This is a genomic window from Paractinoplanes pyxinae (genome assembly GCF_026626335.1).
Classification (GTDB): domain Bacteria; phylum Actinomycetota; class Actinomycetes; order Mycobacteriales; family Micromonosporaceae; genus Actinoplanes; species Actinoplanes pyxinae.
The window spans coordinates 560,903-602,713 of sequence record NZ_JAPNTZ010000005.1 but is presented as its reverse complement, the minus strand read 5'-3'; the positions used below and the strand labels follow the sequence as shown (position 1 = coordinate 602,713).

Genomic DNA, 41,811 nt, shown 5'->3' with positions numbered 1-41,811 from the left:
GATGTGCCCGACCGCCGCGCCCACCTCACGCTTCAGGTCGCGGCTGAGTTTCCAGGCCACGGCGGCGGCCGCCCCGATCAGCAGCAGGCCGATGGCGACGATGAAGATGATCGCGGCGGTGGCCCGGTTCGAGGACTCGTCCCGGCGCGCGTCGACCACTGTCGACTGCCGGGCGATGAGCGCCTTGATGCTCTGCTGGACGGCGATGCGGGCCGCCTTCACCTGGTCGTTGCCGGCCAGCTGGTTCACGTTGCGCAGGTCGGTGAGGCGAGCGCGCTGCTCCATGACCGGGCCCAGGATGCCGGCGTGCTTCTCCTCGGCCGCCGAGACGGTGTCGAGCAGCTCCAGCGACTCCGTGTCGGTCATCGACTTGCGCAGGTTCGAGACCTCGTTGAGGAAGTTGGCGCGGTCCTGATTGGTCGCGTTGAGGTACTCGTCGGTCCCGGTGAGCAGGTAGCCGCGGTAGTCGGCGATCCGCGACTCCATCAGGGCGCTCAGCATCTCGGTGCCGACCAGGTTGACCCGGGCCGAGGTGATCACGCTGTCCTTGGTGGTCAGCACGTAGCGCAGGGCGGCCACCGAGGTCGCCGTCATCAGCAGCGTCAGCGCCAGGGTCAGGCCGAAGCCGGCGGCGAGCTTCGTGCCGAAGGTGCGTCCGGCCATCATGGTGCTTCTCCCTCGTCGGTGGCTTGCGCGTGCCCGGCCAGGGCGTGCACCAGGGCCCGCATGGCCGGGATGTCGATGATCGGGCGGCTGCCTCCGGGCAGGTCGACGAGCCCGCGCAGGGTGCCGCCGCGCCCGTGGCCGCCGTCGTCGCCGTCCTCGCCCGTCTCGCGGATGATGTCCGAGGTGGCCGCGCGCACGTGCCCGTCGAGCTCGTGGAAGGCCAGTCCGAGCGGCGGGGTGCCGGCCGCCAGCACCAGCCAGCGCGGAACCTCGGGAACCGGGTGGCCGAGCAGCGCGGCCAGGTCGTAGACGGGCACCACGGCCCCGGCGAACCCGGCCAGGCCGAGCAGCGCGGGCAGTGGTCCGGGCAGGGGCGTCACCGGGCGGTCGGGGTGCACGCCCGAGCTCTGCGAAAGCCTTATCGCGTACGGTCGTCCGCCCGCGCGGATGGTCAGGAGCTCCAGATGCTCCTGGTCGTGGCTGCGGGCCGGCTCGGCGAAGGACTGGTCGAAGTCCCGCCGCAGCCGGCTCAGCCGCCTCGAGACGGAGCCGGAGGGCGCGGTCACGGGTGCACCCCGCACGCGTCGAGCTCGGACCGGCACACCACGGTGAGGGCGATGCGCCCGAAGCCGCCGCCGAACAGCGTGATCCGCTGGTCGTCCTCGCGGGCGAGCAGTTCCAGCGCCCGTTCCAGCTCGCCGGCCGCGGCCCGGTCGTCGCCCTGCCGCCGGGCGAGCTGCCCCAGGCGCATCCGGGGCAGGGCGAAACCCGGGTCCAGGTACGCGGCCAGGCGGTACTGGCCGATCGCCTCGGCCACCGCCGAGCCGTCCTCCAGGCAGAGCCCGAGCAGCTGGTGGGCGTCCGGGTTGAGGCCGTTCTCGTCGCTGAGCCGGCGGGCCAGCGCGATCGCCTCGTCGAGCCGGCCCGACTGGGCCAGCAGCACGCCGTGCAGCAGCCGGTCGCGCTGGCGCACCGGGCCGGAGCGGGGCGCGGCGATCAGCTTGAGCGCATCGGTGAAACGCTCCTGGCGCAGCAGTTCCAAGGCTTGCTCGTACGCGTTGTCGTCGGCCGGCGGCGCGGCTTCCGGCACGTCGGGCCCCGGCGCGGGTTCGGTGCGGGTGGGCAGTGAGGCGATGCGCTGGGCCGGGGGCGGCCCGCCCGTACGGCGGTAGTAGAACGTGCGGTGCGTGTGCCGCAGCTCGAGCCCGGCCGGGTCGCGCCCGAGCGAGTCGGTGTGCCCGAGGAACAAGTAGCCGCCGGGCACCAGCGCCTCGGTCATCCGCTCGACCAGGGCGCGGGTCACGTCCGTGGTCAGGTACATCAGCAGGTTGCGGCAGAAGATCACGTCGTACTGGCCGGGCCGCCACAGCGCCTCGTCGGGCTCGGCCACGTTGGCCCGCTGGAACCGCACCAGCCGGCGGATCTCGTCGACCACCCGGTAGCCGCCGTTCTCGGGCCGGAACCAGCGCCGGCGCACCCCGTCCGGCGTCTCCCGCAGCGACCACGCCGAGTACCAGGCGCCCTCGGCCTTGCGCAGCACCGCCGGGTTGGCGTCGATGCCGGTCACGCTGATGATCCAGTCGGGGTCGGGCCGCACCTGCCGCCCGGTGATGGCCAGCGAGTACGCCTCCTCGCCGGACGAGCAGGCCACCGACAGCATCCGCATCGTCCGCTGGGCCGAGCGGGCGTCGGCGCGCTCGGGCAACGCGTCCTCCCGCAGCGCCGCGAACTGCTCGCCGTGGCGGAAACAGTACGTCTCGGTGATGCTCAGCCGCTCGATGAGCACGGCGCTCTCGGCCTCCCACCGGCGCGCGGCCAGCCGGGCCAGGTAGGCGTCGGCGCTCATCCCGTTGGCGGCCGCCCGCTCGCGCAGCATGGCCCCCAGCGGCTGGGCGTCGTCGTCGGCGAAGGTCCAGCCGAGCAGCCGGGCCAGCAGCTCCCGGAAGCGCGCGACGTGGGCCGGGGCGCTCACGCCGGCTCGCCCGAGTTCACGGCGGCGGCTTCCCACACCTCGTCGGGCACGGCCCGCAGGCTCTGCAGCAGCAGGAGCGGCTCGGCGCCGAGGGTGCCGACACCGGCCACCATCCGGGTGCTGCCCCCGCCGAGCAGGGCCGGGTGGCCGCCGGTGGGCTCGGCCTCGACGATCCGGATGCCGACGATCTCGCCGGTGGCCAGCGCGATGGCGCCCCGCTCGGTGCGCACGGCCAGGTAGCGTTCGGCCTCGGCCGGGCCGCCCCCGAGCAGCCGCGACACGTCGATGACGGGGGTGGGCACGCCGCGCAGCACGGTGATCCCGCGGACGAAGGCCGGGGTGCCGGCCAGGGCCCGGGTCTCCAGCGGGCGCATGGTCTCGATGACCTCGTCCAGCTGGAGGGCGCAGAGCAGCGGACCGGCCCGGAAGACGAGCGCGACCACTCCGGCGCCCTCGACCTCGCCGGTGTGCGCGGGCGCTTGTCCGTACTGCCGCATTCGCTCAGATTAGCGAGACTTCATCCCGCTTATCCGAGATTCCTTCACACGCTTCTCCAGCGCTAGTTCCCGCAGTCCCGTCCCGGCGGGAACAAGCCCTAATTGTCGCGGTCGGGGTGCGGCGGCTCGAACCAGCCTTCCCTCGGCCCGGCCTCCAGCGGGTCGACCCGGCGGCCGGCCACCGGCAGTCCGGGATCGTGCGGCGCCGGCGCATCCTCGGGCGCTGTCGTGCGGGGCAGCGGCGGCCAGTTGGCGGGCGCCCGGGTCATGGCGGCCGCGGCCGAGGAGCGGGCCATCGCCGCGCCGGCCGGCTGCTCGGCCGCCGGCGGTTCCGGTTCGGGCTCGGCGGACGCCGGGGTGACGGCGGGGGCGGTCTGCGGCCACAGGCGGGGGCGGCGGCGGGCGGCGACGTCCTCGGCCCAGCCGAAGGCGAGCATCGCGGCCAGCGTGAGAGCGAACGCCACGACCAGGTCGGTCGCGGCCCCGGCGCGGTCGCCCAGGTCGTCCAGCGCGACCACGGTCAGCACCGGCCACACGGCGGCGATCGCGGTGTTGTGCCACAGATAGATGGTCACGGCCCGCGCGTTGATCACCGATACGGCGTGGTCGAGCGGCTTCACCCGGGCCAGCCAGCCCATCGCCGGCTGCCAGCGCAGCACCACCAGTACGAACGCCAGCGACCACAGGGCCTGCGCCTCGGGCACGTCGTTCAGGTCGTACGTCCCGTAGTCGCGCACGTAGTAGGCGGCCCCGGCCGCCATGGCCAGCGCGATCGGGAAGGCCAGCCAGGGCTTGAGCGCCTTGAGGCGGCCGTCGTGGTGCGCGAACCCGGCGATCCAGCACGCGCCGTAGGTGACGAAGTCCCACAATGCGGAGTCGGCCGTGTCCGGCAGTTCGAAACCGGTGACGTCGAGCCCGGCCATGATCACCAGAGGGAGGGCGACTGCGGCCCAGCCGATGCGCTTCCACAGGGCGAACAGCACCGGCGAGAGCAGCACGAACCACAAGTAGGCGCGGATGTACCAAAGCGGCTCCCAGACGTCCAGGGCCAGGTCGCTACCGGGCGGATCGCCGAGCGGCAGGATCCAGAACGCCAGCCGGGGCAGGCTGAACGGGTGCTCGCCGTCGCTCTCGGCGGCCCAGCCGGCCACCAGCATGACCGGCACCGCGATCAGGCCCAGCAGCCACAGCGGCGGGAGCAGGCGCCGCAGCCGCGAGGCGACCACCTGGCCGGCGTCCCGCTTGGCCAGCGAGGCGGCGGTCAGCGAGCCGGCCAGGGCGAACATGACACCCATGGCGGGCAGCAGGACGGAGAGCCAGGGCCAGCCGAACAGGTGGTAGACGATCACCCGGACGATCGCGGCGGCACGGAGAAGATCCAGGTAGCGATTGCGCACCGCGACGAGGTTGCCAGCGCGGGCCCACGCGGTGCGACCTCCGCACGGACGGGAAGAAAGACCGGGCAGGCTTACCTCGTACGCATGAACTGTCCGGATTGTCTGTGCGTTTGTGCGACGCGTGTGCATGCCCCTGCAGAGGCATAACTCCTGCTGGACGGCCGTGTCGCAGTGATGCCGGCCGAAGCGCCCGCGGTGACGGCGCCAGATCCGCAAGTGACCCGGCCCGGCCTGTGACGTTGACCTCCGGGAGGTGACCCGGAGCGGCCGGGTGGCCGTGGAGGATCGGGGATTACTGGGCATGCGGAAACCAGTCGTGGTGGTCAGCGCGGCGGCGGCGCTCCTGCTGGGGGGCGGCTTCCTGGCGACCTCGGCGGCGGCCGACGAGAGGCCGGACTCGCCGGGCTGGAGCAGCTTCTGGTGGCCGGACCTGTTCGGTGACGAGGACTCGTCGGACGACCAGGCCGGCGACGACATGGCCGTCGACGATGCCGGCGGCGACGAGTTCAGCGGCGACGACGCGGAGCCGTTCTCGGATCGCGGCGCGGGCGAGCAGCCGGTGCTCGACGACGACGGCGAGGAGCCCGGGACGCCGGTCGGGAGCGATGACGGCGACGCCGAGCCGGAGGAGCCGGTCGCGGGCGACGACGGCGACGTCGAGCCCGACGCGACGGTTCCGGGTGATGACGGCGATCGGCGGGTGGAGGAACCGGACGCCGCGCAGCCGGACGGGTATGAGCTCCCGAGCCCGGCTGCGCCCCGGACGCCCGTACAGGAAAAGCCGCAAAAGCCCACGCAGCGCAAGCAAGCCGCCGACGTCATGGTCGGGGCGCGGCGGGCCGTCACCGCGTCCGACGTCTCGCGCAGCCCGTCCGCGCCGATGCAGCAGCGCGTCCTGCGGCTCATCAACCAGAATCGGCGACACGGTGGCTGCCGTCCGTTCACTCTGGACCGCCGGCTCATCGAGGCGGCCAACGAGCACGCGGCCGACATGGCCCGCCGCGACTACTTCGCGCACAAGTCGCCCAACGGCGAGGGTGCGGGGGACCGCGTCGAGGAGGCCGGCTATCGGTGGAAGCGGTACGGCGAGAACATCGCGCGCGGCGCCGACAGCGCGTACGAGGTGGTCAACGGCTGGATGAACAGCCCCAGCCACCGCGAGAACATCCTGGACTGCCGGCTGCACGAGATGGGCGTCGGGCTGGCCATCTCGCGCGACCGCACGCCGTACTGGGTGCAGGATTTCGCCACCCCTAAATCCTGACGAACTTCTCTTAAGCGGCGTGTGCGCGAACCGATGTGACCTACCGGATTCGCGCCACGCTCCTTCCCGTGGAGTCGTGTGATGCGTAGCTGTGCTTCTATGTGCGCACACGTTTCTGGGGAGGAACCACAGTGGGATCGAGACGGGTTGCGGCCGCCGTCGCCCTCGCGGCGATGGCCGGCGGCGGGCTCGGCGCGGTGACGCTGTCACCGGCCGGGGCCAGTGCCGCGGTGAGCACTTCGGTGGTCACCAAGGCCGCCGCGGCGAGTTGTTCGACCGGCAAGTACCAGAAGCAGGTCGAGGGCTACATCAACAAGCTCGGCATGTTCGGCAAGACCAAGGTCGACGGCAAGCAGTCCGCCGCCGACTGCAAGATCATCATCAAGTTCCAGAAGCGGTACGGCATCCAGCCCGCCGCCGGTCTGGCCGGTCCCACGACGTTCGACGTGGCCAAGCGCCTGGCGTCGACCAAAGTCGCGGCGTGCAAGCCCAAGAAGTCGGGCTACACGTTCTGCGTCAACCTGACGCAGCAGACGTCGTGGATCATGAAGAACGGCAAGCAGTTCGCCGCCCCGACGGTCGTCCGGTCGGGCATGAAGGGCTACCGCACGCCGTCCGGCACCTACAAGATCAATAAGCGCACGAAGAAGGAATGGTCCGACCCGTACGAGGTGTGGCTGCCCTACTGGCAGCGCTTCCAGGGCGGCAAGGGCTTCCACCAGACCACGACCTACATTCACGACAAGTGGCGCGGGTCGCACGGCTGTGTGAACCTGCTTCCGAGCGACGCCAAGACGTACTGGAACGTCGGCAAGATCGGGATGACGGTCAAGCTGATCGGGCGTCGTCCCGGCACCTGATCCGTGTGTTGTGAGGAAGGCGGGCCACCACGGGGGGCCCGCCTTCCTCCATTTCTTGTCGGTGGGCCGACATAGAGTGGCGTGCGTGTCTCAACGTTCGCGCCCTTTCGTGCTCGCCGTCGCCGGGGTTCTGCTGGTCTCGTCGACGGCCGCTTCCTGCGGTGACGAGCCGTCCGACGTGCGCCTGGGCGCGGCCGCGCGCGGCACGGTGTCCGAGATCGTCGAGGCGCCCGGCTCGGTGACCGCCCGGGCCGCGGCCACGGTGAGCGCGCCCGCCGCCGGCACGCTGGACGACCTGCGGGTCGAGCCGGGCCGCCGGGTCAGCCAGGGTCAGGTGCTGGCCGTGGTCGACGCGCCCGAGCTCGAGGCGCGGCGCGAGTCGGCCGAGCGGGCGCTCGATTCGGCTTCCTCGTCCTCCGGCGGGGTCTCGTCCGTCAGCTTCTCGTCGACGCGGCACGAGACCGACCGCAAGGCGGCCGAGGCCTTCGACGAGGCCCGGGCGGCCGCCGCCAAGATCACCGATCCGGTCCTGCGCGAGGTGCTGCTCAAGCAGGTCGACGCGGCCAACCAGCAGTACACGGCGGCCTCGGCGGCCGCGGGCCAGGCGCTGCGCTCGGTCGAGCAGGGCGTGGCTTCGCTGAGCGAGGCGGTCGGCTCCTTGTCGGCGGCCCAGCGGCTGCAGGCCCAGCAGGCGTACGAGCTGGCCGACGCGGCGGTCGAGGCGCTGACTCTGCGGGCGCCGGTGGCCGGGGTGGTGCAGTTCGGCGGCACGGCCGGCGCTGCTCCTTCGTCCCTGACCGACCTGCTGTCCTCCGGCGGCGCCCCGGCTGCGCCGGCCACCGGTCTCTCCGGCGTTGACACGGCTGTGCCTCGTGGGGCGTACGTGGCGGCCGGGACGCCGCTGTTCACCGTGGTCGACGTGAGCAAGCTGGGGTTGGTGGCCGAGGTCGACGAGACGGACGTGCTGCTGGTCAAGGCCGGGGTCAAGGCCACCGTCGAGCTGGACGCGGCCACCGGGTCGGAGTACTCGGCCGTCGTGCGCTCGATCGACTTGCTGCCGACCACCTCGGCCCGGGGCGGGGTGTCGTACAAGGTGCGGCTCGACCTCACCGCGGGCCAGGACGCGCCGACGCCCCGGCCCGGCATGAGCGCCGTCATCCGGCTGCAGGTGCGCGAGGCCGACGACGCCGTCACCGTGCCCGCCTCGGCGATCATCAACGTCGACGGGCGCGACACGGTGTGGGCCGTGCAGGGCGACCGCTACGAGCGGGTGCCGGTGACGCTCGGCGTGCAGGGCGAGGACGTCGTCCAGGTCACCGGCGGCCTCGACGCGGGCCAGCGGATCGCCGTCTCGGGGGCCGACGAGATCCAGCCCGGCGACCGGCCCTCATGACCGCGGCCATCGTCGCGACCGAGGTCAGCCGCACGTACGACCTCGACGGCGTCTCGGTGCCGGCGCTGCGCGGGGTGTCGCTGACCATCGAGCCGACCGACTACGTGGCCATCGTGGGCACCTCCGGCTCGGGCAAGTCGACGCTCATGCACCTGCTGGGCGGGCTCGACCGGCCCACCGGCGGCACCCTGCTGATCGGCGGGCGGGACGTGGCCGGGCTCAACCCGGGCGAGATGGCCAAGCTGCGCAACGAGACCATCGGCTTCGTCTTCCAGTCGTTCCACCTGCTCGCCCGCACCACGGCCCGCGACAACGTGGCCCTGCCGCTGGTCTACCGCGGCGTCGGCCGGCGCGAGCGGCGGGCCCGGGCCACCGAGATGCTCGAGCGGGTCGGGCTGTCGCACCGCCTCGACCACCGGCCCAACCAGATGTCGGGCGGCGAGCAGCAGCGCGTGGCGATCGCCCGGGCCCTGGTCACCGGCCCGTCGGTGCTGCTGGCCGACGAGCCCACGGGCAACCTGGACTCGGCCACCGGGCAGTCCGTGCTGGCCCTGCTCGAGTCGCTGAACAGCGAGGGCGTCGCCGTCGTGCTGGTCACCCACGACCGTGAGGTGGCGGCCCGGGCCGACCGGCAGATCGTCATGAAGGACGGCGTGATCATTTGAGACTCGCTGAGGCCTGGCGCGTCGCCCTCGATGCCCTGCGCGCCAACCGGCTGCGCAGCATCCTGACCATGCTCGGCGTCGTCATCGGCGTGGCCGCGGTGGTGGCGCTGGTCGGCATCGGCACCGGCACCAAGGGCCAGATCGAGCAGCAGGTCGAGGGTCTGGGCTCCAATCTGCTGCTGGTCGTGCCCGGCCGCCTCGAAGCGGGCTCGGCTCCCGCCGCGTCCACCATGACCATGGACGACGTCGACGCCGTGGCCCGCGTGGTCGGGGACCGCGACCGGGTGGCCGCCACCATCGCTTCGGGCGAGACGGTGCGGGCCGGTTCCCGCTCGGCCTTCGCCAGCATGCAGGGCGTGCTCGAGAACACGCCGAACGTCTTCGTGCGCCGGCTCGACCGGGGTTCCTATCTGACGCGTACGGATGTCACGACCGGCCGCCGCGTGGCGGTGCTGGGCGCCGGCACGGCCACCGCGCTGTTCGGCGACCGCGACCCGATCGGGCGCCAGATCACCATCGGCGGCGTCCGGTTCCGGGTGATCGGCACGTTCGAACGCCTCGGGCAGAGCCTGGGCGTCGATCGGGACAGCGAAGTCCACGTGCCCGTGACCGCGGCTCAGCGCCTGCTGGGCACCGACCGCATCGACGGCCTGGCCATCCGGGCCCCCGACCGCGAACGCATCAACCGGCTCAGCACGGCCGTGGTCGACACGCTGACCGACCGCCACCCCGACACCGACTTCAGCGCGGTCACCCAGGAACAGATCCTGGGCGTGCTGGGCGACATCCTCGGCGTGCTCACCGGCGTGCTGGCCGCCATCGCCGGGATCAGCCTGCTGGTCGGCGGCGTCGGCGTCTCCAACATCATGCTGGTCTCGGTGCGCGAGCGGACGAAAGAGATCGGCCTGCGCAAGGCGGTCGGCGCCCGCCCCCGCGACATCGGCGTCCAGTTCCTGCTCGAGGCGGTGCTGCTGACCACCATCGGCGGCGTGCTCGGCATGGCCCTCGGCGTGACGTCCGCGCTGCTGGTCGACGCGCTGTCGCCGGTGCCGGCCGCGATCACCTGGTGGTCGCTGGCCCTGGCCTTCGGGGTCTCGGCGATCGTCGGCATCATCTTCGGCGTGGTCCCGGCCCAGCGGGCCGGCCGCCTCGACCCCGTCGTGGCCCTGCGCACCGAATGAGCCGTATCCAGGTGCCGGCGCCGCTCATGGTGCTGACGGCGATCGCCTCCGTGCAGGTGGGCAGCGCGATCGCCACCGGGTTGTTCGACGATCTCAGCGCCTCGGGCGTCACCTTCCTGCGGCTGACGTTCGCCGCGCTGATCCTGGGCGCGATCACCCGGCCCAAGCTGCGGTCGTGGTCGCCGGCGGCGTGGCGGGCGGCGGCGCTGCTGGGCGTGGCCATGGCCGGCATGAACCTGATCTTCTATCTGTCGCTGTCCATGGTTCCGCTGGGCATCGCGGTCACCGTGGAATTCCTCGGCCCGCTGCTGCTCGCCGTCGTGCAGACCCGTCGCCTGCTCGACCTGCTGTGGGCCGGGCTGGCCGCGGCCGGGGTGCTGCTGCTCGGGTTCGACAGCGGGGGCTCGGCGCCGATCGGCGGGCTGGTGCTGGCCTTCGTGGCCGGGCTGTTCTGGGCGTCGTACATCGTGCTGAGCGCCCGGCTCGGCGGTCTCGTGCCCGGCACGGGCGGGCTGGCCGTGTCGCTCGCCGTGGCCGCGGTGCTCGTGCTGCCGTTCGGCTCCGGCGGAGTCACGGGGGTGATCGACCATCCGTCGCTGCTGCTCGGTGTGGTCGCCGTGGCCGTCCTGTCGTCCGTTCTCTCGTACGGGCTGGAACTGAACGCCCTTCGCCGCATCCCTACCCGCGTCTTCGGCATCCTCATGAGCCTCGAGCCGGCCGCCGCCGCGGTGGCCGGCCTGATCATCCTCCGCCAGCGGCTGGGCGCCCTCGAGATCCTGGCCCTCCTGCTGGTGACCCTGGCCAGCGCCGGCGTCACCCTGGCCCAGCGCGAGCGCGCCTCGGCCCGCGCGTCGGGCTCATGAATTCGCCGGGGCGGCCGAACGGTTCAGTGACGAGGGAGGGCGGACGGTGCGTTACCAGCTCCGCGACGAGCAGGGGGCAACCCACAGCGTCGCGTACCTGATGCTGGCCGCCGCGCCCGTCGTCTTCCTCACCGGCATCGTCCTGCCCGCCGAGCACCCGCCCGGCTGGGTGGCCGCCATCTCGCTGACCTGCGTCTTCATGGCGGCCGGGGGAGCGGTGGCGCGCTGGCGGGCGAGGTGGATCCCGCGGCTCTGGTGGCTGATCGTGCCGTTCATGGCCATCGCGATCATCGCCGGCATGAACTTCGCCTCCCACGACGCCAGCGCGGGCGCCCAGCTCTTCTATCTGTGGCCCGTCCTGTACGCCGCCAACTTCCTCAGCAACCGGGTCGCGGCGCTGGTGCTGGTGCTGATCTCGGCCGGGCACGCCGCGGTGGCGTTCTCGACGCTCACGACGACCAAGGCCCTGTCCGACTGGGTCTCGGTGACGGTCGCGCTCAGCCTCACCGCGATCGTCGTGGCCTCGCTGCGCAACCGCAACGACCGGCTGCGCCAGGTGCTCGAATCGCAGGCGCTGGCCGACTCGCTCACCGGGGTGGCCAACCGGCGGTCCTTCGACGGCGAACTGACCCGCGCGGTGACCTGGGCCCGCCGCGGCGGGGAGTCGCTGGCCCTGATCTCGGTCGACATCGACTACTTCAAGAAGATCAACGACACGTACGGGCACGGGGTGGGCGACCAGGCCCTGCAGGTGGTGGCGAACTCGCTGCGGGTGGTCGCGCGGCGCGAGGACGACCTGGTGGCCCGGCTCGGCGGCGACGAGTTCGTGGTGCTGCTGCGCACCGACCGGGTCAGCGCGGGCCGGGCCGCCGACGAGGTGCGCGCGGTGCTGGCCGCCGTCGACAGCCTGCCCTGCGGGCCGCCCGGGCTCAGCATCGGCATCGCCGTGCTGCCCGACCACGCGAGCACGGCCGACGAGCTGCGCGCTGCCTCCGACGCCGCGCTCTACGAGGCGAAACAGAAAGGCCGCGGCCGTACGGCGATGGCCCACCCACCGGCGCCGAGGCCCAGCCCCGACCGCTCCAACGAGATCAGCGCGGCGGGATGACCGGCTGCTCGGCGGTCGACTCGTCCAGCGCGGTCCGGATGCCCAGGATGTCCTCGCGGGTGCGCGGGTAGGGCCCCCAGCCGTCGCGCAGCACGTGGATGTAGACGGCCTCCAGGCAGACACCGACACGGGCGGCCAGCTCGGAATCGTCCGGCCGGCCCAGGCGCACGGCCCGGGCGAAGTGGTCCAGGGCCTCCATGTGCCGCCCCTGGTCGAAGCAGGAGCGGCCGGCGTTCTCGTGCACGACGCTGCGCAGAGTTGCCGGGACCTCGGAGCCGGTGGCCCGGGCGAACAGGCGGTCGGCCTCCTTGAAGTCGCCGCGCAGCCGCAGAATGTGGGCCAGCTCGGCCTGGGCGATGACCTCGGACTGCATGTCCCGAGCCGACTCGGCGTGGGCCAGGGCCAACCGGCTGGCCGCGGCGGCCATGCCCAGCTCGCCCAGCAGGCGGTACACCTCGGCCCGCACGCTGAGCAGCCCGGCCTTGGCCACGTTGTCGACCTCGTCGGCCAGCGGTCCGTCCAGCCGTTCGCCCAGCTCGCGCAGGGCCTCCCGGTCGTCCACGACCTCGCGCAGGGTCGCACCGTCGAGCCGCCACCGGATCGCCTCGAGGTCAGCCGCCGACAGCGACGGGCGCTCCTTCTCGGGCTCGGCCACCCGCTCCCGCGGCATGCGCGGGGCGGCCATCCGCTCATCGATCTTGGCCCGCACCGAGGCAGCGTCGACGGGGGGCTGGTCCTCGGGGAGGGTCACGCCCTTGAAGAGCGCGGACACGTCCAGGTCGATGACGACGCCGTCGCGGGGGTCGGGGGTTGCCTCGTCGGGTTGGGCGCTGAGGGAGTGCTGGCTTGCGGCGCCGGCTTCCCGCTGCTCCGGCTGCTTCCGGTGCTCCGGATGCGCGACCGGCTGGTGAGCCTGATCGGCCGGCGACATCCGCTGTCCGTTCCCATCAGGTAGCGGCGCCTGATCGACGGCTCGCTGGCCGTTCGGGCCTGCTGAGGGCTGGTGCTGGGCGGCTTGCTGCCCGTTCGGGACGGCCGGTACGTCGTGATGTGGCGTCGGCTGCTCGGTGTGAGCACCCGACTCATCGGGCTGGGCGGCCGAGCTGTCCGGTCGGCCAGTCGTCTCCGCGGCGGTCGGCTGTTCCGGCTCGGCATCCGGCGCCGAGCCGTCGTCCGAAGTTGCTTTGGAGCCGAACCACATGCCGCCGAACGCGGTCTCCGCGGTCCGCTGCGGCGCGTCCGCCCCCGAAACCGCGAGCCGCCCGATCGGCCGCAGGTTGTGCAGCGAGCCATCGGCGTCCATGTACGGCGCCGCGTGCGCCCCCAATCGCGTGGGATCGCTGGGCGTCGCCGGGCCGCTCTCCGAGCCATCGTCCGGGCCGGCGTGCCGCGATCCACGAGCGGATGTCCCCGACTCGGCGCCCTGCCCGGGGCCGTCGACCCGACCAGGGGCCCGGCCGTCGTCCGGTTGGCCCTGCTCGGCGCTTTCGCCCGAGCGCGGCGGCACCGCCGAGTCCCAGCCGTCATGGTTCCCGCCGACCGGCGCCGCCGAGGACGCGGCTGTCGGCGGCTGGGAGGGTGCGGCCGCCTGGGGCTCGTGGGATGCGGCTGTCGTTGTTTGTGAGGTCGCGGTCGCCTGGGCTTCGCGGGACGCGGCTGGCGGTGTTTGTGAGGATGCGGTCGCCTGGGCCTCGGCAGACGCGGCCGCCGGCATCCGGCCGTCGGTGGATGCCTGACGGTCGGTGGCCGGGGCCGGCGGGGCCACGTCGTCCCGCCGATCGCGCGAGGCGGGTGCCGTGGGCGCAGACTGGCTTTCGTAAGGCGGTTGCGGTGCCCAGTTGCCGTTGGACGGGCTCTCGGCCGGCGGCCGCTGAGTCGGAACCTCGGGCGTGCGCGGCTGGAAGTCTTGAGTATCCGAGCCGACCGCCGGCGGCGCCGAACGCGGCCGCAAGGGGAAGCTGATCTGCGACGACATTCCAGATGCACCAGAATCGGCCGGCGACTGCGGCGCGATCGCCTCCGGACCGTTCTGCGGTCGGCCTTCCGCGTCCCGCGGCAGGCCTTGGTCGACGGCTCGCTCATCCTCGGGCCGCTGTCCACGGTTGTCCCCGGGCGGCGCCCACGAATCGTCCTGCCACGGCGGTCGAATGCTGGCCGGAGCCCCGTCCGCCCTCGGCGCCTGCGGAACGTCGTGAGCAGTCCCACCCGGCCGTGCCGAGGTCAACGGCTGAGTAGGCGCCTCACCTTGCGGCTGAGCAGGCACCTGCCGCGGAACAGCAGGACTCTGCTGCGCCGCCGGAGACCCACCCCGCGCCGCGCTGACCGGAGCAGAAGCCAGCGACGTAGGCCGTTCTCCCGCACCCGGCGCCCAAGGCGATTCGGAGGCGCCGAGCTGCTCCGCCCCGTTCCACCCAGCCGGGCCCTGGTTCTGCCCGGCCGCCGGCTGACCGGAGTCGCGGTCCCAGGCCTGCTGTGCCGGCACGTGCGGCCCCGGGGCGGTCTGACCGCCCTTGAGCTGCTCGTCGGCCTGCGGTCCAGCTACCTCCCAGCCGGACTCGTGCCGCCCGTCGGGACGCCGGCCCGGACCGTTCTCGCCAAGAACATGCTCCGCAGGCGGGTACCGGCGCGGCGTCTGCTGGTCCGGCGCGTGTTGCGCAGGCTGAGCCGGAGCTTGCCGGCCCGTGACGTGCTGACCCTGGCCGTGTTCGTCGGTAGCCTGCTGGCCGGGGGCATGTTGGCCTTGGAACTGTTCGTCCGCAACCTGTCGGTCGGGAGCGTGCTGTCCCGGGAGGTGTTGGCCGGGAGCGTGCGTGCTCCGGACGTGTTGACCCGGAACGTGCTGACCGGCGACGTGTTGGCCGGGGGCGTGCTGGCCGGGGACTCGTTCGCCCTGGGGCTGCGGGCCCGGTGCGTACTGGCTCGGCGCTCGGCCCTCGGGTCCAGGGTGGACCGGTGTTTGCTGGGCGCCGGCCGGCTGTGGCTGCTGCGTGGGTGCGGGCTGCTGGGCCGGGGTCCGCTGGGTGGGGACCTGCGGCTCCACGACGGGGTGGCCGCCGGTCGGCCGGCCGCGGTCGGGGACCTGCCGTCCTGGCACATGCTTGTCGATGTCGTGGCTGGACGAGCCGCCGAAGAGCTTGTCGACGGCGCGGCGGAAGAACTCGCCGGTCTTGTGGACGCCGGAGGTGTGCGCGTCCGCGGGCGGCTGCTCGGTGGCCCGGGGCGCCCAGTCGGAGGCTTGCTGACCCGGCGCGACCGGGTGATCGCCGGCGGGGTGAGAGCGCGCCTGGTCGGCGGTCGGACCGCCATGGGGCGGTACCGGGTTCGCGGGCTTGGGCTGGACGTCCGGCGCTGCCGGAGGTGACGGCTGTGCCTGCGGAGGCGCCGGGTACTGCTTGATCGGAAGCTCGGAGGCCGGCTGCCCGGCGCCGCGCTCGTACGGAGGCTGGCCGTGCTGCGGCGGACCCTGCGGGGCGACTCCGGGTGCAGCAGGAGCGGCGTCGGGCCGGCCGGCATCGGGACCACGACGCGTCGGATCCTGCTGAACGCCGGGCTTAGCGGTCCCAGGGCTGCCCGGAACTGCGCCGTGGTGCTGCAGGCCGCCGGGCTGAGCAGGTGCGGGCGCGCCCGGACCGTTGCCGCGCTGCGACGGGTCGTGCGGGCCGCCGCGCTGGGCAGGTGCGGGCGTGCCGGGAGCGACGCCGCGGCGCGTCGGGTCCTGCGGATCGCCGGGCTGAGCGGCTGCGGGCGTGCCGGGGTGCGCCGGGCCGTGGGGGAAACCGGGCTGAGCGGCTGATGCGGTGCCGCGGGGGGCACCCTGCTGGGCCGGGCCCGACGCCGCCGGAGCATCGCTCGGAGCGTTGCCGGACTGGACGACTCCCGACGGAGCGGCCGCAGCAGGCGGTGGCCCGTAGGCCGCGGGCGACCTGTCCTGCGGCGCCGGACCCGTCGCGGCGTCCGGCGGCTGCTGGCCCGGGTGCGTCGCGCCCTGCGGCCCAGGGCCCTGGGGACGGCCCGGAGCGGCCGGCGACACCGGACGGCCGAGGCCGCCGCTGGGCAGCGCGGCCGGAGGCGCCTCGTCGGGCACCATCGACCACGGGTCGTCGCCGTCGGCCAGGAAGACGTGCGCGGTGCGCGGGCTCCGGCGGGAGCGCGGCATTTGCAGCCGGGGGTCGGTCGTCATGAGCGACGGGTCGACGGGCCTCTGCGGCGGCACAGGCCCGCGAGCAGCCTGGCCCGGCGTCGGCGAAGCCTGGTCGGCCGTGACGTTCGGCGGCACCGGTCCGCGCGGGCCGGGTTGCCCCTGTCCGTCCGGCGCCGGCGACGGCACAGAGCCACGCGAGGACGGCTGCCCGGCCGGGTTCAGCATCGGCCGCGGCGGCCGGGCAGCGCGTGCGCTGTCCGGCGCATGCGCGGGCAGGGAAGTGCGTGCGCCCTCCGGCTCCGGCGGCACGGGACCACGCGTACCGGGCTGGGAAGGATCGCCCGGCGGCACGGGACCACGCATACCGGCCTGAGAAGAATCGCCCGGCGGCACGGGACCACGCATACCGGCCTGAGAAGAATCGCCCGGCGGCACGGGACCACGCGTACCAGGCAGGGAAGAGTCGCTCGGCGGCACTGACCCGCGCGCGGCCGGGGCGGCGGGAATGTCGTGGCCGGGCGTCCGCTGATCCGAATCCCGGGCGGGCGGAGCCGGAACCAGGCCCGGCGGCTGCGGTGGCACCGACGGCCGCGCGGGAGCCGGCCGCGGCACGCTCGGCGCGGGCGTCGGAACCGAGGCGCGGGCAGCCGGAGCCGACGGCGGCCGCTCGGCCGAGGGCGGAACGGCCGGCGGAGCCGGGGTGGCCGGCGTCGGCGCCGGGTTGACCACCCGGGCGGCCGGCGTCGGAGCGTGCGTGCCGACGACGCGCGGCGCGGCCGGCGGGTCGGCCTTGACCACTCGCGGCGCTGGCGGCGGCTCTTCCTTGCCGACCACCCGCGGTGCGGCGGGCGGCGTCGCCTTGCTGATCACGCGCGGGCTGTCATCCACGCCGGCGCGATCGTCCTCCGGCTCGGCCGCCGATGAAGCTGCGCGAGCCGCTGGCGCGGGCGGCATCGGCGCCGACGCCGCGGCCACGGTGTCGTGCTCGGCCGTGCCCTCGCCGACCCAGGCCGCTCCCTCGGCGACCGGCTCGACCCGGGCCCGGCCGGTCGTGCGCTGCGGTTGCTCGGCCCAGCCCTGGCCGCCGACCGGGCGGCCGTCGTCCCAGCGCTCGTCCTCGACCCAGCCCTGCTGGTCGTCCCAGGTCTGGCGGGCGGCGGGAACCCGCCGGCTGTCGCGCGCGGGGCGGCGGCGTTCCTCGACGATCTCGCCCTCGATGGTGCGCGGGGCGCGGTCGTCGAGGATCTCGCCCTCGATGGTGCGGCGGTCGTCCCGCGCGGCCGGCCGGCCCCGGCCCTCGTCGGCCTCCGCGGGCCACGGGCGGCGCTCCTCGTAGCCGTCGCGCCGACGGCGCTCGTCATCGCGACGCGACTCGTCACGCCGGGACTCGTCCCGGCGGGGATCATCGCGGCGGACATCGTCGCGGCGGCGCTCGTCGAACTCGTAGGCGTCGGGCCGGCGTGACCCGCCCCGGCGCCGATCGCGTACGTCCGAATTGTCATAGCCTTCGTCGTAGCCCCGAGGCGCGGCGGCCGGCTCGTCCCAGATCATCTCCTCCCGGCTGCCGGAGCGCGACCGCCGCGGCCGGTCGTCATAGTCGTACGCCTCATCGCGCCGCGACGCCGGACGGCGGTAGAGGTTGTGCGAGTCGTCCGGACGGGCCTCGGGCACCTGGGCCCGGCCACTGGCGGCGGGTGCGGGCGGCGCCTGACGCTCCTCGCGGCGGGGGCGGCGCTCCGGCTCACGGCGGGGGCGGCGCTCGTCCTCGCGGCGGGGAGCCTGCCGGCGCCGGCCGACCGGCTCGTCGTCGCTGCGGCTGACGGTCTTGACGCCCGGGTTCGGGCCGTGACCGTAGGCGACCAGGTCGCGGTGGTCGTACGGCTCGTCGATGTCGTCGTGCAGGTCGTAGCGGTCGTTGTGCCGCCGCTGGGCCGAGTCGGCGAACGTGTCCGGCGCGTCGAAGTCGGCGCCCAGCTCGGGCCGGTTGAAGTCGACGTCCTCGAAGTCGTCGCCGGCCAGGTTGGGCTGCGAAGTGTCGACCGGCGCGAAGTCGGGGTCGTCGAGCCAGCTGGGCCGCTGCGTGTCGAACGCCGCCTGGGGACGCCCGTCGGCGCCCACATTGCCGTGGGCCCGCCGCTGCCGGCGCGCGGCCAGCTCGTCGACCGGACCGTCCGGGTTGCCGCGGCGGGTGGGAATCACGCCGTCGGGGCTCTCGCGCCGCTCGTACTGCCGTTCCTGGACGACGGCCGACTGCGGCATGATCGAGTACTCGGAGTACTCGTCCTCCCAGTATTCGTCGTCCTCGAAGCTCATGCGGCGCCCTCGGGGCGGACATTCCGCGAACGGGAGTGCCCCTCACCCCACTGCCGCATGCCTCGCCCCCCGTTCGTCACGCGTGCCCGGATCGTCCCCTCCCACGCGGTGGATGTGGAAGGTTAACCACGGATTTGCGGGCCGCGCCAGCACCCGGCCGAGCGCTTCCCGCGGCGTCGCCCCGGCGCCGGCGGCCCGGCCCGTGGCGAAGCCGTGTCTCTTCGTCGGCGGAGAGTACGCGGACCAGCGGCGAACAGTTCAAACGGTGTCATCGGGCCGACAGATCAGTAGGCGGAGCGATCATGGAGTCACCAAGAGTCGCGCGCCGAACTTAAGCAACTCTTAAACCCGTTCCGGCGATACGGACGAGTAACCTGCCCTTCCGGCAGTGGCGCATCACACGCTCCCCAGAAACGGATCAAGGTGCTATGCGGTGTCACGGTGGATGAGCGCCCGGGACGACGGTGTCCCGGGTGGAGCACACGACACCGAACGGAAGGAGCGACACCATGCCGCGCCTCGACCTCGGCGCCGTACGCGCCACCTGGCGGGCGGCCCTGCGCCGCCTCGACGTCTGGACGCTCGAGACCCTCAACTCCCCGGCCGGCGGCCGCCGCCCCCGTCTCTAGGGGCCGCCGCCGCGCATCTGCAACGCGAACGCTCACATCGTCCTGCCCCCATGCCGATGTGAGGTCGTGCCTGCGCGGTAGTGCCGGGACAGGAACGGCGGCGGGGTAGCTCCCCGCCGCCGTTTCGCCACTCTCATCGTTTTGTCACACCCACGGCGTACCGTCCCCGGTGTGAGTAGCTTCGAAGCGGATCCCGAGGTCGGCCTGGCCGCACCGGCCACCATGGAGCTGCTTGAGGGCGCCCCCGTCGCGCTGGGCGGCCCGCGCGGCTTCGCCGTCACCCGCACCCTGCCCAACCGCCAGCGGCGCATGGTCGGGGCGTGGTGCTTTCTTGACGCGTACGGTCCACACGATCTCGCCGCTTCCGAGGGCATGCGCGTCGGCCCTCATCCGCACACCGGCCTGCAGACGGTCACTTGGCTGGTCGCCGGCGAGGTGCTGCACCGCGACAGCCTCGGCAACCGGCAGTTGATCCGTCCCGGCCAGCTCAACCTGATGACGGCCGGCCGCGGCATCTCCCACTCGGAAGAGACGCCGCCCGAGCACACCCCGATCCTGCACGGCGTCCAGCTGTGGGTCGCCCTGCCGCACGCCGCGCGCGACATGCCACCGGCCTTCGCCCACCACGCCGACCTGCCCGTTGTCACCGTGGGCGCGGCCGCCGGCAGCGAGGCGACACACGGCGGCGCCACGGGTGTGACGGCGACTGTTCTCATGGGCACTTTCGCCGGCGCCACCTCGCCCGCCGCGTGCTACACCCCGCTGGTCGGCGCCGAGCTCGCGCTGGCTGCTTCGGCTCAGGCCACGCTGCCCTTGAACCCCGATTTCGAGTACGCGGTACTGGCCCTCGACGACGCCGCCCCCACAGTCGACGACGTAACCCTGAAACCCGGCCCACTGCTCTACCTCGGCTCCGGCCGCACCTCCCTGCCCGTCGCCACCGAGTCCCCGTCCCGCCTGCTCCTGCTGGGCGGCGAGCCGTTCGAGGAACGCTTGGTCATGTGGTGGAACTTCGTAGCCCGCGACCACGACGAGATAGTCCAGATGCGGGCCGACTGGTTCGACCACACGCCCCGCTTCGGCGAGGTGCACGGCTACGACGGCCCACCCCTGCCGGCCCCGCCCATGCCCATCTCCCGCCTGGTGCCCCGCGGCCGCGTCCGCTGACCCCGCCGGCCCCGCTCCCGCGCGTGCGCTGCGGCGTATCGGGCGGCGGGGCCTGTGCGTGGGGGCGTGTCGGGCGGTGGGGCCGCCTGCTTGGCGGCGCGGCTGCGTGAGTGGCGGCGTGTCGGGCTGGGCGGCCGCGTGCGTGGCGGTCCGGTCGGCGGCGAAGCGTGCCGCCGGTGCGCCCGAGTCGGGAACCGGACCGTCGGTGCGCCGAAGTCGGAGGCCGACCATCGGCGCGCGGGAGTCGGGACGCGGGCCGGCGGTGCCTCGGTCGGGTCGTGTTTTCGCACGTGACGCACCGCGGGTGCGTCGAGTGGGGCATTCGGGTTGACGCTCGTGCCGGTGCGACGGATGGTCGAAGTGCGGGCTCGACGCGTACGCGAGAGCACTTGATTCGTACCCGGGAAAGCACTTCGCAAGGAGAGCAGTGAACGTCTGGGATGTGGTGAAGCTGGCCCTGATCGTGGCCACCCCGACGCTGCTCGGGGCCCTCGTGGTCTTCGCGCCGAAGTGGTGCGGTGCGATAGCCGACCGCTGGCACGCCGCCCGTCCCCAGCCTCCGGAGCCGTTCGGCCCGCCGATCGAGCAGCTGGCGGCCGACCTGCGCCGGCTGCTGCGCCTGCACAGCGAGCTGACCGCGTCGGCCCACCTGGCCATGCGCGCGCACCGCCTGTGGGCGGTCGAGGCCGCGATCGGCACCCGTGGCATCGAGGCGGCCCGGGCCCTCGGCCTCGAGCACCCTGAGCTGGGCCCGCACGAGGCCCTGTCCCGCAACCAGCTGCACGATCTGCTGATGCGGCTGGCCGCCGCCGGCCTCGTCCTCCCCGCCCGCGTCGGCCCCTTCACCTCGGACGGCCGGATCTGATACGCCACGCGAAGCCGTCAGGCCCTACGATCCCGGGGTGACTACAGCGGCGACGGCAGAGACCGAGCTGAATCCTGACCTGCCGGCGGAGCCGAAGAACTCCGTGCCGGACGTCGTGCGGCGGCGGCTGGCCACCCTGGAGAACTGGCTCAACCCGTACTCGTGGCTCGTGACCGCAATCATCACGGCCATCGCGGCGGTTCTGCGGCTCAACGGTCTCGCCGACGCCAAGGGCTACATCTTCGACGAGGTCTACTACCCGACCGACGCCTGGGACATGCTCACCCACGGCGTCGAGTGGGACGCCGAGAAGACCAACGGTCCCGCGTACGTCGTTCATCCACCGCTCGGCAAGTGGCTCATCGCGCTGGGCGAGCTAGTCTTCGGCAACAACGAGTGGGGCTGGCGCGTCCCCACCGCGATCGCCGGCACGCTGATGGTGCTGATCCTGATCAGGGTCGCCTACCGGCTGTTCCACTCGATCGTGCTGGCCGGCGCGGCCGGCCTGCTGCTCACGCTCGACGGCTTCCAACTGGTGCTCTCGCGGGTGTCGCTGCTCGACATCTTCCTCGGCCTGTTCGTGCTGGCCTCGTTCGCCGCGGTGCTGCTCGACCGCGACCACTACCGGCGCCACCTGCTGCGGCAGCTCGAGACGGGCGACAAGCGGTGGTTCGTCCCGTGGTGGCTGCTCGTGGCGGGTGCGCTGTTCGGCCTGGCCTGCGGCGTGAAGTGGAGTGCGCTGTTCTTCCTGCCGTTCTTCGGCGCGCTGGTGCTGGCCTGGCGGATCCGGGCGCGGCAGTCGGCCGGTGTGCGCCGCCCGATCCTGGCCGACCTGGGCTGGGGCGTGCTCAGCGTCGTGCTGACCTTCATCTTCTACCTGGCCACCTGGACCGGCTGGTTCGTCACCAACACCGGCTACTTCCGGCACTACCGCGAGGCGAACGGTCTGAGCGAGCCGCCGATCCTGGGCGCGCTGCTCAACCTCCTGCACTACCACCAGGAGGCGTATTCGTTCCACAGCGGACTGACCTCGAAGCACCCGTACCAGTCGTGGCCGTGGCAGTGGCTGCTGATCGGCCGGCCGGTCAACTTCTACTGGCCCGGCTCGACCGACTGCGGCGCCCCCAGCTGCGCCCGTCAGATCATCCTGCTCGGCACGCCCATCCTGTGGTGGTCGTTCCTGCCCGCCCTGGCCGCGCTCGTCTGGTTCGGCCTGGCCCGCCGCGACTGGCGCGCCTGGGCCATCCTGGTCCCGGTGGCCGGCGGCCTGCTCCCGTGGTTCTACTACGCGATCAAGGACGGCCGGACGATGTTCTCGTTCTACGCCCTCCCGGCCCTGCCGTTCCTGATCCTCGCCGTCGTCTACGTCCTCGGCGCGATCATGACCCCACCCGACGGCATAACCCAGGGCAAAGCACGATCGGACCGCCAGCTCATAGGCACCATCGCCGTAGGCATGTATGTCGCCGTGGTCGCCCTCTGCTTCGCCTACTTCTTCCCCATATTCGTCGGAATTTCCATCCCGTACGAGGATTGGAGCGCCCGGATGTGGCTGGGGAGCCGCTGGATCTAGCCCCCGCCTTCGCCGCCACACCATCACTCGAGTGGCGTACCGGCGCCCAGCCGGGCTTCAGCGAGCGGTGCGGCGACGGGTGGCCTGGCGCTTCACCTTGGCGTCGACACCGCAGCCGTCCATCGTGCACCAGCGGCGGCTGCGGTTCTTGCTGGTGTCGAGGAACAGGCCGACGCAGCCGGCCGGGGCCGCGCACACCTTGATCCGGTCGAGCGGCCCGCCGGTGAGCAGCCGCACGGCGTCGACGGCGATCGGCCACCACGCGCGGTCCGGGTCGTCGCCCTCGAACCGCCAGCCGAACGTCCCGTCGTCGCCGGGGGAGAGGCGGGCCGCCGCCACCGCCTCGGCGTACCGCAGCCGCACCTCGTCCAGCTCGGCCACCGGCGCCGGCTCGCCCCGCCCGATTGCCCGGAAGACCTGGAAGATCGCCTCGCGCAGGCTCAGCGCCTGGTCCAGCGACGCGCCCCCGTCCAGCCGGCCCAGCCGCTCGGCGGTGGCGTCGTCGATCATCCCCATGTACGCCGACCAGGCGGCCAGGTCGGCGTAGGTGTGCAGGTATTCGACCGGCTGCTCGGTGGCGCGGCCGTCGACAGTGTTGGCGAAGTCGAGGCTGACCACCCCGCCGAAGACATCCAGGTTCTCGAACGCGTGCATTGATTCCACCAAAACGTGTTTGACTCGCATCACTTGCGGTACTTATGCTTCCAGTCAAAGCAGTTTAGCCCGCATCACGCGAAGGGAAAGACCTCCGATGCTCGAACTCGGCTACGTCCCGCTCGTGACCGCCGCCAACGCCCGCATCATGACCTCGGCCCAACCCGGCAGCCCGGTGATTCCGGAGTCGCCACCCGGCCGCCTCCGCCTGACCGCCGCGGCCGCCCTGCACCGCCTGGCCACCCGCCTCGACCGCGGCGCCCCCGTTCCCGCGGCCACCTACCGCACCCGCCCCGCCGCCTGACTGAGGCCGGCATCCGCGCGGCTGGGCCGGCTTGCCCGCCGCGCGGTGGCTTGCCCCGAACCGGGTCGCTGGTCAAGCTGGTGATCGTGCCGGGGCATCGCCGCGGCGAGCGCTCGACCGGGATGCGCACCTCCGGCCATCGTCGGCGCAGCGCCTGATCGACCTGGGAGGATCCGCCATGGCAGCCGGACCGCTCGACATCACCTTCACCGCGACGCTCGGCAAGGTGCGCGAAGGTGACACCTGGACGTGTGTGCAACTGCCCGGCTCGGCCGAGATCTTCGGGACCAAAGGGCTCGTCAAGGTGGCCGGCACGGTCGACGGGGTGCCGTTCGAGGGCGCGTTCATGGCGCTCGGCGACGGCACGCACAAGCTGCCCGTGAACGGCGCGGTGCGCAAGGCGATCGGTAAGACCGACGGCGACGACGTCACCGTGCATCTGACCCGCCGCCGCAGCTGAGGCCGAACAGCACCGACGCGGAATCAAGACCTGCTGAGGCCTGGGTACAGCGTCGACATCCACAGATGGGTCAGGGTGTCGACGAGGACTGTGCGGTTGTCGAACGGGGGAATGCCGCACGCGGCCAGGTAGTAGAGGCGCTCGCCGGTCCAGGTGAGGGTGGCGGCCAGGGCCGGCAGGTCGGCGTCCCGCAGGTCGGCGGCGGGATCGGCGGAAAGGCGGGCGACGGTGGCCTCGGTGAATGTCTGCATCTGGGTGAGCCACAACTCGCGCAGCTGAGGGTCGGAAGCCCAGTTCTCGACGATCGCCCGCAGCACGGCAGCGTTGTCGTGCCACAGTGCGGCGCCGGCTTCGATGCCGGCTCGCAGCGTCTCGGCCGGCCCGGCCTGGGCCCGCACCCACGGCTGCGCGGCCTCGTGCCCCTGGCCGACCGCGCGGCGCACCAGCTCGGCCAGGGCGGCCTGCTTGCCCGGGAAGTAGAAGTAGAAGCTGGCCCGGGAGACCCCGGCCGCCGCGATGATGTCGGCCACGCTGAGGGTGTCGAACCGGCGCTCGCCGAGCAGGTCGCGTAACGCCGTCAGGATGCGTTCGCGCAGTTCAGGAGCGGTCGATAGAGGGTTATTGCGGCGGGCGTGCACGGTCTCACCGTACACTATGACCAGACAGCGTGTATGGTCGTTTCATGGAGTACACGTCGTTCGGTCGTACGGGTCTGCGGGTCTCCCAGCTGGTGCTGGGGGCCATGACGTTCGGGGAGCAGGGCGGCGTCGGCGCCCCGATCGAGGAGTGCCGGCGCATCCTCGACGCGTACGCCGAAGCCGGCGGGAACGTCGTCGACACCGCGATCAACTACCGCGGCGGCGCCAGCGAAGAGATTCTGGGTGAGTTGCTGGCCGGGCGGCGTGACCGGTTCGTCGTCGCGTCGAAGTACACGGTGAGCCGCGATCCAGGCGACCCCAACGGCGGCGGCAACCACCGCAAGAACCTGCGGCTGTCGCTCGAGACCAGCTTGCGCCGGCTGCGCACCGATCACCTCGACGTCTACTGGGTGCACATCTGGGACAGGCACACCCCGATCGAGGAGACGATGCGCGCCCTCGACGACGCGGTCAGCGCGGGCCAGGTGCTCTACGTCGGAGTATCGGACGCCCCGGCCTGGGTCGTCGCGCGGGCCAACACGTTGGCCGAGTGGCGCGGCTGGAGCCCCTTCGCCGGTCTGCAGGTGCCCTACAGCCTGGTCAAGCGGGATGCCGAGCGTGAGCTGCTGCCGATGGCCGAGGCGCTGGGCATGACCGTGACGGCCTGGAGCCCGCTCGGCGGCGGCGTGCTCTCCGGCAAGTACAACGCGGGCCCGGCCGAGGGGGCCGCCCGGCTCAATGGTCAGACGATCAGCGACGCCGACCTGGGTGTGGCCAAGGTCGTGGGCGAGGTGGCCGCCGAGCTCGGTGTCACTCCGGCCCAGGTGGCCCTGGCCTGGGTCCGGCGCCGCCCCGGCGTCCTGCCGATGATCGGTGCTCGCACGGTCGAGCAGGTGCGCGACAATCTGGACTCGCTGCAGGTGACGCTGCCCGCGGAAGCGGTGACCCGTCTCGAGGCGGCGACTGGGTTCAGTCCCGGCTTCCCGGCCGACTTCATCGAGCAGACCGGCCCGTGGGTGCTCGGCGCGGCGGCGCTCTAGTCGGTGAAGCGGCTCGAGCCGAGGATCCTGGTGACCGTGATCTCGATGGCCACGCGGGCCGGGTTGGGGCGGGGCGTGCGGTACCGGGCGGCATAGCGTTCGACCGCCTCGGCCACCGCGGAAGGGTCGTCGCGGACCACGGCCAGGCCCTCGACGGTGGCCCAGCGAGGGCCCTCGACCTGGCAGATCGCCACCCGCTGCTGCCCGGCCCGGACGTGCTTCACGTGGGCCGAGGTCGACGACGAGATCACCCGGGCCAGGCCGGACGCCGGGTCGAGGGTCGCGCCCACCGCCACCACGTGCGGCGAGCCGTCGGCCCGCAGGGTGGTCAGCGTGCACAGGTGCCGCTCGGTCCAGAACTCCAGCAACGACTCATTGTCCAGGCGCACGCGACCACTCATGTGATCATCATGCGGGTCCGGGGTTCAGGCCGTCTCGGCGGGGAGGACGCCCTGGCGCACGGCCCGGACGAGCTCGGTGTGGTCGCGCTCGACCTGGTCGGCGTACGCGCGGGCGAACCGGCACAGCGCGTCGGCCAGCTTGTTGCTGCTGCCGATGTAGCCCGCGATCATCGAGGCCCCGCTGGTGCGGGCGTGCGACTTGGCCAGCAGGTAGCCGCAGATGCCGGCGTAGTCGCCCAGCGCGGGCGCGTCGATGCCCTCGACGACGATCGCGCCCTTCATGTCGCGGAACTGCCGCACGTAGAACTGCATGTCGCCGACCGTCGCCCAGCCCAGCAGCGGATCCGACACCGTCTGCAGCGCCTGCTGGTACTCGACCACCCGCTGGCCCTGGTGCCGGTGCCAGGCCGCGTCGCCGTGCTGGTGGTGCGCCACGACCGAGCGGCGGGCCTGCTTGAGCTGCAGGAAGACGACGTCGGACGGGCTCGACCCCTCGCACAGGGCCACGTACGCCCGCAGCCCCACCGACCCCACGCCGACCACCTTGTGCGCGATGTCGACGATGCGGTAGCCGGCCAGGATGCGCGCCCAGTGCGGCGGCAGCGTGTTCAGGTAGCCGTCCAGCGCCTCGGCCAGCATCTCCCGCTCGCCGTCGCTGGGCCGGGTGATCAGCGGCGGCTCCTCGACCAGCCGGGCCGTGCCGTCGTGCCGCTCGGTGAAGCGGGGGAGGGCCCGGTCGCTCGTACGCCGGCGGGCCCGCCGGGCGGCCCGGTCGATCTCGGCCCGGAAGCTGGCCCGGGAGGCCGCCGAGCGCAGCCGCCCCACGTTCATCTGGTCGAACGAGCGGCCCAGCAGCGGCTGGTCGGCCAGGTGCTGGATCTGCAGCTGGTACTCCTCGACGCAGTGCTGCACGGCGTCGGCGCAGGCGCTCTCTTTGAAGCCGTTCTGCCGGCCGGCCACGTGCACGCTGGTCACCAGCCGCCGCAGGTCCCATTCCCAGGCGCCGGGGTGGGCCTCGTCGAAGTCGTTGAGGTCGAACACCAGCTCGCGCTCGGGCGAGGCGTAGAAGCCGAAGTTGCCCAGGTGGGCGTCGCCGCAGATGACCGGGGTGATGCCGGTGGCGGGCAGGGTGGCGAAGTCGTCGGCCATCACGTTGGCCGAACCTCGCAGGTACGCGTAGGGCGAGGCGATCATGCGGCCCACTCGGACGGGCACCAGCCACGGCTGCCGGCCCTCGTTCGCTTTCATGATCTGCGTGACCGGGTCGACCCGGTGGTGCGACGCCACCCAGTGCGCCACGTCCGAGCGGTGCGCGCGCTCACGCAGGGAACGGCCCATCTCGTAACGTTCGGCGCGAGGTCGCGCGGGAAGGCGCAAAGAGGCGAAGCCCTCGTCGACCGCGGTGTCGAGGACGACATGACCGGTAGCAGGTTCCATCGAGGCCAACCCTAGAGCCGGGGAGAACTTCCAGTACCGCCCGCCCGGGTGAACGCTCGTTAAATACGAGGTGTCACCGGGCCGTCACCAGGCCGAACGTCGACGGCGCGACCGCCGGGAACACCTCTGCGAGGGAGCCGATCCCGCACCGCTTCTGCAGGATTTCCCCGATCACGGCCCGGTAATCGGTGGTCACCGCGAGGTCGCCCGCCACCAGTGCGTCCGGCTTCAGGCCGGGCCACTTGGCGTACACCTGACCGCCCTTGACCCCGCCCCCGAGCAGCAGCATCGCGTTGCCGTGCCCGTGGTCGGCCCCGCGCGAGCCGTTCTCCTGCACCCGGCGGCCGAACTCGCTGATCGTCAGCAGGGTCACCGAGTTCAGGCCCTCGGGCCCGAGGTCGGTCGCGAACGCCGCCAGCGCCAGCCCCAGGTCGGTCAGGTTGTCGTACATCCGCTGGCCCTTGACCGCCTGACCCAGGCCCTCGTGCATGTCCCAGTCGCCGCAGTCGACGGCCGCCGTGGCCAGGCCCACCTTGGCCTTGATCAGCCGGGCCACGTCGCGCAGCGCGGCGCCCAGTTCGGTCTCGGGATAGGCGGCGCCGTTGGCCGGCGTGTACGCGGTCGAGCGCACCGCGGCCGAAGCGGTCAGCGCCTTGTCGGCGGCCAGTGCGAGCGCCGCCTGCAGCAGGGGCGCGTCGGCGTACAGGGCTCGCAGCGCCGCCGCGCGGGGACGGGCGGCCGAGTCGCCGGCCAGCGTGAACTTGTCGATCCCGGCCATCGAGACCGACGGGGTGGGTCCGGCGAACAGCCGGTCGGGCATGGCGGCGCCCACCGAGACCCCGGCCAGCGCCCCGGTGGCCCCGGTCGCGCCCAGCATGCGGCCCAGCCAGCCCGTGCGCAGCGAGGTGCCGGGGGCCGCGTTCTCCATGGCCTCCATGGCGGCGAAGTGCGAGCGGGTCGGGTTGGACTGGCCGACCGCGTGCACGCCGGCCAGCTTGCCGCTCTTCCACAGCGGCAGCAGCGGGGCCAGCGCCGGATGCAGGCCGAAGCTGCCGTCCCCGGCGATGACCTGGGCCTTGGGCACGCCGATGTTGGGGCGCGCCTTGTAGTAGTCGGGATCGCCGATCGGGGCCAGCGCCGACAGCCCGTCGAAGCCGCCGTGCAGCGACAGCACGACGAGCGTGTCCCCGGTGTAGCCGGGGGCCGCGTACGCGAGCTGGGTCGACACCCCCGCGCCGGCCAGCCCGGCCAGGGTGGCCGCGCCGAGCAGGCCGCGCCGCGAGAGCGTCTTCTCGCCGCACTCAAACATGGATGATCACCTCAGCTGGAACGAGGGCGCGTCGAGCACGAGCGCGATCAGGTACGGCGCGTGGCCGGCGAGCGACTTGTCGGATGCGGTCAGAGGACTGGTCGGCAGCTTGCCCGCGACGCTGAGCACGGCGGCCGTGTGCGCCGGCGGCAGCTTGGACCCGATCAGCCGTACGGCCAAAGCGTCGACCAACCCGCCGTAGGTGCCCGGCAGCGCCGGGACCAGCGACTTCAGCATGTCGGCGGGCCGCGTGAGCTGCGACGGGTACCAGCCGGCGGCCAGGTTGAGGTGGTTGTTGCAGCGCATCAGGAAACCGGACGGCGACGCCCAGGCGGCGGCCACGTCGGGGAAGCCGTTGGGCGGGCTCCACCGGAACGGCGCGTTGCCCGCGTTGACCAGGCCGTTGTAGAGCGCGTCGAGCGCCTTGACGCCCGAGGTTTCCGGTCCCAGCCCGAGCGTGCGGATCGTCGCGATCAGGTCCTCGAACGGCGTACGAGCCTTCTGTCCGATCGCGCCAGCGAACTCGGGCGACGTGAACAGGGCCTTGAGCACGGGCTTGATCGCCGTGTCGTTGTCGAGGTAGACCTTGGCCAGCTTGGCGACCAGCGAGGCGGGCGCCTCGTCGGCCACGAAGCGCCGGCACAGCTTGGCCGCCAGGCGCTGCGCGGTGGCCGGGTGGCGGGCCAGGTGGTCGGCGAACGCCATCGCGGCCGACTCGCCGACGGCGGTGGTGGCGTTGGCGTGCTTGAAGCCGACGATCTCGACCGCGCCTGTGACGTGGCGCGCGCCGTCATAGACGTACGCACCCGAGGTGTTGACGGTCAGGCCGGTGAGCAGCCGGGCCGCGGCGTAGACGTCCTGCTCGGAGTAGACGAGCCCGACGGTGTGCAGCTCCATGAGCTCACGCGCGTAGTTCTCGTTGGGGTGGGCCTTGGTCGACGAACGGTTGTCGAGGTAGGTGAGCATGGCCGGGTGCTTCATCGAGGCCTTGAGCATGTCGGCGAACTTGCCGAACGCGTGCTTGCGGATGACCTGGGCGTCGTAGTCCGAGCGGCTGTCCCAGACACCGCTGGAGGGTGCGGCGATGTGCAGGTGGTTGGCCCAGAACGCGACCGTCACCTCGAACAGCTGCCGGTTGCTCCACGCGGCGCGGGCCACGGCGGCCCGGCCCAGCTGCTTGAACGCGTCGTACGAGTTCTTGGCGATCGACGAGCGCACGGTGGCGATGCTCGCGCCGGCCAGCGGCAGCCGGGCGACCAGCTTGTCGCAGGCGGCGTCGTCGATCGCGGTGTGGTTGAGCTGCCGGTCGAGCCAGGCCGAGACGCCGAGCTTGGCCGCCTCGGCCAGGGTGGCCGGGGTGGGGCCGAAGGTGGCCCGGCGCACCAGGTGCGCGATCGGGTCGGCCGAGACCAGCTGGGCCGGGCTGAGGGCGGCCGGGGCGGCGGTCGCGGCCGGAGCGGCCACGACAGTCGCGACAGCAGTGGCGGCACCGGCGGCGAGAAGCGTGCGTCGGGTCGTCATGCCAGTTCCTTCGACCCGTACGGGCCCGGCCGTCGCGGCTGCAACCGTGACTAACGGACCCGCAATCCGCCCGCACCCGTACCGCCGGGGCGAAGTCGGACGTACGCTCACCGGTGTGGATCAGGTTGAATCGGTTCGGACCCCCGCCTCCTGGGTCGTCGTCGGTCTCGACAACGGCGGCACCTGCAACAACGCCACGGTGCTGGACGCCACGGGGCGATATCTGGTCGACAACCTCGTCGAGAACCCGAGCCTGGTCACCGAGGGCCCGGAATCGGCGATCGACCAGCTGGCCCAGGCCTTCCACAACATCCTCGAGCTGACCAGCACCCCGCTGACCCTGGTCCGCGCGGTCGGCCTGGACACGCCCGGCCCGGCCAGCGCCAATGGCGTCATCTCGTCCAAGGGCGCCACCAACTTCAGCATGGTGTCGTGGCACGGCTTCGACATCCGCAGCGCGCTCGAGGCCCGCATCGGCCTGCCCGTGTTCTATCTGAACGACGCCAACGCGGCCGCCCTCTACGCCCATCACCAGCTGTTCGGGGCCGAGGCGATGACCAAGTCGTCGGTCGCCGCCATCGTCGGCACCGGCCTGGGCGGGGGAGTGGTCGAGGACGGCAAGGTGGTCAGCGGCGCGGCGGGCATGGCCGGCGAACTCGGCCACGTGCAGATCCCGCTGCACGGCGTGCTCGAGGTCGGCCAGCCCATCCCCGAATGCAACTGCGGCTTCTCCGGGGACGGCGAAAGCATCGCCTCGCTCACCGGCATCAAGAAGAACCTTCTGCCGTACTGGCTCACCCGTTTCCCCGATCACCCGCTGGCCGCCGAGCCCCTGCCGCAGGCGGCGAAACAATTGCGGTCGTACGGGGAAAAGGAAGATCCACTGGCGCTGGCCGTCTTCGAGCAGCAGGCCAAGGCGATCGGCAAGCTGTTCACGATCGCGGCCAACTTCACCGATCCCGACGCCTACCTGCTCGGCGGTGGCGTGGTCGAGGCGTCGCCGAAGTTCCGCCAGTGGTTCCTCAACACGGTCCGCGAGAACACCGAACTGCGGGCCGAGCAGCAGGCCGCCGCGACCTTCGCCCTGGTCGCCGACCTCGACATGGCCGGCGCCCGCGGCGCCGCGGTGGCCGCCCTGGAGGCCGTGCAGCCCGTCTGAGCCGCCTTCCGAAAGCCGCCCCTGAAGTAAGGGGCGGCTTTTCTTTACCTGTGTTTCGTCTTATCGACACGTATAGATATCGACGATCTTCTTCAGTAACGTCGGCGGTGCCGTCTTCGGCCGGGGGGCCGTCGATGGGCTGAAGGGGGAAATAGATGCGACGAAGCATCGCGACCGTCTCCGCGGCGGTTCTCGGCCTCGCGTTGATCACGCCCGGGGCCGCGCAGGCAGGGCCGCACTCACTCGCTCCGGCCGCTCCGTCGGGCGAGCTGAGCCCGGCCGACCAGGCTTCGCTCGAGGCCGGCGTGGGCGTCGCGCCCAAGGCGCCGTACGGGGCCAAGCCCAAGGGCCCGAACCCGTTCCTGGCCGAGGTGGCCGATCCGGCCAAGGTGGACTACTCGGGCTGGGCCAACTACATGAAGTCTCAGGCCAAGGCCAAGGCGGCGGTCCGGGCCAAGCAGACCAAGGCGCTCAAGGCGGCCGCGGCGCCCAAGCCCGCCGTGGTGGTCGATGAGGACGAGCTGCCCGGTTCCTCCGGCGGCAACGACGTGCCGGTCAACGCGCAGCGGATCATCGGCTACGGCACCGGGGCCGGCCAGTTCCCGAACATCCGCATCCTGGGCAGCCTGGACAACGAGGTCGTCAGCACCCCGACCGTCGCGCCCGCGCCCGAGGACAACGGCTCGATCCCGCTGGCCGGCCCGACCGGCATCGGCGTGGGCACGCAGAGCGGCGCGGTCATCACCTCGCAGATCGGCGACGGCCCGCACGGGCGCCAGACCGGCGACGGCAGCAACGACTTCGACTTCTACAAGCTGACCGCGCCGGCCGGCAAGGTGCTGACCCTGTCGACGGCCACCCCGACCGGCCCGCTCGACACCGTGCTGCAGCTCTTCACGCCGGACGGCACCCTGGTCGCGGTCAACGACGACTTCTCGGGCGTGGACAGCCGGATCGTCTACCGCGTGACCACCGGCGGCGACTTCTACCTGGCGGTCTCGGCGTACGGCGGGCTGCCCGCCGACCCGTTCGACTCGGGCAGCGGCGGCGGCATCGGCGACCCCACCCCGCCCACCGAGGGCCCGTACACGCTGACCCTGACCTCGGGCGGCGTGGACGAGGACTTCTACGCGGTCAAGCTGCGCGCGGGCGACGTCATCGGCGCCTCGGTCAGCGGTCCGGCCACGTACCTGACCGTCTACGACACCGTGCCGCGTGAGGTGCACGGCTCGCGTCAGGACGCGTCCTACATCTACCCGGTCGACTCCCCGCTGCCCGCGGGCGGCAACGCGGTCACCGACTACGTGGCGACCAAGGCCGGCTGGCACTACATCGGCGTGGCCAGCGGCTCCGGGGCCTACCAGGTGACGGTCGAGGCGTACCGGCCGGTGCTGCAGGGGGCCAAGCCGCAGCAGACGCTGTACCTGGACTTCGACGGCGCCCGGGTCAACACCGGCATCTTCGACGGCAACGGCAACCGCGACCTGTCGCCGCTGGCCTCGTTCCTGACCCGCTGGGGCCTGACCCGGGCCGACGAGGACGCGCTGATCGACCTGGTCGTCGCCGGGGTCACCGAGAACATCAAGAGCGACCTCGAGGCGAGCGGCCTGAACCCGAAGTTCAAGGTGAAGATCGCCAACAGCAAGGACAACGCCGACCAGTGGGGCAAGGCGAACGTCAGCCGGGTCGTGGTGGGCGGCACCATCGAGGAGTCGGGCGTCGACACGATCGGCATCGCTCAGAGCATCGACCCCGGTAACTTCGAGACCGAAGAGACGGCTCTGGTGCTGCTGGACGTGCTGAGCGACCCCGCCGGGTCGACCGCGGCGTCGCTCAACACGTACATCACGAGCGACAGCGACCGGCTCAAGTTCGTCGCGCAGGGCCTGGCCAACGTGATCTCGCACGAGGCCGGCCACTTCTTCGGCGACTTCCACACCGACAACCAGGACGCGCTGCCCAACCTGATGGACGCGGGCGGCACCGGCTTCGGCACGCTGTTCGGCGTCGGACCGGACGGAGTGGGCGGCACCGCCGACGACATCGACGTCGACTTCGGCGACAGCGCCTTCCTGCCGGCCGAGCAGTTCGTCGGCACCGAGGACACCCTCGGCCGGATCGTCTTCGGCCTGACCAGCTAGACAGCGTAGGGAAACCGCCCTGGAGCTACTTCAGGGCGGTTTCCACGTCAGGGAACAAGGCCAGGTAGTCGGTCAGGCCCAGCGTGTCGAACAGTCGCCGCAGGAAGCCCGAAGGGGCGGCCAGCCGCACCCACCCGTCGCGTTCCTGGGCCCGGCCGTGCGCGGTGACCAGGACGCCGACACCCATCGAGTCGCAGAAGTCGAGCCCCGAGACGTCCACCACGACGCGGGGCGAGGGCCGGTCGACCAGGCGGGCCAGATTCGCCTTGAGGACGGGCGCGGTGTCGATGTCGAGGGAACCTCGCAGCACCAGCACGGCCGTGTTCGGCGGGTGGTGCGCGACCGAGACCTGCATGGTGTGTCGCTTTCGGTGGAAATGTGCGGGGGACGGGGTGGCACTTCGATGCCTCTCACCCTAGGGGAGGCGACGCCCGATGGCCGAATCGCCTACCGGGCGGTAAGTTTTGCCGGTGAGCATCAAACCGGGTGACGTCGTCGACGATTTCGAGCTTCCCGATCAGGACGGCACGCCCCGGCGGCTGAGCGCGCTGCTCGCCGACGGCCCGGTGGTGCTGTTCTTCTATCCGGCCGCGATGAGCTCTGGCTGCACGGCCGAGGCCTGCAACTTCCGCGACCTGGCGGCCGAGTTCCGCGAGGCGGGCGCCCAGCGCGTCGGGATCAGCCGCGACCTGCCCGAGAAGCAGAAGCAGTTCTCGGACAAGCACGGCTTCGACTACCCGCTGCTCAGCGACCCGAACAGCGACGTGGCGGCGGCCCTGGGCGTCAAGCGCAAGCTGCCGCTGGGCCCGCTCAGCACGAAGCGGATGACCTTCGTCATCGGCACCGACCGGCGCGTCGTCGAGATCATCCACTCCGAAACGAACATGAACGATCACGCGGCAAGGGCACTGGAGGCCCTTGCCGCGGCCAAGAAGGCCTAAATACTGTTCTTCCAGGCGCGACCCGACCGGCCGATCAGGCGGTCGGCGTCGGCCGGGCCCCACGAGGCGGCCTCGTAGGTCGGGATCGGCGAGTTGTCCGAGGCCCAGTGCTCGATGATCGGGTCGACCACGCGCCACGACTGCTCGACCTCGTCGCTGCGGATGAACAGCGTCGGGTCGCCCAGCAGGGCGTCGAGCAGCAGCCGCTCGTACGCCTCGGGGCTCTCCTCGGCGAACGTCTGCTCGTACGAGAAGTCCATCGACGCCGTCCGCACCCGGAACGAGTGGCCCGGCACCTTGGCCCCGAAGCGCAGCGAGATGCCCTCGTTGGGCTGGATGCGCAGGATCAGGGCGTCGGCCTCGAGCCCGGTCAGCTGGTCCTGCGGGATGGGCAGGTGCGGCGGGCGCTGGAACTGCAGGGCCACCTCGGTCACCCGGGCCGGCAACCGCTTGCCCGTACGCACATAGAAGGGCACGCCCGCCCAGCGCCAGTTGTCGACGTTGAGCCGCATGGCCGCGTACGTCTCGGTGCGCGACAACGGGTCGACGCCCACCTCTTCGCGGTAGCCGGCCATCAGGTCGTCCCTGGTGCCGCCGCGCGTGTACTGCCCGCGGACGGCCAGGTCGGCGATGTCGCGGTTGGTGGGCAGCCGGATCGCCTGCAGCAGCTTCACCTTCTCGTTGCGCAGGCCCTCGGCCTCGAACGACGCCGGCGGCTCCATGAGGGCGAGCGCGAGCACCTGCAGCACGTGGTTCTGCACGATGTCGCGCATGGCCCCGGCGTGCTCGTAGAAGCCGCCGCGGGTGCCGACGCCCAGCGTCTCGGCCACCGTGATCTGCACGTGGTCGACCCAGGAGCGGTCCCAGATGGGCTGGAAGATCGAGTTGGCGAAGCGCAGCGCGAGCACGTTCTGCACGGTGTCTTTGCCCAGGTAGTGGTCGATGCGGAACACCTGGGGCTCGTCGAACGAGCCGTGCACGACGGCGTCGAGCTCGCGGGCGCTGGGCAGGTCGCGGCCGTACGGCTTCTCGATGACCAGCCGCGAGAAGGAGCCCTCCCGCGCGTGGTTGAGCCCGGCCCCGGCCAGCCCGTTGATCACCGGCTCGAACGCCTCGGCCGGGGTCGACAGGTAGAACAGGCGGTTGCCGGCGGTGCCGCGCTCGGCGTCGAGCAGGTCGAGGGTCTCGGCCAGCCGCTTGTACGTGTCGGGGTCGTCGTAGCCGCCGGATACGTACCGGATTCCGCCCTGGAGCTGCGGTTTGTCGAGCAGGCGGCGGTCGCCGAGCAGGCTGTCGGCGAACTGCTCGTCGCCCATCGGCGTACGGGCCACGCCGACCAGGGCGAACTGGCTGGGCAGGCGATTGTGCCGGGCGAGGCTCTCCACGGCCGGGAGCAGCTTGCGCCGGGTCAGGTCACCCGAGGCGCCGAAGATCACCAGTGTGGCGGGTGGGGCGCTGCGCTCCTGGATGAGCTGTGGGGCGTTGTCCATGGTTTTTACGTGTCCTCCGACCGTTGGGACCGTCCGGCAAAACTCTACGCAGCGTTGGGCCGGAAAGGTTCACATCCATCCCCGGATGCGACCCGGGATACACCGACAAAAGTGGCAAACTATGGCAATGAAGTATCGGCTCGTGACCCGTAGCGACTTCGACGGCCTGGTCTGCGCGGTGCTGCTGCGGCACCTCGACATGATCGACGACATCAAGTTCGTCCACCCCAAGGACGTTCAGGACGGGGAGGTCGAGGTCACCGAGAACGACATCCTGACCAACCTGCCGTACGCCCCCGGCGCGCACATGGTCTTCGACCACCATCACTCGGAGACGCTGCGCAACGAGGGCAACCTCACCAACCACATCATCGACGCCGACGCGCCCTCGGCGGCCCGGGTGATCTACGACTACTACGGCGGTCAGGAGCGCTTCCCCGACGTCTCCAACGGCCTCATGTACGCCGTCGACCAGGCCGACTCGGCCGACTACGCGCTCGAGGACATCCTCGACCCGCAGGGCTGGTCGCTGCTGAACTTCCTGATGGACAGCCGTACCGGGCTCGGGCGTTTCCGCGACTTCCGGATCTCCAACTACGACCTCATGATGCAGCTCATCGACGCCTGCATCGCGCACAACGACGTCCGCGAGATCCTGGCCCTGCCCGACGTGGCCGAGCGGGCCGACCTCTACCGGGCGCAGCACGATCTCTTCGTCGAGCAGCTGAAGCGGGTCAGTCACGTCGACGGCGACGTGGTGGTGGTAGACCTTCGGAACGAGGACGTGATCCACGCCGGCAACCGCTTCATGGTGTACGCGTTGTTCCCCGAGGCGCGGGTGTCGGTGCACGTGATCTGGGGGCGGCAGAAGCTGAACACCGTGTTCGCCTGCGGGAAGTCGATCCTCGACCGCACCTCGCCGGTGGACGTGGGCGAGGTGATGCTGCGCTACGGCGGGGGCGGGCACATCGCGGCCGGCACGTGCCAGGTGCCGCACGATCAAGCTGAACGGGTTGAGCGCGAGATCGTCGAAGCGCTCCGGTCACCTCGTACGGTTTCCGTCTAGCCAGAGGTACTCGAGGGGCGGAAGAAAGATTCCTCCGCCCCTCGTCCACGGGTCGCGCGCCATGCCCAATGGCTCCACCCGCAGGTCGTGAGCCGCGCCCCACGCGCGTCATCACGACGGTGTCCCGCGTCCACCATCGCGGGAGTCTCGCTGTCAGCCCTTGTAGGCCCACTTGCTGGAGCCGCTGCCGGCCGTCACGGGCTCTTTCTCCTCGGCGGCGGGCTCTTCGGTGCTCTCGTCGTCGTCGATCGGCTCGGGCTCCTCGGCCCGGTGCCGGCCCCGCAGCATCATGATCGCGCCACCGGCCAGGGCCAGGGCGGCGACGATCCAGCCCGCGTACGTCCAGACCGAGCCGCCCCGGTCGGCGTCCTCGACGGCCTGCTTGAACAGCTCTTCCTCACCGGTCGCGGCGGTGCCGCCGCCGCCCGTCGCGCCGCCGTGACCGTGGCCGGAGGCCTGCCCGCCGGTCGGGTCGGGGGTCAGCGCCAGGGTCACCGGGGGAACGGCCGGGCCGGGCTTGCCGTCCGCGGTCGTCGTCACGACGTCCATCTGGATCGAGCTGAGCGTCGGCAGCGGCCCGACCGCGAGGGTCAGCTCGGTGCTCTTGCCGGGGGCCAGGTCTTTGCCGGGCATGGCCAGCCAGGTGATCGACGCCGCGGTCTCGGTGGCCGGCGCGCCGCCGTGGATGGTGGCCAGCGGCGTGGCCAGGTCGCGCATCGCGATCTGCGGCGCCCAGTTCTCGACCGACAGCGGGTACGCCTCGGCCAGCGGGGTGTCGTCGCGGAACTTCAGCGTGATCTTGCGAACCGGCTGGGCCCCGTCGTTGGTGTACTTGAGGGTCAGGTTCTGCCCGCTGCCCTGGACGGCTGTCGCCGGCGACACCGTCGCGTCGGCCAGGGCCGGGGTGGCGACGAGCGCGCCGAGAGCGGCGGCGGCGACCGGTACGCCCGCGCGGCGGGCCAGCTGAAAGTGCCTCACGGGGGGTAGTTCGGATCACAGGCGGCAAAGGTTCAACGCTCATAGAAAAGTTTTGCCGCATGATGGCGGGATGCGTGACGTGCCGATCGACGGCGACATGATCAGACTCGGACAGTTCCTCAAGCTGGCCGACCTCATCGACACCGGTGGCGAGGGCAAGGTCCTCATCGCCTCCGGGGACGTTTCGGTCAACGGCGAGGTCGACACCCGCCGCGGCCGCCAGCTGCATCCGGGCGACGTCGTCGAGGTCTTCGGCAACCAGGCCCGGGTGGCGTCCACCTAGGACGTTCAGGGGAAAGCGTGCGTGCCCGTTTGTCTGACCGAGCGTGACGAACGGTTGACATCCTGTCGATCTCAGGCATGTACTGATGCCGGATGTTACCGGCGTCACAGCATTGGGTAGTGCCGCTGGACCAGCACGCCTCGCCGGGGAGGCCCTATGTCACGCAGGCACACACGCGCCGTGCTCGCCGCCGCCGCCACGTTCGTGCTCACCCTCAGCGGGTGCGCCGGATGGGGTGGCGGGCCAGGGGGTGGCGGACCGAACAGAATCAACGTCCTGATGGTGAACAACCCGCAGATGATCGATCTGCAGCGGCTCACCGCCGACAACTTCACCAAAGAGACCGGGATCAACGTCAACTTCACGGTCCTGCCCGAGAACGACGTCCGCGACAAGATCAGCCAGGAGTTCTCCAGCCAGGCCGGGCAGTACGACGTGGCCTCGCTGAGCAACTTCGAGATCCCCATCTACGCCAAGTCGAAGTGGATCGCGCCGCTCGACGACTACGTCGCCGCCGACACCCAGTTCGACCAGGACGACATCCTCAAGCCGATGACGCAGTCGCTGACCGCCGACGACGGGAAGCTGTACGGGGAGCCGTTCTACGGGGAGTCGTCGTTCCTGATGTACCGCAAGGACGTCCTCGAGCAGAACAACGTGCAGATGCCCGAGAAGCCGACCTGGCAGCAGGTGGCCGACATCGCCGCCCAGGTCGACAACAAGCAGCCCGGCATGCGCGGCATCTGCCTGCGCGGCCAGCCCGGCTGGGGTCAGATCTTCGCCCCGCTGACCACGGTGGTGAACACCTTCGGCGGCACCTGGTTCGAGCAGGACTGGACGCCCAAGGTCGACGGGCCCGAGTTCACCGAGGCCACCAAGTTCTACGTCGACCTCGTGCGCGCGCACGGCGAGAACGGCGCCCCGCAGGCCGGCTTCACCGAGTGCCTGAACAACCTGATCCAGGGCAACGTGGCGATGTGGTACGACGCGACCAGCGCCGCCGGCTCGCTCGAGGCCGACGACTCGCCGGTCAAGGGCAAGATCGGGTACGCCCCGGCCCCCGTGGTCAAGACCGACAGCTCAGGTTGGCTGTACGCGTGGTCGTGGAGCATCCAGCAGGCCAGCAGCAAGAAGGACAGCGCCTGGAAGTTCATCTCGTGGGCCTCCAGCAAGCAGTACGAGGAACTGGTCGGCCAGCAGGTCGGCTGGTCCAGCGTCCCGGCCGGCAAGCGCGCCTCGACGTACGAGAACCAGGACTACCTCAGCGTGGCGTCGTCGTTCGCCGAGCCCACCAAGGCCGCCATCGAGGCCGCCGACCCGCGCAACCCGGGCGTGCAGCCGCGGCCCGCGATCGGCATCCAGTTCATCGACATCCCCGAGTTCACCGACCTCGGCACCCAGGTGTCGCAGTACGTGAGCTCGTCGATCGCCGGCCAGATGAGCGTCGACGAGGCCCTGGAACGGGGGCAGCGACTAGCTGAGGACGTCGCCGAGCGCTACCAGTCCCGTGAGGAGGGTCAATGACATCCGTCGCCGAACAGGCCGGGACACAGACCGAGGCCCCGAGACCGTCGCCGGGAGTCGCCCGCAAGGCCTCGGCCTGGGCTCGCCGCGCGCCGCTGCTGCCCGCGCTGATCTTCATGATCATCGTGACCCAGCTGCCGTTCGTGGCCACCCTGGTCATCTCGTTCATGGACTGGAACGCGTACTACCCCGACGAGCGCGGCTTCGCCGGGTTCGACAACTTCGTGCGCGTCTTCACCGACGTCAACATGCGCGACGCCGTGTGGACGACGATCCTGCTCACCGCCGGGGTCGTGCTCATCAGCCTCGTACTCGGTCTGGGAATCGCCCTTCTGCTCGACCGCAAGTTCCGCGGCCGGGGCGCGGTGCGCACGATGATGATCGCGCCGTTCCTGGTCGTGCCGGTGGCGGCCGCGCTGATCTGGAAGCACGCGCTCTACAACCCCGAGTACGGCCTGTTCAACGGCGCGCTCACCTGGGTCTGGGGGCTGTTCGGCTCGGACAACCCGCCGCAGCCGGACTGGATCAGCAACATGCCGCTGTGGGCGGTCATCTTCTCGCTGGTCTGGCAGTGGACGCCGTTCATGATGCTGATCCTGCTGGCCGGCCTGCAGGGACGCCCGCTCGACGTGATCGAGGCGGCCCGCATCGACGGCGCCAACAACTGGCAGATCTTCCGCAGCATGACGCTGCCCCACCTGCGGCAATATCTGGAACTGGGTGCGCTGCTCGGCTCCATCTACATCGTGCAGAACTTCGACGCGGTCTTCACGATCACGTCCGGCGGTCTGGGCACGGCCAACCTGCCGTACACGATCTACCAGATCTTCTACCAGGCCCACGACTACGGCCGGGCGTCCGCCGCCGCCGTCATCGTCGTCATCGGCACCATCATCATCGCGACGTTCGCCCTGCGTACGGTGTCGTCGCTCTTCAAGGAGGAGGGTCGCCGATGACCGCCACCGCTGTGCGCACCGCACCGCCCGGGCAGAAGAAGGAAGGCCGCGGCGGGGCCTGGCTCTCGCTGCTGGCCTGGGTGGTCGGCATCCTGTTCGTGCTGCCGGTGCTGTGGATGGTGCTGACCTCGTTCCACTCCGAGGCCAACGCCGCCCAGAACCCGCCCGCCGTCTTCGCACCCCTGACGCTGGAGGGCTACCGCGAGTTCTTCAGCGGCGGCGCCTCCCCGTGGCCGCCGCTGCTCAACTCGCTCACCGCCAGCATCGTCTCGACCGCGGTGGTGCTGCTGCTGGCCATTCCGGCCGCGTACGCCCTGAGCATCAAGCCGGTGCGCAAGTGGAGCGACACGCTCTTCTTCTTCCTGTCCACCAAGATGCTGCCCGTCGTGGCCGGCCTGCTGCCGCTCTACCTGTTCGCCCAGTACGCCGGCCTGCTCGACAACATCTGGCTGCTCATCATCTTCTACACCTCGATGAACCTGCCGATCGCGGTGTGGATGATGCGCTCGTTCCTGTCCGAGGTCCCCGTCGAGATGCTGGAGGCCGCCTCGGTCGACGGCGCCGGCCTGGTCAAGACGCTGCGCTCGGTCATCGCGCCGGTCGTCATGCCCGGCATCGCCGCCACCGCGCTGATCTGCTTCATCTTCAGCTGGAACGAGCTGCTGTTCGCCCGCGTCCTCACGGCCACGGTGGCCGAGACCGCGCCGGTGTTCCTGACCAGCTTCGTCACCAGCCAGGGCCTGTTCCTGGCCCAGCTCTGCGCGGCCGCCTTCGTGGTCTCGCTGCCGGTGCTCGTGGCCGGCTTCGCCGCCCAGGACAAGCTTGTGCAGGGCCTGTCGCTGGGCTCGGTGAAGTAAAGCGTCAACTCCGCCCCCGATGAAAGGTGGCCGGTCCGTTGCCGGGACCGGCCACCCATCCGTCTCAGGGGTTCGGTTGCCCTTCGCCGGGCGGATGA

General features: G+C 71.8%; 36 protein-coding genes and 1 pseudogene (1 of these 37 running past the window's edge). 21 read left to right on the top strand and 16 right to left on the bottom strand.

Features of this window, described 5'->3' with window-relative positions:
• The 5 genes from OWR29_RS17150 to OWR29_RS17130 form a co-directional block, all read right to left on the bottom strand.
• Positions 1 to 666: CHASE3 domain-containing protein (locus OWR29_RS17150; RefSeq protein ID WP_267563864.1), on the bottom strand; the 666-nt coding region annotated here is incomplete at its 3' end.
• Positions 663 to 1,232, bottom strand: coding sequence for a chemotaxis protein CheW (locus OWR29_RS17145; RefSeq protein WP_267563863.1), 570 nt, complete (start codon positions 1,230 to 1,232; stop codon positions 663 to 665). The genes OWR29_RS17145 and OWR29_RS17150, both read right to left, overlap by 4 nt.
• Positions 1,229 to 2,638 (bottom strand): CheR family methyltransferase, encoded by a 1,410-nt coding sequence (locus OWR29_RS17140; RefSeq protein WP_267563862.1) that lies wholly within the window; start codon positions 2,636 to 2,638, stop codon positions 1,229 to 1,231. Before OWR29_RS17140 ends, OWR29_RS17145 begins: the two co-directional genes overlap by 4 nt.
• A complete protein-coding gene (locus tag OWR29_RS17135) occupies positions 2,635 to 3,135 on the bottom strand; it encodes a chemotaxis protein CheW (RefSeq protein ID WP_267563861.1) in 501 nt (166 codons plus the stop codon). Before OWR29_RS17135 ends, OWR29_RS17140 begins: the two co-directional genes overlap by 4 nt.
• A 98-nt stretch (positions 3,136 to 3,233) precedes the next feature.
• The gene (locus OWR29_RS17130) at positions 3,234 to 4,532 is read right to left on the bottom strand and encodes an acyltransferase family protein (protein WP_267563860.1); all 1,299 of its coding nucleotides are present in this window, start codon (positions 4,530 to 4,532) and stop codon (positions 3,234 to 3,236) included.
• Between the two features lie 301 nt (positions 4,533 to 4,833).
• Between OWR29_RS17130 and OWR29_RS17125 the strand changes: the two genes are divergently transcribed.
• The 7 genes and pseudogenes from OWR29_RS17125 to OWR29_RS17095 all read left to right on the top strand — a co-directional run bounded on the left by OWR29_RS17125 (position 4,834) and on the right by OWR29_RS17095 (position 11,866).
• A complete protein-coding gene (locus OWR29_RS17125; protein ID WP_267563859.1) occupies positions 4,834 to 5,796 on the top strand; it encodes a CAP domain-containing protein in 963 nt (320 codons plus the stop codon).
• A gap of 131 nt (positions 5,797 to 5,927) precedes the next feature.
• A complete protein-coding gene (locus OWR29_RS17120) occupies positions 5,928 to 6,656 on the top strand; it encodes a L,D-transpeptidase (protein WP_267563858.1) in 729 nt (242 codons plus the stop codon).
• Positions 6,657 to 6,741: 85 nt separating this feature from the next.
• Entirely contained in the window at positions 6,742 to 8,049 is a 1,308-nt protein-coding gene (locus OWR29_RS17115; protein WP_267563857.1) for an efflux RND transporter periplasmic adaptor subunit, read from the top strand.
• Positions 8,046 to 8,711: pseudogene (locus OWR29_RS17110) on the top strand (ABC transporter ATP-binding protein); the annotation flags it as partial. The gene OWR29_RS17115 and the pseudogene OWR29_RS17110, both read left to right, overlap by 4 nt.
• Positions 8,711 to 9,895 carry an ABC transporter permease gene (locus tag OWR29_RS17105; protein WP_267563856.1) on the top strand — a complete coding sequence of 395 codons (1,185 nt, stop codon included), beginning with the start codon at positions 8,711 to 8,713 and terminating at the stop codon, positions 9,893 to 9,895. The pseudogene OWR29_RS17110 and the gene OWR29_RS17105, both read left to right, overlap by 1 nt.
• A complete protein-coding gene (locus OWR29_RS17100; protein ID WP_267563855.1) occupies positions 9,892 to 10,758 on the top strand; it encodes an EamA family transporter in 867 nt (288 codons plus the stop codon). Before OWR29_RS17105 ends, OWR29_RS17100 begins: the two co-directional genes overlap by 4 nt.
• A 46-nt stretch (positions 10,759 to 10,804) precedes the next feature.
• A complete protein-coding gene (locus OWR29_RS17095) occupies positions 10,805 to 11,866 on the top strand; it encodes a GGDEF domain-containing protein (protein WP_267563854.1) in 1,062 nt (353 codons plus the stop codon).
• Here the strand turns inward: OWR29_RS17095 and OWR29_RS17090 are convergent.
• Entirely contained in the window at positions 11,850 to 18,320 is a 6,471-nt protein-coding gene (locus tag OWR29_RS17090) for a tetratricopeptide repeat protein (protein ID WP_267563853.1), read from the bottom strand. The genes OWR29_RS17095 and OWR29_RS17090 overlap by 17 nt on opposite strands.
• Positions 18,321 to 19,120: 800 nt before the next feature.
• Here OWR29_RS17090 and OWR29_RS17085 point away from each other — a divergent pair.
• The 3 genes from OWR29_RS17085 (at position 19,121) to OWR29_RS17075 (ending at position 22,554) form a co-directional block, all read left to right on the top strand.
• Positions 19,121 to 20,116: a pirin family protein gene (locus OWR29_RS17085; RefSeq protein WP_267563852.1), complete on the top strand. Its 996-nt coding sequence runs from the start codon at positions 19,121 to 19,123 to the stop codon at positions 20,114 to 20,116.
• Positions 20,117 to 20,543: 427 nt separating this feature from the next.
• Positions 20,544 to 20,981 (top strand): hypothetical protein, encoded by a 438-nt coding sequence (locus tag OWR29_RS17080; protein ID WP_267563851.1) that lies wholly within the window; start codon positions 20,544 to 20,546, stop codon positions 20,979 to 20,981.
• Positions 20,982 to 21,018: 37 nt separating this feature from the next.
• Positions 21,019 to 22,554, top strand: a complete 1,536-nt coding sequence (locus OWR29_RS17075) for a dolichyl-phosphate-mannose--protein mannosyltransferase (RefSeq protein WP_267563850.1) — start codon at positions 21,019 to 21,021, stop codon at positions 22,552 to 22,554.
• A gap of 57 nt (positions 22,555 to 22,611) precedes the next feature.
• Here OWR29_RS17075 and OWR29_RS17070 read toward each other — a convergent pair whose 3' ends face one another.
• Positions 22,612 to 23,208 carry a CGNR zinc finger domain-containing protein gene (locus OWR29_RS17070; protein WP_267563849.1) on the bottom strand — a complete coding sequence of 199 codons (597 nt, stop codon included), beginning with the start codon at positions 23,206 to 23,208 and terminating at the stop codon, positions 22,612 to 22,614.
• A gap of 97 nt (positions 23,209 to 23,305) precedes the next feature.
• On the opposite strand from OWR29_RS17070, the gene OWR29_RS17065 reads away from it, so the two are divergent.
• Complete coding sequence (locus OWR29_RS17065) at positions 23,306 to 23,512, top strand: hypothetical protein (RefSeq protein WP_267563848.1); 207 nt, start codon at positions 23,306 to 23,308, stop codon at positions 23,510 to 23,512.
• A 178-nt stretch (positions 23,513 to 23,690) separates the two neighbouring features.
• A complete protein-coding gene (locus OWR29_RS17060) occupies positions 23,691 to 23,972 on the top strand; it encodes a DUF1905 domain-containing protein (protein ID WP_267563847.1) in 282 nt (93 codons plus the stop codon).
• 23 nt (positions 23,973 to 23,995) lie between these two features.
• Here OWR29_RS17060 and OWR29_RS17055 read toward each other — a convergent pair whose 3' ends face one another.
• Entirely contained in the window at positions 23,996 to 24,610 is a 615-nt protein-coding gene (locus OWR29_RS17055; protein WP_267563846.1) for a TetR/AcrR family transcriptional regulator, read from the bottom strand.
• A 44-nt stretch (positions 24,611 to 24,654) separates the two neighbouring features.
• Here OWR29_RS17055 and OWR29_RS17050 point away from each other — a divergent pair, with 44 nt between their 5' ends.
• Positions 24,655 to 25,650 (top strand): aldo/keto reductase, encoded by a 996-nt coding sequence (locus tag OWR29_RS17050; RefSeq protein WP_267563845.1) that lies wholly within the window; start codon positions 24,655 to 24,657, stop codon positions 25,648 to 25,650.
• On the opposite strand, the gene OWR29_RS17045 is transcribed toward OWR29_RS17050, so the two are convergent.
• From OWR29_RS17045 to OWR29_RS17030, 4 genes are all read right to left on the bottom strand, one after another.
• A complete protein-coding gene (locus OWR29_RS17045) occupies positions 25,647 to 26,051 on the bottom strand; it encodes a pyridoxamine 5'-phosphate oxidase family protein (RefSeq protein WP_267563844.1) in 405 nt (134 codons plus the stop codon). The genes OWR29_RS17050 and OWR29_RS17045 overlap by 4 nt on opposite strands.
• Before the next feature lie 24 nt (positions 26,052 to 26,075).
• Positions 26,076 to 27,488 carry a DUF2252 domain-containing protein gene (locus OWR29_RS17040; protein WP_267563843.1) on the bottom strand — a complete coding sequence of 471 codons (1,413 nt, stop codon included), beginning with the start codon at positions 27,486 to 27,488 and terminating at the stop codon, positions 26,076 to 26,078.
• Positions 27,489 to 27,561: 73 nt separating this feature from the next.
• The gene (locus OWR29_RS17035; protein WP_267563842.1) at positions 27,562 to 28,797 is read right to left on the bottom strand and encodes a DUF1501 domain-containing protein; all 1,236 of its coding nucleotides are present in this window, start codon (positions 28,795 to 28,797) and stop codon (positions 27,562 to 27,564) included.
• A 6-nt stretch (positions 28,798 to 28,803) separates the two neighbouring features.
• Positions 28,804 to 30,318 (bottom strand): DUF1800 domain-containing protein, encoded by a 1,515-nt coding sequence (locus OWR29_RS17030; RefSeq protein ID WP_267563840.1) that lies wholly within the window; start codon positions 30,316 to 30,318, stop codon positions 28,804 to 28,806.
• 115 nt (positions 30,319 to 30,433) lie between these two features.
• Between OWR29_RS17030 and OWR29_RS17025 the strand changes: the two genes are divergently transcribed.
• Complete coding sequence (locus OWR29_RS17025) at positions 30,434 to 31,477, top strand: ROK family protein (RefSeq protein ID WP_267563839.1); 1,044 nt, start codon at positions 30,434 to 30,436, stop codon at positions 31,475 to 31,477.
• A gap of 155 nt (positions 31,478 to 31,632) precedes the next feature.
• Complete coding sequence (locus OWR29_RS17020) at positions 31,633 to 33,618, top strand: PPC domain-containing protein (protein WP_267563838.1); 1,986 nt, start codon at positions 31,633 to 31,635, stop codon at positions 33,616 to 33,618.
• 25 nt (positions 33,619 to 33,643) lie between these two features.
• Here OWR29_RS17020 and OWR29_RS17015 read toward each other — a convergent pair whose 3' ends face one another.
• Complete coding sequence (locus OWR29_RS17015; RefSeq protein WP_267563837.1) at positions 33,644 to 33,973, bottom strand: STAS domain-containing protein; 330 nt, start codon at positions 33,971 to 33,973, stop codon at positions 33,644 to 33,646.
• Positions 33,974 to 34,088: 115 nt separating this feature from the next.
• Between OWR29_RS17015 and OWR29_RS17010 the strand changes: the two genes are divergently transcribed.
• The gene (locus tag OWR29_RS17010; RefSeq protein ID WP_324291249.1) at positions 34,089 to 34,559 is read left to right on the top strand and encodes a peroxiredoxin; all 471 of its coding nucleotides are present in this window, start codon (positions 34,089 to 34,091) and stop codon (positions 34,557 to 34,559) included.
• On the opposite strand, the gene zwf is transcribed toward OWR29_RS17010, so the two are convergent.
• Positions 34,556 to 36,049 (bottom strand): glucose-6-phosphate dehydrogenase, encoded by a 1,494-nt coding sequence (gene zwf / locus OWR29_RS17005; RefSeq protein WP_267563836.1) that lies wholly within the window; start codon positions 36,047 to 36,049, stop codon positions 34,556 to 34,558. The genes OWR29_RS17010 and zwf overlap by 4 nt on opposite strands.
• Positions 36,050 to 36,176: 127 nt before the next feature.
• Between zwf and OWR29_RS17000 the strand changes: the two genes are divergently transcribed.
• Positions 36,177 to 37,115, top strand: coding sequence for an exopolyphosphatase (locus OWR29_RS17000; protein WP_267563835.1), 939 nt, complete (start codon positions 36,177 to 36,179; stop codon positions 37,113 to 37,115).
• Positions 37,116 to 37,268: 153 nt separating this feature from the next.
• On the opposite strand, the gene OWR29_RS16995 is transcribed toward OWR29_RS17000, so the two are convergent.
• Positions 37,269 to 38,093 (bottom strand): DUF1775 domain-containing protein, encoded by an 825-nt coding sequence (locus OWR29_RS16995; protein WP_267563834.1) that lies wholly within the window; start codon positions 38,091 to 38,093, stop codon positions 37,269 to 37,271.
• A gap of 70 nt (positions 38,094 to 38,163) precedes the next feature.
• Here OWR29_RS16995 and OWR29_RS16990 point away from each other — a divergent pair, with 70 nt between their 5' ends.
• The 4 genes from OWR29_RS16990 to OWR29_RS16975 all read left to right on the top strand — a co-directional run bounded on the left by OWR29_RS16990 (position 38,164) and on the right by OWR29_RS16975 (position 41,713).
• Positions 38,164 to 38,376: an RNA-binding S4 domain-containing protein gene (locus OWR29_RS16990; RefSeq protein ID WP_267563832.1), complete on the top strand. Its 213-nt coding sequence runs from the start codon at positions 38,164 to 38,166 to the stop codon at positions 38,374 to 38,376.
• Between the two features lie 156 nt (positions 38,377 to 38,532).
• Positions 38,533 to 39,900, top strand: a complete 1,368-nt coding sequence (locus tag OWR29_RS16985) for an ABC transporter substrate-binding protein (protein WP_267563831.1) — start codon at positions 38,533 to 38,535, stop codon at positions 39,898 to 39,900.
• Positions 39,897 to 40,856 carry a carbohydrate ABC transporter permease gene (locus tag OWR29_RS16980; protein WP_267563830.1) on the top strand — a complete coding sequence of 320 codons (960 nt, stop codon included), beginning with the start codon at positions 39,897 to 39,899 and terminating at the stop codon, positions 40,854 to 40,856. Before OWR29_RS16985 ends, OWR29_RS16980 begins: the two co-directional genes overlap by 4 nt.
• The gene (locus OWR29_RS16975; protein WP_267563829.1) at positions 40,853 to 41,713 is read left to right on the top strand and encodes a carbohydrate ABC transporter permease; all 861 of its coding nucleotides are present in this window, start codon (positions 40,853 to 40,855) and stop codon (positions 41,711 to 41,713) included. Before OWR29_RS16980 ends, OWR29_RS16975 begins: the two co-directional genes overlap by 4 nt.
• Before the next feature lie 64 nt (positions 41,714 to 41,777).
• Here the strand turns inward: OWR29_RS16975 and OWR29_RS16970 are convergent, their stop codons facing one another.
• A protein-coding gene (locus OWR29_RS16970; RefSeq protein WP_267563827.1) for a helix-turn-helix domain-containing protein crosses the window boundary here: on the bottom strand, positions 41,778 to 41,811 show its 3' portion. 515 nt of this gene lie beyond the right edge of the window; the window shows 34 of its 549 coding nt (coding positions 516–549); its start codon lies off the right edge, out of view — the gene reads right to left on this strand; it ends in the stop codon at positions 41,778 to 41,780.

Bases quoted from the DNA above. Each gene is read 5' to 3' on its own strand.
- OWR29_RS17135 (WP_267563861.1), bottom strand. From the start codon at position 3,135: ATGCGGCAGTACGGACAAGCGCCCGCGCACACCGGCGAGGTCGAGGGC.
- OWR29_RS17125 (WP_267563859.1), top strand. From the start codon at position 4,834: ATGCGGAAACCAGTCGTGGTGGTCAGCGCGGCGGCGGCGCTCCTGCTG.
- OWR29_RS17100 (WP_267563855.1), top strand. From the start codon at position 9,892: ATGAGCCGTATCCAGGTGCCGGCGCCGCTCATGGTGCTGACGGCGATC.
- OWR29_RS17090 (WP_267563853.1), bottom strand. From the start codon at position 18,320: ATGAGCTTCGAGGACGACGAATACTGGGAGGACGAGTACTCCGAGTAC.
- OWR29_RS17070 (WP_267563849.1), bottom strand. From the start codon at position 23,208: ATGCACGCGTTCGAGAACCTGGATGTCTTCGGCGGGGTGGTCAGCCTC.
- OWR29_RS17065 (WP_267563848.1), top strand. From the start codon at position 23,306: ATGCTCGAACTCGGCTACGTCCCGCTCGTGACCGCCGCCAACGCCCGC.
- OWR29_RS17060 (WP_267563847.1), top strand. From the start codon at position 23,691: ATGGCAGCCGGACCGCTCGACATCACCTTCACCGCGACGCTCGGCAAG.
- OWR29_RS17050 (WP_267563845.1), top strand. From the start codon at position 24,655: ATGGAGTACACGTCGTTCGGTCGTACGGGTCTGCGGGTCTCCCAGCTG.
- OWR29_RS17045 (WP_267563844.1), bottom strand. From the start codon at position 26,051: ATGAGTGGTCGCGTGCGCCTGGACAATGAGTCGTTGCTGGAGTTCTGG.
- OWR29_RS17040 (WP_267563843.1), bottom strand. From the start codon at position 27,488: ATGGAACCTGCTACCGGTCATGTCGTCCTCGACACCGCGGTCGACGAG.
- OWR29_RS17035 (WP_267563842.1), bottom strand. From the start codon at position 28,797: ATGTTTGAGTGCGGCGAGAAGACGCTCTCGCGGCGCGGCCTGCTCGGC.
- OWR29_RS17030 (WP_267563840.1), bottom strand. From the start codon at position 30,318: ATGACGACCCGACGCACGCTTCTCGCCGCCGGTGCCGCCACTGCTGTC.
- OWR29_RS17020 (WP_267563838.1), top strand. From the start codon at position 31,633: ATGCGACGAAGCATCGCGACCGTCTCCGCGGCGGTTCTCGGCCTCGCG.
- OWR29_RS17015 (WP_267563837.1), bottom strand. From the start codon at position 33,973: ATGCAGGTCTCGGTCGCGCACCACCCGCCGAACACGGCCGTGCTGGTG.
- zwf (WP_267563836.1), bottom strand. From the start codon at position 36,049: ATGGACAACGCCCCACAGCTCATCCAGGAGCGCAGCGCCCCACCCGCC.
- OWR29_RS17000 (WP_267563835.1), top strand. From the start codon at position 36,177: ATGAAGTATCGGCTCGTGACCCGTAGCGACTTCGACGGCCTGGTCTGC.
- OWR29_RS16990 (WP_267563832.1), top strand. From the start codon at position 38,164: ATGCGTGACGTGCCGATCGACGGCGACATGATCAGACTCGGACAGTTC.
- OWR29_RS16985 (WP_267563831.1), top strand. From the start codon at position 38,533: ATGTCACGCAGGCACACACGCGCCGTGCTCGCCGCCGCCGCCACGTTC.
- OWR29_RS16980 (WP_267563830.1), top strand. From the start codon at position 39,897: ATGACATCCGTCGCCGAACAGGCCGGGACACAGACCGAGGCCCCGAGA.
- OWR29_RS16975 (WP_267563829.1), top strand. From the start codon at position 40,853: ATGACCGCCACCGCTGTGCGCACCGCACCGCCCGGGCAGAAGAAGGAA.